Origin of the sequence: Vibrio cholerae ATCC 14035 (genome assembly GCF_000621645.1) — a bacterium.
In the GTDB taxonomy this organism is placed as follows: Bacteria; Pseudomonadota; Gammaproteobacteria; order Enterobacterales; family Vibrionaceae; genus Vibrio; species Vibrio cholerae.
In genome coordinates this window covers 344,354-394,436 of record NZ_JHXR01000001.1, presented here as the reverse complement: position 1 = coordinate 394,436, position 50,083 = coordinate 344,354, and the positions used below count along the sequence as shown (strand labels likewise).

Genomic DNA, 50,083 nt, shown 5'->3' with positions numbered 1-50,083 from the left:
CTTTTTTTAGTATTTCATTATGCTCTTCAAGGCGAGCCAGCTTCTTTTTCAATTCCCGAATTTCTATTTGCTCAGGGGTCATAGGTGAAGCTTTAGGTGTTTTCCCTTGGCGTTCTTCTCTAAGCTGGCGAACCCATTTATCCATCGTGGACTTGCCCACATTCATGGCTTGGGCTGCTTCCGTCACTGAGTAATTTTGGTCTAAGACTAGCTGCGCTGCTTCTAACTTAAATTCTGCGCTAAATAGTCGTCTTGTACGTTTTGTCATAATGTCACCTGTTAACTTATGAGGTGATGATATCACCTCTAACTAAGTGACCAAATTCACTATGCCACTACAAGCCATTGAGCCAATCTCTCGAATCACAGGCCATAGTTCCTCACCGACCTCTTTAATTTCTCTTGCAGCAGCAGCGGCTGATTTAAAGGCCTCAACAAGATCACGCCCGACTTTATCGACAAACTCGTCGTATTCGCCAGTCTTTTTCATTTCATCAAGCATCCCCAAGAACTCACCCAATTGGTCTTTTAGAACTGTGAATGCTCCGCTTCCCATCACATCTTTTTGAAAAAGCTTCCAGTGATCGCCCATGTTAGAGATCATACCATTCCATGTATTCATCTGCTCTTTGGCTGCACCAGCGGATTCTTTACCCATTTGCTTAATTAAAGCCCTGATTGCATCCCTACCTAGCTTTCCCTTAGATGACATATCATCCAGCTCTTCTTTGGTAAATCCACGGCCATTGTTCATTCCCAGTTCTTTGCTGGATTTAATTAGGTAATCCCAAACAGGAACACCTCGCTCTAGTAGTTGGAGAGCCTCTTCTGATTGAAGTTTTCCTTTAGTCCACGCTTGACCTAACGCTGTAGCGATACCTTCAACTGTTTCTGCTGTACCGCCAATCATTGCCGCTTGATCGGCGATACTTTGCATAGTCCCATCCATAGGATCAATACCAAAGGCTTTTAGACGTACAAATGACTGTGTTACTTCATCGATAGCGTAAGGGGTGTTTTGTGTGAACTCTTCAATCCATGCCATCGCCTTAGCTCCAGCTTCTGGTGAGCCTTGAAGCTTATTTAGCATCGTTTGGTAACGTTCAAATTCAGCAGCAGTTTTTACGAATGTACGTTCAAAACCAACCGCAGCAGCACCAGTAATAAAAAGCAGTCGATTACCGAAAGTGTCAATGCCTCTGCTAGCCGCTATTGCTGATGAACTAATCATGCTAAATGCAGCTTTTGAACGTGTTGCTAGCGTTGTCATTTCTTTGCTATACGACCGCGCTTTCTGGGCAAGATCACCCTGGAGGTTTAAAACAATATCCGTTTTTAAATTGTTAGCCATGGGGATCTCACTGCTGCTCTTTTAATCGAAAAATGAGTTGGATAAGTCTACGAATTGGTTGATGATTGAAATCACTTACAGGATAGCGTGAGCCTACGTTTATCAACATTAGCTCTAAATGAGCTGCAAGTGATTTAATCTCGCCCCCGAGCCTCAAGCCCCTCCAAGGCATCATCTGAAAACATAATGTCATCAAGCTCACGAGCTTTTTGTTGTAGTGTGGCAAAGTCGCGTGAAGACAATTTCAAAATCTCTTTGACGCTAAATGGACCTTGTACGTTACCAATAAACTCCACTTGACGACATAAAAGCTCCATACCCATTTGAACATCAGAAGTGTAGGCATGGGGTCTACCATTCAATATTCCAATTTTTTCTGAGGCAAGCTGAGCATCAAAAACATCCTTAGGTGTTAGCTCTTTGAGTCCAACCTCATGGCATTGGGCATCCCCAACCTTGAAACCATCTTCTAAGTTAAATGTCATTACAGCCATTTCACATGTTCCTATTTAAATTAGAGGTCATTCAGGCCAATACTCTCGTTAGGCAAGCATCGCTGCCTGATTTGCATAGTATTCTGCTATTGCAAGGTTTGCAGTGAGGATCACATTCCAGTCTTGAGCACTGATTTTTAGCTGACATAAGTCGAAGAACATCAAATCGACATTCTCATCACCGATTTTTGATATTGAACTTGCCGCGCTCTCGTTTAAAAGCATATAGCCTTTAAGCCCTTGGAGGTGACTATCATTAACCAAGACAACATCTGCTTGATTTTGTATATGTTGCAGTTGTTCTTCGACTAGTTGTTCAACTAAGTCGTAGGACACACTATCAATTGGGTGAAGCGTGACTTGTTTCTGTAATTTACCCTTAAAAACAATGCCATCGACTAATTGATACACATGTTCCATTTTCATTCCTTTCGCAGTCTCAGTGGCAGTGAGCCACTGAGATAATAAATCGACTGACGACTATCCAATGGACGATTCTGCATCGTACTTTTTCAGCATCTTTTCTTTATGGCTAGTAAAGTCAGAGCCTTTTAATTGACCGTATAATTCATCGAAAACGCATCCTAGGAAATAACTTTGGCGTACGCTATCTGACAATTCACTACGAATCAGTTTTTCGATCACAACAAAATCTTTCATCAACTCTACTTGCTCATCAGTTAAGACTTTGAGTTCTGATTTGATGCTGTTGTAGATGAAATTGAGTAAATTTTTTTGCGCACGTTCCACAAGTTCAGAGGCATTCTTTTTATCCAATCCAGCCTTAACTGTTAGATAATTGGAGATGTTATTGATCAAGGTTTGACATGCTTGATACTGAGATTCCAATGATTGCAGCTCACTGGTTAGAGTTTCAGCAGAAGATTGCGATAAAGCATTCGATAACTCTTTACGCTTAGCCGCGACTTGAGCAACTAGTGTTTGTAGGCGGCGTTCTTGAGTGTTTTTTTCAGAAAATAGGTTTCTGATCTCTAGCTCTTTAGCTTCATACTCTGTTTTTGCTGAAGCCAATTCTGCTTGTAAGGTACTTAATGACATGGTTAATTTCCTATCTAGTTATGACGTTTTGAATTTGCGAATGACATTAAAAACGGAGACAAAACTTAACTTATATTTTTTTGAGAGTTCTCTTACTGACATGCCTGATTCGTGGTCTGCGAAGAGATCAATATTTCTTTGAGTTCTTCGTGCCACAGTGCCAAGAGAAAAGTAAAAAGTTCTTCCACCTAGTTTTTCACTAAGCTCGATAACAATCTTTAGAGCATCAGGTTTACCAGCACTTTGCTTAATGGCTTCATCTAATGCACGGTAGAGCACTTGAGCGCTAGGAGTGAGTTTTGAAATCACAAGCGACCTTTGATTATCAGTGGGTGCCATTGATAACTCTCCTTACATGATTCGTTGAACACTGATAACGCTTAGCTAATTCAACGTAGTTGCTGCCGTTGAAGTCATTTTTCATCATTTTCTTGATAATGGTTTTTACAATAGAGTCAGGCTTCGGTAGGTAAAACTGCACACCATTGCCGTATTCCATCAATTTAAAAACCAGATGTAATGCCAACCCGTTATCTTCAATACCTGCGTCTTCAATGACACCAAGAAAAATGTCATGAACATCACTTAGCAGCTCTGGATATAAAGCATCACCGCTTTCAAGATCATCAAAGCTAAAAAGCCCCGAATCCTTGCTCAAAGCGTCAACAACCAATGGGATTGCTCTTTCTATAGCTAACATCGTTATCCTCTATATAGACATCGAAGAACCTAGCGTAACCCTACCCAAATTTGCAGATAGGGCTACGCTAAGTTGATGGCAAATGTATTGCCATTTAATGGAGAACCGACTTATCTCCATATGCCCCAACAGCAATACAAGAATAATCCCCGTTGCAGTAATAACTAAATTAACAGGAGTTGCTGTTAATAAAGGGGACTGGGCATTGTGGGAGTTATATATAAGCACTGATATGTGCAGAAACCATGTTTAAACCCTGTTTAAATCGCACCAGATTGATTTAAACTTTTTTAGACAAGCGAATACTCGCATCACGGCTAGAAACTGATTTGAGGGCGTTTCAGAAAGAAATGCCTCTTCTAATGAAAAGGCATTTAAAGATTGGCTTGTTTGAAGGCGGTTTAATCTACTGGCACTTCCAGAACACCTTCGGCTTTTAACTTCTGGTATTCATATTTCGATACCTGTCGGATACTACACCGACAAGCCGAAGTCTCTCGCATTGGAAACTCTGTCCAGTAGCGGTCATCAACAGGTAACACTAGGCCTTTGTTCTTTGTATGCACAGGACATTGCTCTTTAGTGGGGCCGAGTATGATGGTCAAGTAAGGCATGACCGATTTTTGCCGTAGAGCCTGCTTCAGTTTTTGTTCGTAATGCTCGTTCATAGATAAGGCCTCTGTTTTTCATGGACGAATCCAACGACTGATCCTGAATTTGGCGGAGAATAAGCAAAACCTGTTTTGCACCTAACGCTGATACTCGTGTTGCTAGCTCATGGCTTTCAGCAGCACTCAAGTGATGATTATTCATACCAAACTTCCTTTTTGATGTCTTAGTAACTGTAACAGCTCAATTGGGTGTAATCCATCCAACAATGCTTTCAACTCCGAACACTCTAAGGGTGTTAATCCTTTTGATAGATCTGGTATGCCATCATTTAACAAAGGATTATAAACCATCCCATTTCGATCATTTCGGCACATCTGTGAAATCGTTTTGAATTGTCCACTGACAACTTGCGTTCTGAGTGTCAACTCACTGACAGCAGACCAATTACAAGATAACTGGCCTTGTTTCCACTGATTGTAAATAGACAAAATGCTATTCAAGTTACTTACCGCACAACCGAGTTTATCGTGTAAGTCTTGGCGGAGCTGGACACTGGGGATGTAGTCAGCCGTATCAAAATCATTGCAATCGAAATGAACTGCACTGACTAACTCTCCAACGTTAAAGGGCAAAAGGCCATTATCATTCTGATTGTTCATGGCTACAGCTCCTTAATGATGTCTTCATTTACTTTGTCTTCGCCTAAAGAAGCACAAAGATTCATAGCTTTGGTTACCAGGTTATTGATGACCTGAGGATAAACCAAGCTTCCTGACTGGTTGCGGCGAGTTTGTAAACGCAGTTTCAAGGCAGGAACCGCACTATCATCCATGATGCGCTCATACTCACATCCTGCACGTTCAAACTTATGCTTGAGGTAAGCTTCAATATCGTTATCAAGTGGTGGAACCTCTATAACCATACAACGTCGAATAAACTCACGAAGTTCGTAATGACGACGCTCATCGAGGCGGTGAAACAACTCTGTCTGTCCAACCAATAAAATACCCAGCAGCTTTGAAAAACCATCTTCAAGTTCCCAAAAGCGCTTAAGGTACTTCATGACAGGAATCGTCAAATCATGAGCCTCTTCAATGATCAGAACGTGGCGCTGTCCTCCTTTGAATGCTGTCATAAGTAGACGTTCCACTTGTCTTGCTTTAGCTTCCATACTGCGCTTAGGTGCTTCACTACTGATATCGCTGATGATTGCATCACAAATACCTGCTGCGGTGGCGCGCGTCTTGTCGATGATTTTGGGTTGGATCACTGAAATATCGCCATCGTTATGTAGCTCATCTAGTAGCAATCGACGCAGCACGCTTTTACCTGCGCCAGAATCTCCCACAACAGCCAAAATACCTTGATTCCTTGCAACATCTTTCATCGCAGCTAAAACATATCGACTATCTTCATTCATATAGATGTCGCGAACAGCGCGAATGTCATTAATAAAAGGGTTGCGAAATAGCTTAAAGTGCTTCATAGCTTCTTGTGTTAACATAGGATTCTCCAGTTCTAACTCTCGATTTGTTTCAGTCTGGGGATCAGGTTGGTCATTGGTTGCCGCCTTTGACCAACCGCTTACTCCTTCCAGGCCGTGCGAAGCAAAAAACGCTTCGACTTTTTCTTTAAATTCTTCTGCACGTCTCTTAGGCGGTTCGTTCATTTTCACCGCTCTCTGCACTGTGCTGTAGTTCATCGCTAAATAGTCAGCCAATGCTTGTATGCTTGTGCCTGCCTTATCTAGTCGCGCTCTGAGCGTGTTCATTGCCTTTTTGCTCCCATTGTTCGGTAAAGACTTGTAGTTCATTGTCGGTCATGCCATCTGGGTATTGCTGTTTGAGCACCTTTCTCATGACAGCAAGTTCCTCTTTGGTTGGGTTCAAACGTCTTTGAAGACGGTTTAAAGCCCCAATAAACGACATTTTTTGCTCGGTTAACGGCTGTCCCTCCATAATCATTACGGTGCCACGTCTTGGCATAAATGAGGGAACAACTTGCTGCTCAATGTCTGCCATAGGATTAATTCGGCCATCGAATGCTGCTACTTTTCCTTTGCGGAGCTTCTTAATATCGCGTGGGTTGTCCGTTCCCCAAGCTTGTATGTCTAATCGCTTGCGGTTGTGATCAGCATCTGTTTCACGTACCGATTTGTGTTCAGCACCAATGATGGGCGCAAGCAAGTTGAATCCCGCAGCATCGCGCTCGATTGGCGTAGCTTCATGAGTGTGCTCTTGTCCTGAGTCGTCCACACTTATCACACGAATAGCTGGCGCTTTGTATGGATTTGCAAACACTTTCACTTCATCACCAGCAATAAGGTGTGGAATGTGAGCCAGCGAGTAATCCATTGATGCATAGCCTTTTGGTGCAAAGCTGATGCTTAGTTCGTTAGGACGCACTTTGCGAACTTCTGGCTTAGTTTGTTGCATCATGCTTTTCACCAGATTCACGTCTTTGATCAGCCGCAACTGCTCAGCCCGTATCGTTTGCCACAGCCCAAAGCGGCTATTCTTATGTCGGCTGTGCTCTTTAAGAGACTGAAAACCAATAGACCATTGCACCGCGTGTCGATTCAGTTCCTCAATAGACTGCACTGTCATAAAGGCGAGTCGCCCCTCAAAACGGCGCTCTACGAGGTTATGCGTCGATTCCACTTGACCTTTCGCCCAAGGACGACCTGGTGTGTGAGCGATATGTTTCACTTCCAGCATGTCCAACATGTGTCGCGTTTGGTGGGCGATGTTTGCAGACCCTGCGTCCCAAATTAAGATCTGAGGAACGCCGTACATCAATTCACCAGTATCACGCTCGCAGAACGCTTCCAATAGGAACTGAGTAATGGTTTCTGTGTTTTCACCTGGAGCAAGGTAGTAGCGTAAAAAGAAAGCGCCGCTGTAATGGTCTGTAGCTAAATAGCGCAATACTCGCTCATTGACGATACGGTCTAAGTTCTTTGGCTTGTTTTTGTAAAACTCATCCTTAGACATCACTTGCAATCCCTTACCGCCACGCAGGTAGTAGAGTACACAAATCGACACGTCAAACTGCCAAGCATGATTGGGAAAAAGCGAGCGCTGACTCATGGTTGTCTCCATCATATCGAGCTGGTCAGGATGAACACGAAAGCGTTTAAAAGCTCGTAATACTGTCGATTCAGACACGTGTCTCGTGAGTTCCCCATTGGCTAATGCAATATCAACCGCATCACGAACCGTCATCAGTGCCTTGCCGCTCTCTCGCTTACTCTGGCGGATCATGTTCGAAAGCAGCTCGGTCTCTTCTTTCGTGAGAGCCAAGTCTCCGTTATCCGCTCGTGTTTTTCGCCCAGATGTCCAGCCTAAATCCGTTAGCTCTTGATACAGCTTGCTTTTTGAAATACACAAGTGATCCATTGCAGCTTGAACAATAACCCCTTTTTGGCCACGCCCAGAGCGGTCAAGATCCGACATCAGACGTTTAAGATATTGTGCGCGTTCTAATTCAAGTGCATTCATCGTGGATCAGCCCTCGTTACCCAAGAACAGGCCATTTTCTGCATGCCATTGCTCTAAATGACTAAGCACGTGCGCACTAATCCCTAAGTCTGCTGATAAAGCGAGGAGTCGCTCTAGGGTATGGAACAACGCATTTTCACAAGCAGCATCAATATCGGTCGGATGTGGGTTGTCATGAATCGTTTGAATCGCATCAAACAGACGAGCCAAACCACTATCGACGGCCAGAGTTGCCACGTTCAATTGATCGAGTAACTTGCTGTTGAGTTCTTCTTCTTTCTGGCGCGCTTGTGCTGGTGAAAGCGGCGTATCGAGTTTCTTAGATAAGTCATTAATCTTCTTATCTTTATCCGCTAGCAGCCTTTCGTTAGATTGTTTTTCTTGTGTCAACTTAGTGACTTCGGATTGCAGAGCTTGTTTTTCTTGGCGATGTTTTGCCGACAGCTCTTCAATGATTTCCAAGGCTTCATCGCGGTCTTGAACTTTAACCACTTCACCCTCAACAATAGCGGTCAAATCTTCTTGAGGCAGTTGGCGAAGTCGGCGTAAGTCTCTGGTAGTCATACCTATTGCGCTCATTGACTCTAGAGCCTGAGCACCAAATACGTCTAAATTTTTTAGTCGTTCATCAACGGTTGATTTTGAACTGCCATAGATTTCACAAAACTCTTCCCAAGTGCCTTTTAGAACAACTAAATTACTGCCGACAGTCGAGCTTTTTGAAAAGGTGATTCCTTTTAAAGCCTTGTATTTCTTAGACTCTTTGATTTCTTTCAATGTACTCAAACTCACGGCGTCGGTAATTTTTGACAGTCTTTCGGCCATCTGAGCACGCCCCAAAAGAGCACCCAAGTCTACGGCTTCACCAAGTTTTGTTCCCTCACTTTGAGAAATCGTTAATGCTTCAGCGGCATTCAGTTCTTGCGCATCGCTCAATGCTTGTTGAGCGGTCATTAATTGCTTCAGTTCATCGGACATCTTATAAATCCTCTCCTGTTAACTCTCTAAATTCAGCTCCAATGCGATCAACTTCTGCGCGAACGGCGTTACGATAAGTGAAAGCTAACTTGATAAAATGATTTGATGGTTTCCAAACCATATTCTGTTTACTTCCACATGCCTCCACCCAACCAGCATCAACTAGTGCTGTTAAGTACCGATGCAGTGTTGCTCTTGGGATCTGTGTTTTAAATCCGATATCTCGAAAAGTTGCGCCCTTAATGCCGTATTCAAATAATGTTTCTAAAATGACCAAGGCGATGGTCGTTGATTTCATTTGGCATGTATTTGATGTGTCCCGTACGTTTGTCATTGCTTTACCTCAAATACGTTTTCTGATTTTGAATTTTTTTTAGTGCCCGACTTAAGCCAGTTCTTGATGGGCTTCTTTCCGCACCGAACTTTTCTATACAAAGTATCCTGATGTCTTTTTGGGTCAGGAAATCCAAATCTAGGCTTAAAATGAACTCGTACAGTTCACGGTCACGTTCTAATTTGTTTTTACGACTTGTCTTTGTGGCGTTCGATTCAATTGATTAAATCCTAACTTGTTGATTTATATTATTTAATACAGAATTCGCCTGATACACATTTAATGTGGACAGGATTCTGGAAATTTTCAGAAATGCATCTTTTTCTTTCTTACTTTCCATATTCATCTCCAACAATTCCTGATTCATGAATGACTTTAGCTCTTAGCAATTTTGCTTTTGGACCATCCCAAGACCCGATAAGACAGGACATAACGTTTTGTTGCTTTACGCCTGATTGTCTACACCAAGCGCCCAATGTTGTCCCTTTGATGATGAATCCAGCTTTTACTTTGTTGTAAAGCTCTTTTCCTGGGTCAATTTGATTGACTGAAACATATTCAAGCATTAACTTATTACTCCGCTATATCACTTAGACATCATAATGACTAATATATACATTATAATGTTCATTGCAAGTAGTTTATTGAGGTTTTTATGTCTATATCAGAGCGCTTAAAGAGCGTTATAGATGCCAAGTTCTCAACATTAAAAGGTGCATCAGAGTTTACTGGGATTCCATATCGTTCACTGCAAAGCTATGTGTCAGGTAAACAATCTCCTGGAAGTGAAGCGTTGGTTACGCTTCATAAGACACTAAGGGTCGATTTGAATTGGCTTTTGACTGGAGAAGAAAATAGCTGGCCGACAACAGAGGACCGAAAAGAGGTATGTGTTAACTTAATGGAATATATAGAAATGGAATTTGAAGCAGAATCTGGCACAAAGCCATATTGCGGTGATATTGCCACAATCTACAACCGTGTTCTTCATCACAAGGGAGTAGAAGCGGAACCATGGGACAATGTAGAAGCTCTAAAGCGAGCCGTAAAATATGAAGTTCTGGGTTTTATCAACATGCAAACCAGAATAAAAAGGCAATTAGGGTTTAGAATGTAGACACCCTATAGAGAATCACAAATGAACATCATAGTGTTCCATGTGTGAACATTATCATGTTTAATTAAGTTCTGCTCGATACTACATTGTGAGTTACTTCTGTCTCACAATGTGGTCTCTTTTATGTGTGAGACACCTATCCCAATCTAAGCGGGATCGATCCGCCAAAATCCAGCCTGATCCCTAATCTTTGTCTGAATTATCTTGAAGCCAATCCATTATTATCTTGGTTCTATACAACTATTACCGCTCTCGACAGGGCCTACATCCGGTCGAAATACAGTTCAAGCGAGAAAACAACGAGTCCCTGTGGTTCATCGCGTTTATCGCCAGTTTTTCTTATCAGAATGACAGGCATGACTCGTTGGATGTCGAGCTCTACTTTCACCTTGCTAACCGTTGGTGTTACCAGCCTGATGCCGGTACGGCTGATTTGGCCCAACCTGAAGTGTTGGACCTATTTTGCAGTTGGTGCGCAGCGTTTGAGCACCACCTTGCCAAACAAGCGTTGCAAGATATTCAACTCACCATGATTCGCTAACCCAAGGCGATTCTTCTTAATCGAATCTTATTTTTGTAGGAGGCATAACCATGTCTAACATTTTGTTCAAACCCACCCACCTTCCCATTTCCAAACCGTTTCATGCCCTACTCGCTAACATACTTTCTGAACATCAAGCAAAAAGTGAAGTTCAGGCCACCAGCAAAGAGGTTGTCATGAACTTTCGAGACAGTTCTTACAGTGCCGAAGATGGCGGTTTTCATCCGGTAGAAATTGCACTGAGTCAGTCTAGTGATGGCCAATGGTGTATTGAATACATCACGGATTTTGCTTATGTCGGCAACCACTTTCCTGAGCTAGAACGATGCTTGGATTTTGATTTCCAGCGTGGGGATTTCTTCACCGCCTATCACGGATGGAATCCTATCGTAGGTAACCGTGATGCGCGAGAGCTCTATCAGTTATGGGAGAGTAACTTTCTCGCCTATGTCGCAACGGAAGCTTTTGATGATATTTCATTAACCTCGGCTCCTTAGTTACCTCCATCAAGAAAACCGACAGGTTCATAAAGAGAATCATCGTGTTCTGGGGGGGCGCGATTTCCCAGTTCATCATCTCAACATTGAAAGAGGTTCCACAACAATGAAAACCACTGATTTATTCTCGACTCTAGAAAATAACATTCTTCGCAACTCGTTAGATTCAACCACGAAAGATAAGTTACTCAGTAACTTATCTCTCCTTCGCAAAGCATCACTGAATATTCTGATCACCGGTTCCACAGGCTCTGGGAAAAGCTCCACCATAAACGCCCTATTTGACATGACGGTTGCCCAAGTCGGCATCGATAGTGATCCGCACACGGAATCTGTTCAGTGTTACCACTTAAATAATCTCGTGCTATGGGACACTCCAGGGCTTGGAGATGGGATCGATGAGGATAAAAAACACGTACAGGCCATTAAACAGCTTCTCAACAAACGAGATGACCATGGTCAGTTGGCCATTGATTTAGTTCTGGTGATACTTGATGGCGGCTCTCGCGATCTGGGAACACCATTGAGACTCATCAATGACATTGTTATCCCGCAATTAGGCGATGATGCCGAAAAGCGGCTCATCGTTGCGGTGAATCAAGCCGACGTTGCATTGAAAGGACCTGAATCATGGAACTACAGCGACAATCTACCAACGGACAAGGCTAAGGCATTTCTGGAGAAACAACAAAACTCGATAGCAAGACGTATACATAAAGCCACACAGATAAATGTGAAGACTCTTTACTTTGTGGCGGGCTACAGTGATGGAGTCAATCGCCAGAGGCCTTACAATCTATCAAAACTGCTTTATACCATTGTCGAAATACTACCAAACAATAAACGAGTAATGCTGGCAAATCGTACCATTTCCAATGATGCAGATAATTGGAAAGATAACGATGCCAGCGATTACAATAAAAAAACCACCTTAAGCCTTTGGGAAGCCATTGTAGAAACAACTTTACAAGGCGCATCTATTGGCTCCGATATCGGATCTATTTTCGGAAAACCAGGCGAGATCCTAGGTAAAGTCGTAGGCTCTGTCGCTGGTCTATTTTTCGGTGGTTTACGATATACATTTGGGTTTTAAATGTAACCATTAAAAAGAGGCGAGCCTCTTTTTTTTATTTTCGACTAGTCGAGAGATTTTTTAATCCATTCGAATAGATTTTTGTATCAATTTTAGCCAAGTAGCTTAAGCGATAAAAACACTGTCGGTATTCCTCTTGATAAGGATCTTTCCCCTTATAAATGTAATAAGTAGAGTTACTTGGGAAATGCACACTACTTTTCACCTCAAAGTATTCAATACCTAAAGCACTTGCCCATGCTGCTTTTATCATTGAAGAAAAATTATCACTATCCTTAGTAATATCCCCCAAACAAAAGTAAACATCTTTATTAAGAAATAATGCCACATGGTAATGAGGATTCCCTGAACTTAATTGCTCCCTTACCCAAACGTATCTTAAAGTACATTTACCAACCTTACCCTTTATTTTTAAGTCATGTTTTATTTTTGCTTTTAACGAAGAAAAAAACTAGAAATATCGCCACAATTATGCCCTGTATAATAGCTAGGGTATCTAAGATCAATTCTCTGAACGTAAACTCGACTATATTCAGTCAAAGAAATATCCAAAACATCCTTAATGGCAATCAAATATTCCTTGCATAATGGAGCATGTTCTTTAATGACAGGATTAGATAAAAAACTCTCGTCATAGAAAAGAGTCAGGTTTGGATTTTGAATTAAACGTTTCATTAGTCACCTCTATTGTTAACTTGTTCATAGAAGATAACCACCTTGTTATTTTAATGTGCTTACTAGACCTATATTACTATACCAACATAATCGAACTAATTACCTTAGCTACCCGCCTTCTGTACCAATGCACATCTAGAGACAATGTCACGTTCTGCCACTCTGGAAAAACATTAGCGCACCATAAGTGATGCACACCGCAAAACCCATCAAATCCACAGGAAAAAGCAAGACTGTAAAACTCATAAAAATTACTATGTAACTTTCATTAAAACAACGTAAATACACATTGTGACAAACATTAACGAATTATTTAAATATTCATATTTAACAGATTGGATTGATAGTAACAACACGCGACAATGTTTATATTTATTGTCTAAAATTTACCTTGTCCATATGAGAGCAAGGGAAGTGATCGTTGATCATACTATTGATTCTGAAAGATTAAAAAGTAAGTTAACAGCAACATTCAAACTAATGTATGACCCACCGATAGATTATGAAATTAATTTTAAACAAGATATAATATTAGCATTTGAACATTATCCCAGACATTCAATGCAAGAAACATTTATAACTAGCTCTCATGTTATCAACCCAAAGGAGATAGTTGATAAAAATGAAATATATAATGGAATTATTAGATTCATCAAATCAAAAACCTGCATAGAAATAAAGGAAAGCATTGTAGGCCAACTGAAAAATTCCTGGCGCAATGTTGAGAAAGGTATAGATTACACTTGGATCATTGATAATAAGGATGATGAATTTACCAAATGGATAATTAACTACTTTAAGAAAAGCAAACTCGACCCATGGTTTTTACCATACGAGTTAGACCGAGATATAGCTCATTACTCTATTATTACAATTCTAGACCTTTGGGATCCAAAAGATATCATTCCTAATTTTATGAGTAAACATCAATTTATAGAAAAGCTAAAGAAAGCATCTGTTCAGAAAAAACATAGGATGAAACTAAAAAATAAAAAAGTATATACCTTTGAAATGCATACTGACATAGGAAGAAAGCTAGACAGATTAGCTAACCTATTGGAGATAAAAAAGAATCATCTTCTAGAAGAACTGATAAACAATAAGTATGAATCGATATCTAGATTTAAAAAAAATTGATCACACAAGTAAACCAGCTCTCGTTAACGAGAGCTGGTTTACTAAGAGAGAAAATAAGAGAACTTTTCAATCAAACATCATTTAATATTTTAACGATTATTAAAATGGATTTCACTAATCCATTCGACGATTGGTGATCCGTTGAGCAATCCACTCCTGCACCTCGCCTTCTACCCAAGCTACAGCACGACCACCCAGTTGAACTTGGGGCGGGAATTGGTTTTCTTCAATAAATCGGTACAAACTAGAGCGTGACAAACCAGTCATAGTTAGCACTTCTCGAAAGCGGATCAAACGAATGTTGTTCTCTGGCATATTCACACCTCTCAGGTTGGTTAGTTGCAAGAAGATGACATATGTCTGAATAGTTTTTGATTAAGTGCAATTGCCTATCAACCACTTGGAGTTGTATATACGGTTAGAGCAAGAGGTTGTACTCATACTCTCCCATCAAGATAGATAATTGGTGTAATTGTTACAAATGAAGCATAGCTAACACCGCAACCACTTAAAGCAAGGAGAGCTCTAGGGTAACTACTGAAACAATGATAAACTCCTGCGCTAGAATCGTTGCTAATCCTGCGATGACGGTAGAGTAGAAAAGCTGACACCGAAAATGCAGGTATCTCTAGAAAGAGTGAGAAGAGCATTGCAATAGCGGCATGAGAATCGTCAAAGGGGAAAAATTTTTGTGCATGATTGTCAAGTCATGCACAAAGTAATACCTATGGTAATACTAGCTACAAATGTAAAATTTTAAATTAATATAAATCAAAGCGTTAACTGAGAAAGTGTGCGGTCTCACTCCCGCCACATTCAAGAAAAAGACGCCTTAGGGCGTCTTTTTTGCTATCTATACCCAAACGACTGAGCATTGCACCAACACAGCGACAGTGCCCAATCGCAGGGAAACTCCCTAATCATCCTGTTTCGAGCACAACCCGATGAACCGTAAAAAGAAAATTAATCAGACATTACAAAAACGCCTTAAAAAGCAACATGCGAAATTGCACCCGAGCAACAAGCCTCGTTATATTTCTAAAGCGGAGCGGGCTAAACTCGCGGCAAAACAAGAAGCGAATCCCGAGCTTGGAACCAGCGATGCAAAACCTACTGAGCCCTCACTTAGCAATAGCGCATTACAGTAATAGACGATGCTCAATCGGGTGAAATTGACTGGCGACATCGATTAAATGTTGCGCGGTCAGTTTCGGCACGCCATACACTTCCACCTTAACCTGAAAGCGTTGCGCAATTCTGGTCACCAAAGGTTCAAAATCACCATCCCCAGAAACGAGCACCACGGTGTCTACCTCCTGAGCTAATTCATAGCCATCAAGGGCAATCCCGACATCCCAATCCCCTTTCGCGCTACCATCACTGCGCTGGATAAAAGGTTTTAGCATCACCTCAAAGCCAATCCCTCGTAAAATATGATGAAATTGCCTCTGCTGCGGATCTTTACTGGCAATCGCATAGGCATTGGCTTTCACTACCGTGCGATTTTGCGTCACTTGCGACCAAAACTGATTGTAATCAAAGTGCCGGCCATATTGCTCGCGGCAGGTGTAATACACGTTTTGTACATCCACCAAAATGGCAATTTTTTCCATTGATTCCTACTTAGTAATTCTTGATTCAAGGCTCAACGCCGCACTTATTCTACACCGTTATTTAAAAATCAATTCATATATAAGCGATTAGGGGGCTGTAGTTAGGAGGTAAAGTCACCAAATCTATTTCTTTTGACAAACCCCCTCTTGGCATTGGGTTTGGCCAAACCAGCGCGAGAGGCGCATTCTGTGTTTGGCAAATAGGAGATACATTCGGTCACTGATCCCCTTTAAAATCGGCATACGAGTAATGAAAAGCCAGCGATGTCGGTTGACCAAACGCCATGCAAGCACTGTCACATCTAAGCCATATAAAAGTTGTCCTTGCTGATCGATACCGTGCAAGATAGACAATGCACGTTGTTTATCGATCGATGGGTAGCAGGACATCGTATCCGTATCATGCACATCCACCAGCAAAATTCGTGCTTGGTGATCCGCCGTTTTTAATGCGCGCATCTCGTTACAACAGAGCGGACATTGTCCATCAAAAAAGATCACCAGATCTGGCTTATTCATGGCTATTGACCTCAGATTCATCATTGCAATCTGTTACGCACACTCTCTTTTCGAGGATCAATCCCATTACCGCATGATCGCTCAATCCCTTTGACCGTATAAACGCTCATTAACCCCATCATCGGTATTGAGAGTGGAACTTGAGTAAAAAAATTGGCCTGTACTGGTTTACCAACGATTTACGAGTGAACGATAACCCGCTACTTGAGCAAGCCTCGCAGCAAGTGGATCGCTTGATCTGTTTGTACTGTTATCCCTCGATTACGCCATTTTTGGCGCGCTACGCCCAGCAAACACAATGGGGCGAAGCCAAAAAAAGGTTTCTCAACCAAACCTTGGCTGACTTAGATCATTCGCTCAGTACGCTAGGCCAAAAGCTTTGGGTGACGCCACTTTTGCCCTATCAAGCGCTGCGCCATCTACTGACTCAAGTCGAGATTACGGATATTTATGTGGATGCAGTGGCGGGCTCAGATGAACGCCAAGCTATCGCGCGCATTCATCAGGACTTTTCTTCTGTGCACATCCATCAGCAAGCTCTGCACAGCTTATTGAGTGAGCCGCAGTTGCCGTTTGCACTTGAGGCGCTACCGAGCACCTTTACCCAATTTCGTAAGCAAGTAGAAACGATCTCCCTCTCTGCGCCGATGGGCTATCCGCATGTTTTGCCACCCATTGAGCAAGGCTGGCAGTTGCCTTTGATGGATATTGTTACCGAGCCGAATCACAGCGCCTTTGTCGGTGGTGAGCAAGCAGGGCTGACGCATTGCCAAAACTATTTCTCCTCCCTGCTCCCCAGTCGCTATAAAGAGACGCGCAATGGGTTAGACGGCATGGATTATTCCACTAAGTTTTCGCCTTGGCTCGCGCTCGGCGCGGTTTCGCCAAAAACCATTTATGCCATGTTGCAGCGTTATGAAGCTGTACATGGCGCGAACGATTCCACCTACTGGATTTTCTTTGAGTTACTGTGGCGTGAATATTTTTACTGGTACGCGCGGCGCTATGGCGCAAAACTGTTTCGCTTCTCTGGGATTGGCGAGAAAAAACCGCTCACCAGTTTCTATGCGCAGCGCTTTTTACAGTGGAAGCACGGAGAAACGCCTTTCCCCATTGTGAATGCCTGTATGCGGCAACTGAATCAAACGGGTTACATGTCCAACCGTGGTCGACAGTTAGTCGCCAGCTGTCTAGTTCACGAACTAGGTTTAGATTGGCGCTATGGTGCCGCTTATTTTGAAACCCAGTTAGTGGATTACGATGTCGGATCCAACTGGGGCAACTGGCAATATTTGGCGGGAGTCGGAGCCGACCCACGCGGCTCGCGGCAATTCAACCTCGAAAAACAGGCGCACACTTACGATCCAAAGGGCGAGTTCGTTGCCAAATGGTGCGGAACGGCTTGTGACAAGCTAAATGCTCTCGAAAATTTGGCGCTCGACAGTGTCGATATGGTTGACTGGCCAATCGCCGCCAGCGCGTATCTTCTTATCCATCATCCTCAAAATAAGGAAAGCTCATCATGAATATCGTGATCATCGGTGGCAGCGGCGGTATTGGTTTGGCGATGGTGCAAGAAGCGCTGAACCGTTTTAGTGAGGCCAACGTGCATGCGACTTACCATAGTACTACGCCGACGTGGCAGCACCCGCGGCTGACTTGGCACGCACTCGATGCCACCCAAGAAGCGCAGGTACAAGCTCTGAGTGAGCAATTTAGCCAAGTCGATTGGCTTATCAACTGTGTCGGCGTACTGCATACAGCAAGTAAAGGACCAGAAAAGAACCTCAATGCCTTAGATGCGGATTTTTTCCTCTACAACCTGATCCACAATGCCTTGCCTAGCCTACTGCTTGCCAAGCATTTCACCGCCAAACTGAAGCAGAGTGAGGCGGCCAAGTTTGCCACGCTTTCCGCCAAGGTCGGCAGTATTTGTGATAACCAACTCGGCGGTTGGTACAGCTATCGAGCATCGAAAGCGGCGCTCAATATGCTGCTGAAAACGTTAGCGATTGAATGGCAACGCTCACTGAAAAAAGGGGTGGTGTTGGCACTGCATCCCGGCACGACCGACACCAAACTCTCAGCGCCGTTTCACAGCAATGTTGCCCCAGATAAACTGTTCAGCCCCGCCCGTGTTGCGCACGATTTGATTGGTTTGATTGCAGCGGCAACGCCTGAACAAAGCGGCGGATTTTATGCCTACGATGGTCAGACGCTGCCTTGGTAAAGCGTAGGGATTAGCTAAAGGTGGATAGATACAGCGCCTCAACCTTATCGCGCGCCCATTGAGTTTTACGCAAAAACTTGAGCGATGATTTAATCGATGGGTCATTTGCAAAGCAGTTGATGTTGATACGCTGATGTAACCCACTCCAGCCATAATGCTCCACCAAGCGAGTGACGATTTTTTCTAGGCTTAGGCCGTGTAGCGGGTTGTTAACTTGTTGGTTCATTAGAGGGTTCTCTGTGAAAATCTGCCTTTCATCAGGCAGAAAATGGGAATAGGCGATGAAGCTGCGCCCACCCTTGGTAACGTGAAGCCGCCAATCTTACTTCAGTATCCCCAGCGCTTTCAATTTGCGATAGATGGTATTTCTGCTCAGCCCAAGCAAACGCGAGGTTTGGCTAATGTTGCCTTGCGTTGCTTGGTAGGTCTTGAGTAAGGATGCTTCTACCGTGGATTTGATGTCTTTCTGTTGATCATCCTCCGTAGCGGTAGGCGCCGCGTGGCTGAGTTTTTGGGCAAGATGTGTCGGCAGATGATTGAAAGTGAGTACCCCCTCGCCTTCGGCCATCAAACTCGCGACTTTGATTAGGCTATCTAGCTCGCGTAAATTACCCGGCCAGTGATAAGCGAGTAGCCTTTGCATCAAGTCACCACAGATTTGTTGGCCAGCATCACTGTAGCGGCGATGAATATGGTGGATTAGGGCTTGTCTATCTTGACGCTGCTGGAAGCTGGGCAGCTCGACAACCAAATCACTGAGTCGGTAGTAGAGATCTTGGCGAAACAGCCCTTGTGTGACCAACTGTTCAAGGTTTTTGTGAGTCGCAGCAATAATCTGAATGTCGACTTTGGTGGCGTGATTAGAACCCACCGGCAGCACGGTTTTGTCTTGCAACACATGCAGTAAGCGACTTTGCGCATCTAGAGGTAAATCAGCGATTTCATCCAGAAACAAAATGCCTTTGTCGGCTAAACGCACTTTCCCTTGGTAACCTTTATGACTGGCTCCGGTAAAGGCGCCAGCGACATAGCCAAACAGCTCCGCCTCCACCAGCTCCTTGGCCAGCGCACCACAATTTACCGCGACTAAAGGACCATTTTTACGCTGGCTATTTTTGTGCAGCGCTTTAACAAATTCATTTTTACCCACCCCAGTTTGGCCAAGGATCAGCAAGCGGATATCTTTATCAATTACCCGATTAGCCTGTTGCCAACAGCGCTCCACCTCCGCATCCCCAAAATGCAGATCACTGGCGGGGGTTAACGCGCGGGTACGATGTTGTTTGGAGTGGAGCGGTGTGGTGGTATAGATAAATGATGCATGCGTCTGTGGCCGTGGCAGCACCTGCTCCACCGATTGACCAATCACTCTGCCTTGCGCTAATAACTGACCTGCGACTTGGTTATGCGCCAATATCTGGCCCGATTCATCCGCAATAATTACGCCTTGCCAGCCACTGCTCAGTAACGAGGGTTCACAGGCGAGATCGATTCGTACATGGCCATGTGGTATCTGGTTAAGGAGCTGATTTTCAACCAGTTGTACCATATTCTGCACCACAACTTGGGTTGAAAGCGTGTGTTTCTGCTGCTCGCTGGTGATGTCTAACACTCCGATCAGCTGTCCGGTGTAATCAAAAATCGGGCTCGCGGAACAACTGATAAAGTGATGATGCTGAATAAAGTGCTGCTCACCAATCACCGAAATGGGTTTTTGCTCAATCAAAGCCGTGCCAATAGCGTTGGTACCTTTGATCGGCTCTTGCCAACATGCGCCGGAGCTTAGCGCGATTTGGCTCAGTTTTTCACGAAATCTCGCTTGCCCCCAACTGCCGATGATCACGCCGTGTTGGTCGGTCAAAATTAAACGGCTGTCACTGTGTGCAAACAGTTGGTAGAACAGCGGTAGTGCAAATCGGCTGACCGTGTCAATCAGCCCCGCGAGCTCTTGGCGACGCTCCTTAAGTTTGTTGTCACTCAAGCGAATATCTTGCGCACGACTCTGCTGGGTCAACCCCGCCTGTTCACTACGCTGCCAAGAGTTCACCAGCCAATTAACATGGCTAAGCTGTTGAAGTTGCATCACTGTTCCATTTCCTCACACTCTGGGTGTGTCATTTTGTAACACTTGAACACTCGTACACATCATCCAATCGAGTACGGCAACCTTGTCTGTTACTTGCGATCCTTTTGTTAACCATAGCGTTACACAAGATTAACAACAAGTTCATTTATGTTGGCCTGTGATTTGCGTTATCGCGTTGGAATACCCGAACCACTTGGAGTTGCCACTTCAAGTAGGAAAGGGATAAAGCAGTGCATTTCGACACTGTGTAACACCCAAACCGAAAACAAAAGGACGAGTTATGATTTATGCACAACCGGGTAGTGACAACGCCGTTATCACCTTCAAGAGCCATTACGATAATTTCATTGGCGGCCAATGGGTTAAACCTGTCAGTGGCGAATACTTTGGTAATATTTCACCCGTCAATGGACAGGTTTATTGCCAAGTCGCTCGCTCAACCCAAGCAGATATTGATTTGGCGTTAGATGCCGCACATCAAGTGCGTGAAGCATGGGCAAAAACCAGTGTGACTGAGCGCTCTAACCTGCTACTGAAAATTGCTGATCGGATTGAAGCAAACATAGAGCAGCTTGCGGTAGCGGAATGCTGGGAGAATGGTAAACCTGTGCGTGAAACTCTAGTGGCCGACCTCCCTCTGGTGGTTGACCATTTCCGGTATTTTGCAGGCTGTATTCGTGCTCAAGAAGGCAGCGCCGCTGAGCTCGATAGCCACACGGCCAGTTACCATTTTCCTGAGCCAATCGGAGTGGTGGGACAAATCATTCCTTGGAATTTCCCAATGCTGATGGCAGCGTGGAAGTTAGCGCCAGCCCTTGCTGCAGGCTGCTGTGTGGTACTCAAACCTGCCGAGCAAACCCCTACTTCGATCTTGGTGTTGATCGAAAAAATCGCCGATCTCATCCCAGCAGGCGTGCTCAACGTGGTCAACGGTTTTGGCAGTGAAGCAGGCCAAGCCTTGGCCACCAGTCAACGTATTGCCAAACTGGCGTTTACGGGCTCAACCCAAGTGGGTCAACACATTCTCAAATGTGCGGCGCAGAGTTTAATTCCATCAACCGTAGAGCTCGGTGGGAAGTCTCCTAATATCTATTTCCCAGATATTTTTGACCACGAAGACACCTATTTAGAGAAATGTATCGAAGGTACTTTGCTGGGCTTTTTCAACCAAGGCGAAGTGTGTACTTGCCCTTCTCGCGTTCTGGTTCATGAGTCAATTTACGATCGCTTTGTGGCCAAAGTCGCGGAGCGGGCGAAAGGCATCAAACAAGGCAATCCACTGGATACCGCTACTCAAGTAGGGGCTCAAGCATCTCAAGAGCAGTTTGACAAGATCTTGAGTTACTTAGATATTGGCCGCCAGGAGGGCGCAAAAGTGCTGTTTGGTGGTGGCGTTGCCAAACAGGAAGGGGAACTCGGTCAAGGCTACTATATTCAGCCGACCCTACTGCAAGGCCACAACAAGATGCGAGTCTTCCAAGAAGAGATTTTTGGTCCTGTGATTGCCATTACCTCTTTTAAAGACGAAGCCGAAGCGTTGGCATTGGCTAACGATACCGAATACGGCCTCGGCGCAGGTATTTGGACTCGTGACCAAAACCTCGCCTACCGTATGGGAAGAAATATTCAAGCAGGCAGGATCTGGATCAACTGTTACCACGCTTACCCCGCGCATGCGGCCTTTGGTGGCTATAAAAAATCGGGTATTGGGCGTGAAACCCACAAAATGATGTTGAACCACTACCAGAACACCAAAAACTTACTGATCAGCTACGATGTGAATCCTCTCGGTTTCTTCTAAAAGCTTAATATTCAGTTAATACCCCAAACCCAGCCTCGTTTCAGCGAAGCTGGGTTTTTCATTTTGGATCCATTCCAATGTTTTTACGAATTGGCGTTGTAGGGAAACAGCCTGTTAGTTAATCCCGATGAGCATAGATAAACGATGTGATTGAGGTGAACGAACGTAGCCAACACCGCTGCCACTTCAAGAAGGAAAGATATATAACGATGAATATCACACTTAATCATGTGTGGTACAAATCTATAGTGAGTGAATTATTTTTGCTATTTCAGTAAAACTCGACATCCATTAATTTTAGCTCATCAGTTAAATACTTTATGAGCCAATAAATGATCACCGAGCTCACCAACATCCATTTAATTAAAGGCAATCTTCAAGCAAATAGTAAAAATGAAGTTTTTGCAGAATTGGCGCAAATGTTACTTGAGAATAACCGCATCAGTAACAAAGAGGATTTTTTAAACGACATTGAAATACGTGAAAGATTAAGTGTCACGTCAATGGACGGCATCGCCTACCCACACTCAAAAAGTAAAGCCGTTACAAAACCTGCCATCGCTGTTGGTGTAAAGCACGAAGGCATTGAATATGGAGATGAAGAAGGCATCAAACCGACCGTATTCTTCATGATTGCCTCTCCCGACAACGGCGCAGACCACCATATTTATGTTCTTCAAGAATTATTCGGAAAATTTAGCGAAGAATTTATTGAAGATATTCATAACGCAAAAAATGAACATCAGATCCTTAATATTTCAATTCAATCATAAGGCGTGAAATTATGAGTACCCTAACCGCTCAAGCTACCAATAATAGTAGCAATTTCAAAAAACTCCTCAGTACCATGAAAGGCCACCTTTTATTTGGCACCTCACATATGTTGCCATTTATTGTTGCTGGCGGCGTATTATTGGCACTTGCGGTAATGGCATCCGGCAAAGGTGCCGTTCCTGCCGATGGCTTATTAGCGGATATTTCCAATATCGGTATTAAAGGTCTGGTGCTGTTCCCGATTATTTTGGGTGGTTTCATCGGTTATTCCATTGCAGACAAACCAGCTCTTGCGCCAGCGATGATCTCTTCTGGCATCATGGCGGATATGGGCGGCGGTTTCCTTGGTTGTATCGTAGCGGGCTTCATCGCCGGTGGTGTGGTATTCCAACTTAAGAAGATCCCTCTTTCGGCTAACATGACTGCGTTGGGCGCTTACTTCATCTACCCACTTATCGGTACACTTATCTCCGCAGGCATCGTTTTATGGGGTATCGGTGAGCCAATCAAACTGTTCATGGCGTCTATGAACGAATTCCTAGCTTCTATGGCTGGCGCTTCTAAAGTGGTGTTAGGTGCGATTCTTGGTGGTATGACGGCATTCGATATGGGCGGTCCAATCAACAAGGTCGCAACGCTATTCGCTCAAACTCAAGTGGATACTCAACCATGGCTAATGGGTGGTGTGGGCATCGCAATCTGTACGCCTCCTCTCGGCATGGCGCTAGCCACGTTCCTGTTCAAGAAAAAATTCACCAAACAAGAACAAGAAGCAGGTAAAGCAGCAGCAATCATGGGTTCTATCGGTATCTCTGAAGGCGCTATCCCATTCGCAGCAAATGACCCAATGCGCGTGCTTCCTTCCATCGTTGCTGGTGGTATCGTTGGCTGTGTGTTTGGCTTCCTGACTAACGTTCTGCTTCATGCTCCTTGGGGCGGTCTCATCACAGCACCGGTATCAAGCAACATTCCAATGTACGTTGTAGGTATCGCACTAGGCTCACTCACCACTGCACTCATCGTTGGCTTCTGGAAACCAGTCGCGGAAGAAGAAGTGGAAGACGAAATCGCAGAAGCTGCACCAACGCAAGCTCAAGCGGCTCCAGCAGCCGGCGAAGGCGAGTACGATATCGTTGCTGTCACCTGTTGCCCATCTGGTGTAGCACACACTTTCATGGCAGCCAAAGCACTTGAGAAAGCAGGCGCAGCCGCTGGCAGCAAAATCAAAGTCGAAACGCAAGGTCAAAATGGCATTAAAAACCGCATCACTGACCTAGATGTCGCAAACGCGAAGCTAGTTATCCTCGCTCACGATATCCAAGTGAAAGATGCTCACCGCTTTGCCAACGCGAAAGTCATCGAATGCTCGACCAAGGAGGCGATGAAAAAAGCCGCCGAACTTATCCAAGCTTAAACCTTAAGCTCCTCCCCCAGAGCCCTTTCCCCCAAAGGGCTCATTTTCTATCTCAAGTGTAGTGATTCAGAATGTTATCGCTTTATCTGCACCAATGCCGCGGCATTTAAAATCGCGTCTTTCGTTGTCACGTCAATGACTTTAATGTGCTTGAAGCGTTCTGGTTCTTTAATCGCCACATCGTGCGCAAAGATCACCAGCTTCGCTCGTTGCACATCTTTGGCCGTGATTCGATTGATGATACCGTTGGCGCCTTGTGTTTCTACTTTGATTTTCACTCCCGCCAGACAGGCGGCTTTTTCAAGTGATTTAGCCGCTAAAAACGTATGAGCAACGCCAGAAGGGCACGAGGTGACGGCAAGAATGTCGGCTTGCCCTTCTCCAATAACCGATGAAAAAGCAAGTGACTGCCCCTGCTCATTGTCCTGCTCATGCACCGTTTTCTTCAGGGCAATAGCAATCAGTGCCGTGGCTAATGCACCGGCGATAGTGCCAAGAATATACCCTAACTTGCCGTCCACAACGGGCAGCACAATCCAACCGCCCCAAGGGGCATGATTGAGCACTTGAAAGAGAAAACCAATCACGTTGCCAACAATACCACCCGCAATAATTGCAGGGAGTACGCGCGCGGGATCAGCGGCGGCAAACGGAATCGCCCCTTCACTAATGCCAATCATACCCATGATGCCTGCCGCTTTTCCGGCTTCACGTTCATCCCGTTTGAATTTACTTGGTGACAATAAGGTCGCAAGCGCCATCCCCAATGGTGGGGTACAAATGGCAATCCCCACCCCACCCATTAGCCAAGGTTGGGTGTTGACTTGAGTTTGGGCAAACAGCGTGGCGACTTTATTGATTGGGCCGCCCATGTCAAAGGCAGTCATCGCCCCCAATACCGCTCCGAGCACCACTTTGCCGGAATCGGCCATCGATGCCAAAAATTGATTGAGCCACAGCATACTGCTGGCAATCGGTGCACCGATTAACCACATCACAGCACCACAGGTTACAAACGTCCCCACCAGCGGATAGATGAAGATGGAACCCAGCGAACTCATGCTGTCGGGGAGAGCGATTCTTTTCAGCTGACGAACCACAAAGCCTGCAAAAAAACCCACGATGATCGCGCCAATAAAGCCGGTTTGATATTGGTTTATCGCAATCCAGGTGCCAATCATGCCGGGGGCCAAACCGGGTTTATCTGCCATCGAGTAAGCGATATAACCACCCAATACCACCGTAAATAGGGTTAAACCGGCAATACCCATTTGAGCGATATCCGCCAACACGCCCTCTTCTGGCACCGCTCCGTGACCAGACATCATCACTGAAAGCGAGAGTAATACCCCACCCGCCACGATAAACGGCATCATGTGAGAGGTACCAAATAATAGATGCTCTTTAACGCGAGCTAATCTTTGTGCCATTGGGCTTAGCGGCTGGTAATCGGCATAATCCATTACCTGTGTAGAGCTTAATGTTGAGTGCTGTGGGTGAATAAAAAGGGCGAGTGCCTGCTCAACACTTTCTGCGGCTTTGAGCTGTTCAACAAATCCCTCTTCAATCAATTTACTGGAGATTTGTGCCAATACTTCAATGTGGTGATGATCTTCTCCATCCGGTGATGCCAGCATAAAAAACACATCAGAAAGCTGACCATCTTCTGCACCGTAATCGATCCCTTGGCGGCTAATACCCACGACGACTGCAGGCAACGCCACCGCAGCACTTTTGGCGTGTGGAATGGCTATTCCTTCTTCAAACCCTGTATTTCCGATCTCTTCTCGTCGCCAAATGTCGTTTAAAAATTGCTGCTTATCGGTCAACTTTCCTGCGTTATCGAGCAACTCAACCAGCTCAATCAGAACATCTTCTTTGTTATTGGCTTTTAGATCTAAACAGATGATTTCAGGTTCGATCAGATGGGTAATATCCACAATTGTTTTACCTTACTGTTGTTTGAATTGGCATTGCCATACCGATGCGCCTCGCTAGAGTAACGAGCGATACTCTTTCAAGACACAGGACAAAAGATGCAATAACTGGATTAATGTAACATTCGATTTGAACTGTGAACTGGGTCTTGGCCGAAAACGGAGTATTTGCCAAGCGCTATGTTACTATCGCCGCAAAAATAACAATGAGGGATTTCCATGAAAATTGTTGCGGTCACCGCCTGCCCAACGGGCATTGCTCATACTTATATGGCGGCCGATGCTTTGACCAAAGCCGCACCAAAGTACAATGTGCAGATCAAAGTGGAAACTCAAGGTGCGATGGGTATCGAGAATCCTCTCACACCTTATGACCTCTCCCATGCCGATAAGGTGTTGATCGTCTCCGATATCGACATCGAACAGCCTGCACGATTTGAAGGGATGAAGGTGGTGAAGCTCTCGATCGAAGAAGTGCTACTCAATGTCGATAAAGTCTTTCTCGTCCACTGTCGCTGATCCTTGGCATGATGCATGAATTCCAAGTCACCTTCTTGGTGAATGATGTGAATGCCAGCGTCCATGTTGCCCAACCGCTGTCTCGCGTTGCGCGTAAGTTCAAAAGCACCCTGCATATCATCAACATCACCAGAAACCGCAGTGCTGAACTCACCAAATCTCTCGCGGTATTGCAGGTGGGATTACAAGAAGGTGATTTATGCCAAATCACCGCCATCGGTATTGATGCTGAACTCGCCTGTTTCGTGATTAAAGACATGCTTTCTGCGCATTACACTGTCGTGGGCTCCAAAATCAACTATGAGTTCTCTAGCCTGCTCGCCGAACGCCTGCCACAAATATGCCCGCCGAGTGAGGTCAAATGGCACTATGCCAAAGCCCACACTGAACTCACCAAATTTGAGTGTTTGAAAGGGTTAGCGCAACTGATCTACCCCGTTTCACCCGATGAGTTGATTTTGGCTTTTATCAAACGTGAAGAACGCTCTTCCACCTGCGTAGCTCCTGGGATTGCTATTCCCCATGTGATGTTTGCAGACATAGAACACATTGCGGTTGCCGTTATTAAGAATGATGAGGCGATGGATTGGGCCTCTCAAATGGGAGAGGTGCATTTAGCGATTGCTTTGGTGATGCCGAGTAAGCCCAATCGAGATCAAATCATTACCGCAACCAACCTGACCCGAAATTTACTGTGCGATCAAATGGTAGAACGTTTACTACTGACACGCAGCGGCGTTGATTTACAAGCTCTACTGATGTACGCGATGTCACGCCTGTTAAATTGAAGCACGATAATCCGTTGGTGTACGGCCTGTACGATTTTTGAAAACGCGGCAGAAGTAATTCACATCTTTAAACCCACAACGTAGCGACACTTCATTGAGCTTAAAATTGTACTTTTTCAGCATAAATTTTGCTCTATCAACCCTGACCCACGTAATGTAATCGGCCAAGGTCATATGCCCTTGCTGGCGAAACAGCCTCGATAAATGGTTGGCAGAGATACTAAAACGCGAAGCAATACTTTCTCGCGTGATCGGGCGGTGAAAATTCTCTTGGATATAGATACAGATCCCTTGGTAGAGATCCTGCACTCGGTTTTGTGGCTGCTCTGTCGGCGCATTCAACATCGTCTGGGTATATTGAAGGAGAGCTTGCAGCAACAGCTCATCCATCGGTTTTTTATAATTCTCACGCGCCAATGAGCTGAGCGCTTCTAAGATGTTATCAATAGCAAACCCTGAGCGCGTTTGGATACTGTGCTTTTGAATATCATAAAAGTTGGCTTCGCCTTTGCGCTTACTGACAAAACTCAGTCCTAGTTGGCGGCGTCCAAATAACATGCTCAACACTGAGCAATCGGTATCCCAGTTCGGTTTATTCCAACAGTTAGCGGGAATAAAAATCGCATCTCCGGCTTTGGCAATTATTTTCGTGACTTTACGGTCATGACTTTCCATTTCATTTATATACTCTCCACCTAAGACCAATTCTAAGCGTGGAAAATTCACCTGATAACTGAATTCAGGCGGTGTATGAAAATCACCCGCAAACCAAATATGATGAAATGATTCACGCTCATTAAGCACCGAGGAAATCAAATCATCAAATATCATATGTAAACCCTCACTTCGTCATCGCACTTTTATTAACGTCAGATATACCCCGAATGCCATTGAGTCTCTTTGAGCAACATCACACTCAAGACAGAATGATACAATAATCCAGTTTTAACACCAATTCTCTAGCACAAACCTCCACCATGAATAACAACAAACATAATATAACTAAATGAAAATTAATGAGTTAAACCTACAATCATTACTTAAAATTGGCCTCACTACCCCAATAGACGCTACGAGATCTAAATCACACCAAACCAATAGAGTTACAATCCTCTAGTGAATGTTTTATTTCTGCACTAATAAGAAAAATAAAAAAATTAAAGAATAACTCTGACATAAAAATAAAATGTACAGAGGTCTCTATGATCAACCAATTGATTAATGCCGATTTAATTCAGCTTGATCTGCAAGCGAATTCCAAACAAGCCGTATTTGAAGAACTGATAAATATTCTACATGCCCAAGGGCGAATTTCAGATAAAGCGGCATTCTTAAAAGATATTCAAGCTCGTGAAGAGTTAGGTAATACCGGATTTGAAGATGGTGTCGCTATTCCGCATGCTAAAAGTGCAGCGGTGACTCAACCAGCTGTTGCAATTGGTGTCAGCCGAGAGGGTATCGACTATGGCGCAGAAGATGGTTTGCCTTCCAAGCTTTTTTTCATGATCGCCTCCCCCGATGGCGGCGATAACCACCACATTGAAGTGCTGGCCGAACTCTCTTCCAAACTGATTGAAGAAGGTTTTATCGAGGCTTTTCTCAACACCAAAAACTCAGAGCAAGCACTAGAATTACTGCTGAAAAAATCCGCGCCTACACCTCTTGCAAACCAAGCAGAAAGCAAAGGGCTGATTATCGGTGTTACCGGTTGCCCGGCAGGTATTGCTCACACTTACCTTGCGGCTGAAGCACTGGAAAAAGGCGCGGCGGCTTTGGGTTTTGAGATCAAAGTGGAAACCAATGGCTCGATTGGGGTGAAAAATAGCCCAAGTGCGGAAGAAATTGAACGCGCTGAAGCGATTGTGGTCGCCTGTGATAAACAAGTCGACATGGCACGCTTTGCCGGCAAACGCCTCATCAAAACAAATGTGAAAGCGCCAATTCGTGATGCACAAAAGCTGATTAATGAAGCGCTAAGGGCGCCAACTTATCAAGCTGAAACGGTTAAGGCTCAATCGGTGGCAAACAAAGCCTCACAAGCTCGCTCGGATTTGTATCGCTTTTTGATGAATGGCGTTTCGCACATGATCCCATTTGTGGTAACTGGCGGGCTTTTAATTGCACTGGCTCTCGCGGTGGGTGGTGAGCCAACTGAAGCGGGTATGGCCATTCCAGCGGGCAGTATGTGGAACCAAATCCTTGAAGTGGGCGTAGTGGCCTTTACCTTGATGATTCCCATCCTTGCCGGCTACATCGCCTACGCCATTGCCGATCGCCCTGCGCTCTCTCCCGGTTTGATTGGTGGCTGGATTGCCAATAACGGCTCTTTTTATGGTGCTGACGCAGGTACAGGGTTTATCGGTGCCATCATTGCGGGTCTCTTGGTCGGTTATTTCGTGAAGTGGATTACTTCCATTAACTATCACAAGTTTATCCAACCCCTAGTGCCGATCATGATCGCGCCGATCACGGCATCGCTGTTCATCGCTGGTCTGTTCATTTTCGTTATTGGCGCTCCCATTGCGAGCCTGATGGATGGCCTCACTGCTCTACTGACTAGCATGAGTTCCGGCAACGTTATTCTGCTCGGCATCGTACTCGGTGGCATGGCAGGCTTTGATATGGGAGGCCCATTCAACAAAGTCGCTTTCCTATTCTCTGTAGGCATGATTGCCAGCGGCCAAACTCAATTTATGGGTGCGATGGCCTGTGCGATTCCCGTTGCACCACTTGGTATGGCACTCGCAACAGCGATGGGTCGTAAGCTCGAACTGTTTGAGTCTTCTGAGCTTGAAGCAGGTAAAGCCGCAGGCGCAATGGGCTTAGTCGGTATCTCTGAAGGCGCGATTCCTTTTGCGGCGCAAGACCCAATGTCAGTCATTCCAGCCAACGTGTTGGGCTCTATGGTTGCCGCTGTCATGGCATTCTCTTTTGGCATCACCAACAGTGTGGCTCACGGTGGCCCCGTAGTCGCCCTGCTTGGCGCAATGAACTACCCACTGCTTGCCCTACTTTGTATGGCGGCTGGTGCGGGTGTCACCGCCATCACCTGTGTGACGCTCAAAAAAATCCGCTCACAAAAGTTTGAAGCCGCTGCGGCTTAATTCTCCCTTCCTCGTTATGGCTTGAGGTTCCACTCAAGCCATCTTTCTAACGGTGACGACAATGACTCAGATTCCGACTCAGGATGCAGCCCTACCAGAGGCAGTATTCTTCCCGATGACCAACCCTATCCAAAACTACGCATGGGGCAGTAAAACCGCTTTGCAGCAGTTGTTTGAACTCGAAAACCCAAACGATGACCCCCAAGCAGAGCTATGGATGGGCGCTCATCCTAATGGCTGCTCCGGTATAGCCATTAACGGCAAAATCGTTCAACTTTCCGACTTTATTGCGCAAAATCCAAACTTGATTTTGGGTGAATATACCGCGCGGCAGTTCGGCGAACTCCCTTATTTGTTTAAAATTTTGGCGGCGGAAAAAGCCCTCTCCATTCAGGTCCATCCGAACAAACAGCAAGCGGAACGAGGTTTCGCCCAAGAGGAACAATTAGGCATTGCGCTCACGGCTGCTCAACGAAATTACAAAGACCCCAATCACAAACCCGAATTGGTTTATGCGCTCACCGAGTACCAAGCAATGAACGGCTTTCGTGCCAATCAGGAAATCCTTAACTACTTTATTGAGTTATCGATAGATGAGATCCAGCCTCTCGTTAACGTATTCCAATCAAATCCGACAGAACAAGGGCTCAGAGACTTTTTCTCAGGGTTACTCTCATTACAGGGAGAAGCCAAAAACCGTGCGCTTGAAGCTTTGATGGCTCAAGCTAAGCAGATTGATCTGCCTCTTTTCCAGCTGATCGTCGAATTGGAAAACCAATATCCCAATGACATTGGTTTATTCGCTCCTCTGATGCTCAATGTGATTACCTTACAACCAGGTGAAGCGATGTTTTTAGACGCAGAAACGCCGCACGCGTATTTACACGGAACAGGCCTTGAGATTATGGCCAACTCCGACAACGTGTTGCGCGCGGGTTTAACACCAAAATACATGGATATTGATGAATTGGTGGCATGTACTCAGTTCAAACATAAGCCACTTGAACAACTACGCCTTAAGCCTGAAGTCATTGAAGGGTGTGAACAATATCCGATCCCAGTTGCCGATTTTAAATTTGCCATCATCCCACCTACGACTCAGCAGACTATCGGCGTTAAGAGTGCAGAAGTTGTGCTGCCTCTCGATTCTTCAATGATATTGCGACATGCAAATGGTGAGCAATGCCTTGTACGAAAAGGACAATCTGTCTTTATTCCGGCTTATGCTGAGCAGTACACCATTGAGTGTAATGGTCGTGTGGCAAGAGCTTTTAGCGCCTAGCATTAGCCCAAAAGGCCAGTTTTACTTATTCCCAAGATTCGATTGCTCGATTTAGGGTAATAACTGAAATTGGCCAAATTAAATGGAGGGGCAGTTAACAGGGCAAATGTTTAACCGCATTAACCCTCAGATACTGTATAGCCCGGAACTTTAAACCAGCGGCGGCACATATCGAGGAAATAGCCGTACAACACCCCCATTCCACACGACACCAATGCATTGGTGGCCACAGCAGTAATGATTTGATCGGTAGAAGCACCTACGGTGAAGAGAATGGCGGCATAAACTGGCGATTGAAAGAGAACGTAAGCCACGAGATCGGAGAGATTTTTCATCCAACCGGTTGGGGAAATTTTGCGCCCTTGGCGAAGAACATAATCTCTAAACACACCATACGGCCAAGCAATCGCGATATTAACGGGAATGGAAAGGGTTCGGGAAGCGAGTGATTGCTGAAAGGTCATTCCTGACACAAAAATTTCAATAATCATGCCTGTTACAAAACAAAAGACGACCATCGCAAAAGTATCAGCCGCTGCATGACGAATACAAAACGGACCACGAGCTTTCATTTACATCCCCTATAAAATATATCACTACAATTTTGCAACCATGACCAAACATGTCACTGCCATAATTCCAAATTGGCAGTTTATGGAACTATTAAACCATACAAAATTCAGTTTTAGGCTTTGTTTTTAAACTCGCACGGTAAATAAAAAACCAAAAAAAGTAATTAAAATAGCATCTACAGCTACTTTTACGCGTTCTTAGTCAAAACATCGGTTTCTAAGTTTACGTTTGGTAATTTTATTACATCACGCTGAGCACGGTGAGACAGTTTCTTGCCAGCCGAACTTGGCCACACGCATAAGAAAGGAAAGAAAGAAGGAAGAAACAGAGTGATTTACTCTACCGATGGTAAAGATGGTTCGCGATGAAACTGGTACAAGCGCTCTGAGTGTTGTTCAAGCGCCATATCTAGCTCATGCTCTGCAATGGGTTTAGCGATAATGTCATCTGCCCCTGCAGAGAGCATTTTATCCCGGGTATCTTTGAAAACATCTGCGGTACAACCAAACAACAGTATCTTGGCTTGCGGCAGTGGCAACTGACGAATTTCTCTGGTGGCTTGGATGCCATCTTTTAACGGCATGTGGTTATCCATTAAAACGAGATCAAATGAGCTTTCCTGTAACGCGGTAATCGCTTGTACACCATCCATCACGCTATGGCACTCAAAACCTTTATTGCGCATAAAAGCTTCCAGAATCATGATGTTCGTACGGTTATCTTCGACAATCAGCACCCGTAAACCGGGATACGTTTTGGCTTTAGTAGGTTTCACATCTTCGGTTACTGGTTCGGTAATCGCTAATTTAACTCTCACCTTAAAACAAGAACCCTGCCCAACTTCACTTTGCACTAAAACAGTGCCATTCATTAATTCCGCAATCTGTTTAACAATAGCCAAGCCTAAGCCTGTACCACCAAAACGCCGTGTTGTGTGTGATTCCGCCTGTTCAAAGGGTCGAAAGATACGCCCTAACGACTCTTGCGCGATGCCGATCCCCGTATCCTGCACTTTGATGATCAAGTAATTCTCTTCGTCACAGCTTTCTTCACTTAACCCTATTGCGACAAAGCCTGCTTCGGTAAATTTCACCGCATTACTAAGCAGATTGAAGATAATTTGCCGCAAACGCGCCTTGTCTCCGTAGTACCATCGTCCATCGGTAATTTCTGAGTTCAGTTGGAATTTCAGTCCTTTTTCAACACAAAGACTGGAGTAGATACTTTTGATGCTGCCGATGATCGATTTGAGCGGAAATGCGCTGTGATCCAACTCGAATTTGCCTTGCTCTATTTTTGAATAATCTAAAATCTCATTGAGCAATGACATCATATGTTCGCCCGATTCGTAGAGACTGGTTAAGTGCTGTCGCTGCTTAGAGGTCAATTCATCTTTCAATAGGATTTGCGCGGTACCGAGCACGCCATTCATCGGCGTTCGAATTTCATGAGAGAGCGTGGCTAAAAATGCACTTTTTGCTTTGGTCGAGGCCTGAGCTTTGACTTTCTCTGCCTCTAAGTAAATCGTTTTTTGGTTAAACGTATCAATAAGATGGCGGATCTCATCCTGAGATTTGTACCGAATATCGATGATTTCACCTTCTCTCGACTCACTCACCTTTTTCGCAATTAAGACAATTGGGCGGATCCAATAATGGCTAATTAAAAAATACCCCACCATCACACAGAGCAGCAGGATCGGCATCAATCCTTTTTCGATGTTGATAATTAAGTCGAAGATGATTTCATCGACATGCTGATTAGCATTCACCACTTCAATCTGCCAATTGAACTCGCCAAAACTATAGTAACTGACCAACGCATTATCATAAGTGCGGAAGTTATGTGAGACGACCTCAACCCCAAAGGCATCTTTAAGATTCACACCTAAGTTGTACTGCTCTGCTGTCGCAGCAACGAATTGGATTAAGCTTTCAAGTGAGAGATCAACGGTAGCAACGCCCGCAAACTGACCGTTACGATAATAAGGGGTCGAGACCGTGATCATTTCCACACGGGTATAGGGGTCAACATAGACAGGTGACCAGAAATAGAGCCCTTCGGCTTCACGTTCTGCAGCCAAGTACCAGCTTTCTCGGTCATACCCCCCGGCTTTGGGGTTATTCCATGAGCTCAGTTGGTCAACCTGTCCATCGGTTGCTTTATTAAAAAACAAGCTGTCATATCGTAGTGAGGGGTCAGTTGCCGATAGATTGGGTTCCGGCCACAACCCGCCGCTAATGATCACTCCGCCAACAACAGAAAATAGTGAGCGCAGCATGCGCTCTTGCTCTTCCTTATCGGCTGCGCTTTTGCCAATGCTGGTAAGACTCTGCAGAACCCCTATCGAGTTATTCAATGGCTCACGAATTTGGGTAGCCAGTAACTCCGCTCTCAGGGCTAGATTATTTTTCAGCTCTTTTCTAAATGGGACTTCAAGCCCCCAATAACTCAGCGTTCCTACAATCGCAAGGAAGAAGGCCAAATAAATGGTCAGCGCTAGAATACTTTTCTTTTTAAGCGAGGAGCGAATAGCCATAACCAACTGAATTATTTTTTGTTTACAAAATTATAGCGAAATTATTCTGTCAGGCTTTCTTTTCTCATCGATTTTCCATGGCGCTGTGCACAAACTAACATTCTTAGGCAGGAAATTGAGCCTTAAACGCTGAACAGAGAGAACAAGCGGATGCCCTGAGCACGCTTTCCAGATAAAATAGGCGCACTGATATTTATTGAGCACTCACATCTCATGCAAACCTTACAAGAAATCCTGCAGCAGCCAGAATTAGAAAACAAACTCCTCAATCAAGCTAAAACCGTCGGTTTTGTTACCGCTATGGCTTGCTGTCCTAATGTCTTACCCCCTGAAGAATGGCTCCCCTTCTTATGGGGTGGAGAAGAGATTGCACCTTTTTCGGATCCTATCCAATTAGAAAACTATTTCGAGCACATCATCGCACTTTGGAATGAAACACGATCTCAGCTACTAGAAGGCAACTGGCAATGGCCAACTGGCTACTTGTTGGATGAGGCAGAAATCGTGAATCAAGAGGTACGTGATTTTTGCGAGGGGATGCTACAAGGTTGGCAATTAGCGCGTGATGATTGGGAGGTGTTGATGCCAGAAAATAGTTCCGATAATACCCTGCTTGGTGGCGTGCTTCTTTCATTAAGTATGCTCTACGATCCTGAAACATCGATCGCCACACTTTATGAGCAAGGCTTCACCGGTTTAGAGCAATTTGCTGAAATTTATCATGCGATTCCAGTGATGTTGTGTGGAATCACACAACGTGGTGTCACGTTAGCTGAAGCTCAGTAGCCATCATGTTTGCTAGACATGCCCGTTTTTTTTTCGATGGGCATGTCTATTTTCAGCACAACAGACAGCTTACTTACGCGTTGCCTTTCACTTTTAAATTCAGTTGTTCAGCGAAATCCAACATACGATTAAGCGGGATAAGTGATTTCACTCTCAGCGCTTCATCCACAAAAATTTCATGCTGTTTGCCACCTTCACGCAGTGCTTGTGCAATAGCCTGAAGGCCATTCATCGCCATCCAAGGACAATGCGCACAACTACGGCAAGTCGCTCCCGCACCTGCGGTTGGAGCTTCAATCAGCTCCTTCTCGGGAACCATTTGCTGCATTTTAAAGAAAATTCCTTTATCCGTAGCAACAATCATTTTCTGCTGTGGTAATGTCTTAGCCGCTTTAATGAGTTGGCTTGTTGAGCCTACCGCATCCGCCAATTCAACAACACTCGCAGGCGATTCAGGATGAACCAAAATCGCAGCATCAGGATAAAGTGCCTTCATCTTACGCAGAGCATCAGCAGAAAACTCATCATGCACGACACATTCGCCCTGCCATAACAGCATGTCTGCGCCCGTTTTCTTAGCAATATAAGCACCTAAGTGTCGATCTGGACCCCAAATAATAGGTTTACCCTCAGAATCTAAGTGCTCAACAATTTCCAGAGCAATGCTTGATGTCACTACCCAGTCGGCACGCGCTTTCACCGCCGCTGACGTATTGGCATACACGACTACCGTATGATCAGGGTGTGCATCGCAAAACTCAGTGAACTTGTCTGCTGGGCAACCAAGATCGAGGGAGCACTCCGCTTCGAGCGTCGGCATTAAGATGCGTTTTTCTGGGGTCAAAATCTTTGCTGACTCTCCCATGAAACGTACGCCCGCAATAATTAAGGTTGTGGCTGGATAGCGGTTGCCAAATTTTGCCATCTCTAGCGAGTCACCCACAAACCCACCTGTCGATTCAGCAAGCGCTTGAATTTCAGGATCCGTATAGTAATGAGCAATCAACACCGCATCTTTCTCAATTAAGAGTTGTTTGATCTCAGCGATATAAGCTTGCTTTTCCTCATCCCTAAGAGGGATAGGTTTTGGGGGAAAGGGATAAACTGTATTTATAGTATCGAGTATGTGGCTCATTGCTCTTGCTCTACACAACTTCCATAGACGGCGCATTGTACACCCTAGCCAGCAGCAAGCAAAATTGAATGCCCTAAACAAGGAGGGAGAAATAATGTGTAGCGATGAATGACCCTGTCCATAACAGAGTGAAAAGCTGAAACGAACAAGAGCTGCATTCGCAGCTCTTGTATTTATTTAAGGTTTTCTTTGGCAATTTTAGCAGAAGCACTATCGGGATATTCATCCACCGCTTGCTGGTAAAATTTACGTGCCTGCTCGGCGTTATTATTGCGTTTCGCAATATCGCCCAACTTAACTAATGCATCAGCCCGTTTGTTAGAGCCTTTATCCGAGACAACAGCTGCAAAACTTTTCGCGGCTTCTTTGTCTTCTTTCTTGGCAAAATAGAGCTGGCCTAGCCAGTAGTGAGCATTAGCAGAGAAGGTCGAATTAGGGTAGTCAGTCTGAAACTTCTGGAAAGCGGCAATCGCACCTGCGTAGTCACGCTTTTTAAGGATCAGATCAACAGCATTCTGATAAGCAGCCTGTTCATTAGCGTCGCTACTGAAGGTGCCTTGTGCAGCCTCATCATTGCTGCTTGTTGGTAGTTGGCCGGCTCCGGAGGAAGGTGACTTCATCTCGCCACGCACACGGTCAAGTTCTACAAACAACTCCCTTTGACGCTGCAACATTTGCTGCATGTCATAGTTGTTTTTTTCAATCTGGCCCCGTAATTCATTGACTTCAAGTGCCATATCATCGAGTTGCTTTTGCATTTGCAACTGCACAAGATTACGGCTTTCGAGGAGACGTTCGAGACGTTCAATTTCTGAACTCCGCGAACCACCGGATACGTTGCTACCTAAGTCAGATACTGGAGCGGGTGCAGCGAGCGCATAGCTCGCTGCACTTGCCAGTAACATCAGCATGACAACGTGCTTTAAGTTACTGAACATGAGGCATCACCTCAATTAGTAAACCAGAACTGCACGACGGTTTTTCGCGTACGCTTCTTCTGATTGACCTAGAACTAGAGGCTTCTCTTCACCGTAGCTAACGATAGACAGTTGGCCAGCTTGAACACCCAGAGCTTCTAGGTACTTAGCAACTGCTTGAGCACGACGCTCACCCAGTGCGATGTTGTACTCAGGAGTACCGCGCTCATCAGCGTGACCTTCGATAGTTACGCGTAGGCTTGGGTTTTTCACTAGGTAAGCAGCGTGTGCAGCTAGCATTGCTTCGTAGTCGCTCGCGATAGTTGCGTTGTCGAATGCGAAGTAGATAGTTTGGTTTTCACGCAGAGCTTGTTCTTTCAGTTCTTGCTCAGTCAGTTGACCTTGTGCATTCAGACCATTTGAGTCAACAGTAGACACTGCTGATTGGTTAGTTTGAGAACCTGAGTTCGCAGCATCATCACTTGAGCTACAAGCGGTAACAGCTAAAACTGGTAGCGCAATCAGCAGACTCTTAAGAACTTTGTTAAGTTGCATTTCCTATTCCTTTCTATTAAACAGTTACTTGTTATAAAAACGGTGACCATGCTGGAGCACGAACGCGCCCATTGGTTGCCGGTAATCTTGCTTTAAAGCGTCCATCAATGGATACCATCGACAAGACGTTGGCCTTATTGTAGATGGAGCTATAAATCACCATACCACCATTCGGCGCAATACTTGGGGACTCATCTAACAAGGTTTTTGTCAGAATCTGCATTGCCCCTGTTTCTAAATCCTGCTTCGCGAGATTGAAGCCGGAATCACTACGATTCACCATCACCAAGAATTTTCCATCCGGTGTAATTTGGCCACCCAAGTTTTGGCTACCTTGCCAAGTTAAACGCTTGGTTTCACCGCCGGATAAATTTACTTGATAAATCTGTGGTTTACCACCCCGATCTGAAGTGAAAATTAAAGATTTACCATCTGGATGCCAGAAAGGTTCGGTGTTGTTGGAACGGCCACTAGTCACCTCTGTTAAGCGACGTGTAGCCAAGTCCATCGTGTAGACCTGTAAATTACCAGTTTTTGATAAAACCAGCGCTAGCGTTTTACCATCTGGTGAGAATCTGGGTGCACCATTATGACGTGGGAATGACGTCAGCTTCTCTCGCTTCCCACTGTAGATGTTCATCATGTAAATTTCGGCTTGTCCGTTTTGGAAACTCACGTAAGCCAAAGTCTGACCATCAGGTGACCAAGCAGGTGACATAAGCGGCTGCTTAGAACGAAGTACAAGACGTTCGTTATAGCCGTCATAATCAGCAATTCTCAGTTGATAAGGATACGGATCCTTATCATTGACCACAACGTAAGCGATGCGCGTTAAGAAGGCGCCGCGTTCACCGGTCAATTCCTCATAAACCAAGTCCGCAATACGGTGGGCATATTCACGCATTCTTGATGCAGGAACGGTCGCCACTTTATTAAACAAAACATGATCTTTAGATAGCACCAATTGACCATCTTGAGACAGAGCTTTGCTTTGGCCTTGAGTCAGTTGTCCACGCACAATGTCAACCAGTTGATAACTAATTACATAGCTACCTTCCGCATTTTGCGTGATCGTACCCGTCAATAATGAATCGACCCCCATAGATGTCCATTTGCCAAAGTTAACCTGCTCTTCGCTATAAGGCGTCTGTGGCATTTTGCTGGTCGGAACTGGGCTAAATTTACCACTGCGCTGTAAGTCAGAGGCAATCACCGCAGAAACGTCTTCAGGCAACTTGGTTGCGCCTTCCCATTTGAAAGGAACTATCGCAATCGGACGTGCAGAATCAATACCGTCAGTAATAACTAGCTCCAATGCTGCATTCGCAATATTGGAAAAACCGGTACCGATGAGCATCAAAACAAAAACTAATCGCTTAAACACAAGCCTTCCCTTCCTTATTCAGGTGCTACGGTTAAATTAATATTCTTTAGTTTTTCCACAACGTCAGGTTGATCTTTCGGCAATGGAAAACTATTCACTTGGGCAACAGCGCGTTTGGTTGCTGCACATAAACGACTGTCACCATCCAAAACGGTTAAGCTACCCAGTAATGCGCCAGTCCCAGTAGGAATAAGCTTTAGGTTTACCCTACACTGCTTTCCTCGAAAACTGTCTTCCACTAACAGATTCTGCCGGATGAGCTGGGTGTAGATGGCTCCATAGCGCCCTACTTCCGAAGTAACAAACTGCTGACGTGCCGCATTATTTTGCTGACTTTCTTCACTCAAGCTGCCAAAAATATCATTCAAGGCCGCTTCTTGAGCTTTACGTTCAGCTTCTGCTTTTGCCGCGCGTTCTTTTTCTTTCTTGGCTTTATCTGCCGCCTCTTTGGCCGCTTTTTCCTTTGCTAAACGTTCTTGCTCAGCTTTCGCTGCCACTTCTTTTTCACGTTTGGCTTTTTCTTCCGCAAGCTTGGCTTCTTTTTCACGTTCAATACGTTGCTGTTCTGCCTTTGCTGCTGCGGCTTCTTTCGCCACGCGTTCTTGCTCAGCTTTTTTTGCGGCTTCTTCTTTCACTTTGCGTTCAGCCTCTGCTTTTGCAGCACGCTCTTTTTCTTCGCGAGCTTTCTGCTCAGCAGCTAAGCGCTCTTGTTCTTTCTGCTCACGCAACTTTTCCGCTTCACGAGCCGCTTTGGCTTCTTTAGCCTGTTGCTCTTTCAACTGGCGGATCCGCTCTTCTTCTGCTTGTCGATTTTTCTCTAGCTGTTCGCTTTCACGACGGAGTTTATCCAGTCGCTCTTGCTCTTTTTTCGCCGCCTCTTCACGCTGACTACGAATTTGCTGAGCTTGCTGACGAACGAGCTGAGGATCAATGACAACCGCCTCAATCATCTGTCCTGTCGGTTCAGGATCAGACATGGTGAAATCGGCTCCCCAGAGCAATATCGCGACCAAAGCACCGTGCATCGCCAGCGAAATAGTTATCGATTTAGCATCATTACTTTTTCTGGACTTATTCTCTTTCATGCTCAGTATTAAACCTATTATTTAAGGTCCGTGAGTAGCCCTACTTTAGGAATACCAGCTTGACCCAACTCATCCAATACCAAAACAATCTCTGCGTAAGGTGTAGCGGCATCGCCACCCACGGCCACAGGTGAATTAGGTTTAAGAGACAATTCTGCTTTCACTCGAACAATCACATCTTCGATGGATAGACCGCGTTGAACTTCTTCATCATTAACACTCAGGCCAAGATTACCTTCTTTATCAATCTCAACAATGATAAAGCTAGAATCGCTATCACCCGCTAGATCTTGTGCTGATTTAGCCGAATGAGTTTTCGGCAACTCCACATCCACACCTTGTGTTACAAACGGTGATGTCACCATAAAAATAATGAGGAGAACCAGCATAACGTCGATGTAAGGAACCACGTTAATCTCTGCTTTCATCTCACGTTTTTTGGTTTGATAGCCAGCCATAGTTATTCCCTGCCAGCCATCACTTGACGGTGGAGAATGGTATGAAACTCTTCCGAGAAGGTAGCGTAAGTATGTTCAAGCTTACTGACTTTATTGCTAAGACGGTTGTAAGCCATAACGGCTGGAATCGCAGCAAATAGACCAATCGCCGTTGCAATTAGAGCTTCTGCAATCCCCGGAGCCACCATCGCTAACGTAGCTTGCTTTACCTCTCCAAGAGCAATAAACGCATGCATGATACCCCACACCGTTCCAAATAGACCGATATATGGGCTGATGGAACCGACAGTTGCCAAGAAAGGTAAGCTGGTTTCGAGTGAATCAACTTCACGAGCCACAGCTACGCGCATGGCTCGCCCTGTGCCTTCCATCACAAAATCAGGTGCACCTGGGTTAGTCTTACGTAAACGAGCAAATTCAGTAAAGCCAGCATAAAAAATTTCCTCAATGCCATAGATGTCATCTTTACGTTTTTTGACGTCTTGGTATAGCGCACCGAGATCCATTCCAGACCAAAAGCGGTCTTCAAAGGTATCCGCTTCACGCTCGGCAGCAGAGATAACTTTACTACGTTTGATAATTGCCGCCCACGAGGCAACCGACATTCCCAAAAGGGTCAGCATTACCATTTTTACTAGGAAGCTAGCTTGTAAAAAAAGGTCAAGAAATGAAATATCAGCAGTCACTGCAGTTTAACTCCAAACTGATTAATTGAGGCAAAGCTCTCGGCCTCATGCTCTCATTGTCGATACATGCTACCTTAACCTTGGCTTTAGACAACACAGTGCCTTCAGGATTAACGAGTTCCTGACAGAAGGTTAAAGAAGCTTTTTTAATTCTGACACTCTGGTCACGACTTCCAAATGGTCATCTAACTTAGCGCCTTTAAGAAAATCGATCTCCATGTGTCTGACCACAAAGCCAATACCTTGTTCCAACAAACTCTGTTGATGAACACCAACAGCACGGAGCATTTCGGTACGGGCTCTTTCGAAGAATTTTAGATAATTTGCGTGATAAACCACTCCACCAGCGTCAGTATCTTCGTAATACACCGTGACCGGCCAATGAAAAGTGTTCATGGTTTTGATAAAAATCTCATACACCGAGGAATGGCTGCTACTATAGCGCAACTCGCTCACGATAGTACAAGCCCGTGCAATGTTTTCTTACCTAATGATAAAAAATTAGCGCTGTCTCAAAATGACAGCGCTAATCTGCATAAAAACTCATCAACAATACGAATTGAGCTAGCTTATTAGCTGCACCAACGTCAAATAACTCAGAATGGTCAATGATAGATATGGACTGAACACGATTTGCCATACCCAGTGGCGGGGCCTAAACCCTACCCCAAAGACCATACTGGCACATATTGCCCAAATCATCAGCGGCGCAATAACTGCGTTGAAGCCGCCGATTCGATCTGCGTAACTATTCGGATCCCACATCACCATCGCGGCATTGTAGAAGCCTAATAGTATCGATAAGGCCTTGAGCAAGGCCTTATCGGTGATGTCATGACAGCGAGCGATCTTTTCAGACCACTTTAATTGCCAATCACTCACTATCTTTATCCATCATCTCAGTGTGCTCTAACCAAAGAGCATTGATGATGCCGAATGCACAGGCGAGTAATACGCCAAGGATCCATGCGAAATACCACATAATGAGCGCTCCTTAGTACAGTGAATTCTTGTTATCTTCGATGAATTTATCATCGAGACGACCAAACATTTTGTAGTAACTCCAGATGGTGTAACCCAAAATGATAGGCACCATGACAACCGCAACCACAGTCATCAGTTCTAGCGTCAGCTTGCTTGAAGTTGCATCCCACATAGTCAAGCTATGGGCCGGATTCAAACTTGAAGGCATAACGAATGGGAACATAGCGAAACCTGCGGTGAAGATAACGCCAGCGTTACCTAAACTAGAGGTCAAAAATGCCAAGCCACCTTTATCTAGACGTGACGCCAAAACCGAGAGTAGAGGCATCAATACACCCAGTGCAGGAGCTAACCACAGTACTGGTACTTGTTCAAAGTTGTGTAACCAAGCACCCGCTTCACGAATCACTTCTTTGTTGAGCGGATTCGATGCGGCATTACCGTCAATCGCACCAACAATCATATAACCGTCGATGTGCTGGACCCAAAAGCCTGCGGCCACAAAACACACGGCGGTGAGCAAACCGGTCAGTTGTGCCACATTACGAGCACGTTGATGTACATGCGATGTCGTTTTCATTTGCAGCCATGCAGAGCCTTGTAGCAAAGTCATGAACAAGCTCACAAGACCACAGAGCAGAGCAAATGGATTGAGCAGACCAAAGAATGAACCATGGTAGGTCGGCATCAAGAAATCACTCAGTTGGAAAGGAACACCTTGTAGCAGGTTTCCGAATGCCACACCAAAGATAACCGGTGGAATGAATCCTGATGCTGAAATCGCTAAATCCCAGTTATTACGCCATTTTGTGCTCTCGATTTTTGAGCGATAGTCTAGACCGACAGGGCGTAACCACAGCGCAGCAAGTGTCACAATCATAGCCAGATAGAAACCTGAAAATGAAGTGGCGTAAACCAGCGGCCATGCGGCAAACAAAGCACCACCGGCTGTGATGAGCCAAACTTGGTTTCCATCCCAGTGTGGGGCAATAGAGTTAATCATCACTCGGCGTTCGTTATCATTTTTACCAATGATAGGGACTAGCGCCCCAACGCCCATATCAAAGCCATCTGTGATGGCAAAACCCACGAGGAGCACACCAATCAGTACCCACCAAATGAGTCGTAAGATCTCGTAATCAAACATGGTTGTTTCTCCTTGCCTTATGCTTCAACTTGGCGGTTGACTTGATCCTGAACAGACTCTGCGCCTTGTTCAAAATGGTACCGTCCGGTTTTCAGGCTGCTTGGGCCTTTACGAGTGAACTTAACCATTAAGTACACTTCTGCAATCAAGAAGATGGTGTACAGTGCCAAAATCGCCAGCATTGAAGTGATGATCTCTCCTGCACTCAATGCAGAAGCGGCAACGTTAACGGGAAGAATTTCACCGACAGCCCAAGGTTGACGGCCATATTCAGCGACAAACCAACCTGTCTCGACCGCAATCCAAGGCAATGGAATACTGAATAGCGCGGCTTTGAGAACCCATTTTTTCTGTTCAATCTTCTGACGACAGGTTTGGATAAAGGCGGCACCAAACACCACTAGCATAATAAAGCCACAAGCCACCATGATGCGGAAAGACCAGAATAGTGGCCATACTGTTGGGATAGAATCATCCGCTGCCGCTTGGATTTGCTCTTCTGTCGCATCCGTCACTTTATCCGTGTAACGCTTCAGAAGTAGGCCATAACCGAGATCATGTTTTACTTCATCAAAGGCGGCCATGTTTTCCGGCGTTTTTTCACCAGCGCGCAGACGCTCTAGCAGATCGTAAGCGTAAATACCGGTACGAATTCGCTCAACGTGTTCATCACGCAGATCACGCAGACCTACAACTTGTTCGTCAAGTGAACGTGTTGCAATGATCCCTAGTGCAAATGGAATTTTGATCGCGTAGTCGGTGCGCATTTCTTCTTGATTTGGAATACCAAACAAGGTGAACGCTGCGGGTGCTGGCTCGGTGTGCCATTCAGACTCAATCGCCGCCAGTTTCACGCGCTGAACTTCACCAAGCTCATAGCCTGATTCATCACCCAGTACGATAACGGACAGTACAGAAGCCATACCGAATGATGCCGCAATCGCAAATGAACGACGTGCAAAAGCAACATCACGACCTTTCAGTAGGTAGTACGCACTGATACCCAAAATGAACATTGCGCCTGTGGTATAACCTGCCGCAACGGTGTGAACAAACTTCACTTGGGCAACTGGGTTTAGTACCACATCAGCAAAGCTCACCATTTCCATACGCATGGTTTCAAAATTAAACTCTGAGCCTACTGGGTTTTGCATCCAGCCGTTTGCAACCAGAATCCACAGAGCAGAGAAGTTTGAGCCTAATGCGACTAACCAAGTCACGACTAAGTGTTGTCGTTTGGAAAGTCTGTCCCACCCAAAGAAGAATAAACCAACAAATGTAGATTCTAGGAAGAAGGCTACCAGCGCTTCAATCGCAAGTGGAGCACCAAAAATGTCACCTACATAATGAGAATAGTAAGACCAGTTGGTACCAAACTGGAACTCCATGGTAAGGCCTGTTGCCACACCTAGAGCAAAGTTAATCCCGAACAGCTTACCCCAGAATTTGGTCATGTCCTTGTAAATCTGCTTGTCGGTCATGACGTAGAGTGACTCCATGATAGCAAGTAAAAATGCCATCCCTAGAGTGAGGGGAACAAACAGGAAGTGATACATCGCAGTAAGTGCAAATTGCAACCGCGATAAATCAACGACATCGATCATGGTAACTCCTTTGTGTCGGCTGAATGACACGTTCGACATAGAACAACAATTACAATGTTAAAAAAACTATAACACTTTGCTACAAAAAAAATTTGTTGTTGCAACTATGTACCACTATGGTTAGTTAATTGTTAAGTTGTAGCTAATATAGCTATGGCTAATACTAATGCCAAAACCCGCTTGTTTCAAAAGGTTTATAGGAGAATTACGCCTTGATCTAAATCAAGTTTCGCACCAGCCATGTGGTTAATAAACAAACAAAATGATCTAAATCAAAAGAGGCAAGCAATTTGTGTTACCTACTCGTGAAAAAACCCATGTAATTCGCTTGAAAACAATCAACGGATTAACATCACACCCAAAAAATCCAACAATTGAGCGAGGAAAGGAAATACAAGAAATGAGAACTTTGTCAAAAAAGAGTATCTCGCTCGGTTTAACAAGCGAGATTTGTAACATTATTTTTCAATACCGAAATGCAAATAAGCGCGATCTGTCGCGATACGACCGCGTGGTGTACGTTGTAAATAACCCTGCTGAATGAGAAATGGCTCAAGAACATCTTCTATCGTATCTTTCTCTTCGCCAATAGCTGCCGCAAGGTTATCGATTCCGACTGGGCCACCTGAAAACTTTTCCATTATTGCTAACAGCAGCTTTCTATCCATGTAATCAAAGCCTTGATGGTCAACATCAAGCATATTGAGTGCCCTGTCAGCGGTTTGCGCACAAATGTGCCCATCCCCTTTTACTTCGGCATAATCTCGTACCCGGCGCAGCAGGCGATTGACAATCCGTGGGGTTCCACGTGCACGGCGAGCCACTTCAAGAGCGCCCTCACTATCCATCGAAAGACCGAGACACTGTGCACTACGTTGCACTATGTGTTGTAAATCGGCGACTTTGTAATACTCCAATCGTTGCACAATCCCAAATCGGTCACGCAGTGGTGAAGTCAGCGAGCCTGCACGTGTGGTGGCTCCAATTAAAGTAAAAGGAGGGAGATCGATTTTGATTGAGCGTGCAGCTGGGCCTTCACCAATCATGATATCGAGTTGGTAATCTTCCATAGCGGGATACAGTACTTCCTCAACCATTGGGCTCAGACGATGGATTTCATCAATAAACAGCACATCGTTTTCTTCAAGATTGGTTAGCAGTGCCGCTAAATCTCCCGCTTTTTCCAATACAGGACCTGAAGTAGTACGAATATTCACGCCCATTTCGTTAGCGACTATGTTGGCCAAGGTGGTTTTACCCAAGCCCGGAGGCCCGAAAATCAGCAGATGATCTAAGGCTTCTTGGCGCATTTGTGCCGCTTGAATGAAGATTTCCATCTGATCACGAACATGATCTTGACCTTGGTAATCGGCAAGCTTTTTGGGACGAATCGCTCGATCAATCACTTCCTCATCTTTGAAGTGGTTGCTGATTGGAGCAATTAAACGATCGGCTTCTATCATATTTTCTCTATTGGCTTAATGGCGACTGTTTTTAACGACGGCAAAACGTGAATCGTTACACCATAGATTTGAGCGCTTCACGAATCAACTCTTCACTGCTCATTCCTGCTTTAGCCACTTGCGATACCGCTTTGGAAGCTTGAGGGGGCTTGTAACCTAGCGCCAATAGCGCGCTCATGGCTTCTTCCTGAGCATTTTGAGCAATCACGGGCGTAGAATCGACAGGGGCCGCATCGGTTGCAGGTGTAAAGAGGTCACCCGCTCCCCATCCTTTCAGGCGATCTTTCATTTCCACCACCAATCGCTCAGCCGTCTTCTTCCCGACTCCCGGTAATTTAATGAGGGTAGAGATATCTTCTTTTTCCACACAAGTCACAAACTGATTGGCTGTCATGCCAGAGAGGATCGCAAGCCCCATTTTCGGCCCTACGCCATTGGCTTTGATTACTTCACGAAACAGAGCGCGTTCGCTAACGGTATTAAAGCCATAAAGTAGCTGTGCATCTTCTCGAACTACAAAGTGGGTATAAATGATGGCTTCTTCCCCAATATTCGGCAGTTCATAAATACAGCTCATCGGCATTTGCACTTCATAGCCAATACCACCGACCTCAATCAAAATTTGAGGAGGTAACTTTTCAATCAGCGTACCGCGAAGACGTCCAATCACTTGTGTTTCCTTATAATAGAGGGAGGAAAGATGCTCTGGATGATAATCAATAACTGGATGGATAGCCAGTAAAATGCTCGTAGCATCAAGCTACATTTAACGATAACGACCTCTACGCGCACTCGTTGCCTGCCCTGCCAATGCAATTAGAGTTTTGTTGGTATTAGCATGACAAATAGCAACACCTAAAGCATCTGCTGCATCGGCTTGGGGCTTACCGGGCAGTTTGAGCATCTGCTGCACCATATGTTGAACTTGGCTTTTATCAGCCGCTCCCGTACCAACGACCGCTTGTTTAATCAGTCTGGCAGCATATTCATAAACAGGAAGTTCTGCGTTCACCGCCGCCACAATCGCACTGCCGCGGGCTTGACCAAGTTTTAATGCTGAATCGGCATTCTTTGCCATAAACACCTGCTCAATGGCAAAGGCATCCGGCTGAAATTGGGTGATGATTTCACTCACGCCCGCATAGATTTGTTTCAGGCGTAACGGTAACTCGAGATCGGAAGTACGGATACAACCGCTACCGAGGTAGATAAGGTGTCGTCCTTGTTGACGAATCACACCATACCCCGTCACGCGCGATCCAGGATCAATCCCTAAGATGACAGACATAACTCACTTGCCTTGTTCGTTTAAAGATGGGCTACACGTGCCAGAAAAAGAGAGTGGGCTTACGCCCACCCTTTCATTTGTTGCTCGTTACTTACGACGCCAAGTTGTACCATTAGGTCCATCTTCAAGCACAATTCCCATTTCGTTTAACTTATCACGCGCCAAGTCAGCATTAGCCCAATCTTTCGTCGCACGAGAATCATTACGTAGCTTGATTAAAGCTTCAATTTGCGCCGCATCTTCATCTTCCGCACTACCTTGGAAGAAAGCCTCAGGCTCTTGGTAAAGAATACCGATCACATCTGCCAACTCACGCATTAAGCTGCCCAAAGCGCTCGCATTGGTCATATCTTCACTCTTGAGTCGGTTGATTTCACGAGCCATATCAAACAGCACCGAATACGCTTCTGGCGTATTGAAATCATCGTTCATAGCAGCAGTAAAGCGCGTCACGTACTCTTCGCCCCCCGCGGCTGGCACGCTACGATCTAAACCACGCAGTGCGTTATAGAGTCGCTCTAGTGAAGCACGTGCTTGATTGAGATTCTCTTCACTGTAGTTTAATTGGCTTCTGTAGTGGCCTGACATCAAGAAATAACGCACTGTTTCTGCATCATAATGGCCCAAAACATCGCGGATAGTGAAGAAGTTACCGAGTGATTTCGACATCTTCTCCTTATCTACCATCACCATACCACTGTGCATCCAAGTGTTGACGTACTGGGTATCATGGGCGCAGCAAGATTGCGCAATTTCGTTTTCATGATGTGGGAATTGCAAGTCAGAACCACCACCGTGGATATCGAAATGGGTACCCAAAATTGATGAGTTCATCGCTGAACACTCGATGTGCCAGCCCGGACGGCCAGAGCCCCAAGGGGATTCCCATGTTGGTTCACCCGGTTTCGACATTTTCCAGAGCACGAAATCCAGCGGACTGCGTTTTGCCGCTTCGATATCCACACGTGCTCCCGCTTGGAGTTGATCAAGATCTTGCTTGGAAAGTTTACCGTACTCGCTGTATTGGCTCACTTCAAACATCACATCACCGTTATCAGCAACATAAGCAAAACCACGCTCAATCAGGCGCTCAACCAGAGCAATGATCTCTTCGATATAAGCCGTCGCACGTGGTTCAACATCGGGACGTTTGATATTCAGGGCATCGAAATCCGCATACATTTCTTGAATCAAGCGTTCTGTCAATGATTCGCACGTTTCTGCGTTTTCTGCAGCACGCTTGATGATCTTGTCATCGATGTCGGTGATATTACGCACAAAGGTAAGATCGTAGCCAAGGTAACGAAGATAACGAGCTACTACG

General features: G+C 45.1%; 55 protein-coding genes and 2 pseudogenes (1 of these 57 only partly in view). 16 read left to right on the top strand and 41 right to left on the bottom strand.

What is annotated here, in order from left to right; genetic code table 11:
- The 14 genes from T411_RS0101950 to T411_RS0101880 form a co-directional block, all read right to left on the bottom strand.
- Positions 1–268: IS3 family transposase (locus T411_RS0101950; protein WP_027694886.1), on the bottom strand; the 268-nt coding region annotated here is incomplete at its 3' end.
- Between the two features lie 42 nt (positions 269–310).
- Entirely contained in the window at positions 311–1,270 is a 960-nt protein-coding gene (locus T411_RS0101945) for a tape measure protein (protein ID WP_001909624.1), read from the bottom strand.
- Between the two features lie 215 nt (positions 1,271–1,485).
- Positions 1,486–1,845, bottom strand: coding sequence for a phage tail assembly protein (locus T411_RS0101940; protein WP_000290080.1), 360 nt, complete (start codon positions 1,843–1,845; stop codon positions 1,486–1,488).
- Positions 1,846–1,893: 48 nt separating this feature from the next.
- On the bottom strand, positions 1,894–2,265 hold the full coding sequence (locus T411_RS0101935) for a hypothetical protein (RefSeq protein ID WP_000401420.1): 372 nt from the start codon (positions 2,263–2,265) through the stop codon (positions 1,894–1,896).
- A gap of 60 nt (positions 2,266–2,325) precedes the next feature.
- Positions 2,326–2,904 (bottom strand): hypothetical protein, encoded by a 579-nt coding sequence (locus tag T411_RS0101930; protein ID WP_000059473.1) that lies wholly within the window; start codon positions 2,902–2,904, stop codon positions 2,326–2,328.
- Positions 2,905–2,922: 18 nt separating this feature from the next.
- Positions 2,923–3,243 carry a Mor transcription activator family protein gene (locus tag T411_RS0101925; protein ID WP_000035502.1) on the bottom strand — a complete coding sequence of 107 codons (321 nt, stop codon included), beginning with the start codon at positions 3,241–3,243 and terminating at the stop codon, positions 2,923–2,925.
- A complete protein-coding gene (locus T411_RS0101920) occupies positions 3,230–3,604 on the bottom strand; it encodes a Mor transcription activator family protein (RefSeq protein ID WP_000879671.1) in 375 nt (124 codons plus the stop codon). The genes T411_RS0101925 and T411_RS0101920 overlap by 14 nt, the downstream gene beginning before the upstream one ends.
- A 579-nt stretch (positions 3,605–4,183) precedes the next feature.
- Entirely contained in the window at positions 4,184–4,417 is a 234-nt protein-coding gene (locus T411_RS0101915; RefSeq protein ID WP_001059182.1) for a hypothetical protein, read from the bottom strand.
- On the bottom strand, positions 4,414–4,875 hold the full coding sequence (locus T411_RS0101910; RefSeq protein ID WP_001064711.1) for a hypothetical protein: 462 nt from the start codon (positions 4,873–4,875) through the stop codon (positions 4,414–4,416). Before T411_RS0101910 ends, T411_RS0101915 begins: the two co-directional genes overlap by 4 nt.
- 2 nt (positions 4,876–4,877) lie before the next feature.
- The gene (locus tag T411_RS0101905) at positions 4,878–5,987 is read right to left on the bottom strand and encodes an ExeA family protein (protein WP_001094671.1); all 1,110 of its coding nucleotides are present in this window, start codon (positions 5,985–5,987) and stop codon (positions 4,878–4,880) included.
- Positions 5,959–7,716: a DDE-type integrase/transposase/recombinase gene (locus T411_RS0101900; RefSeq protein ID WP_000992437.1), complete on the bottom strand. Its 1,758-nt coding sequence runs from the start codon at positions 7,714–7,716 to the stop codon at positions 5,959–5,961. The genes T411_RS0101905 and T411_RS0101900 overlap by 29 nt, the downstream gene beginning before the upstream one ends.
- A gap of 6 nt (positions 7,717–7,722) precedes the next feature.
- Positions 7,723–8,694 carry a hypothetical protein gene (locus tag T411_RS0101895; protein WP_001278803.1) on the bottom strand — a complete coding sequence of 324 codons (972 nt, stop codon included), beginning with the start codon at positions 8,692–8,694 and terminating at the stop codon, positions 7,723–7,725.
- A gap of 1 nt (position 8,695) precedes the next feature.
- A complete protein-coding gene (locus T411_RS1000000119850) occupies positions 8,696–9,028 on the bottom strand; it encodes a helix-turn-helix domain-containing protein (RefSeq protein WP_000186150.1) in 333 nt (110 codons plus the stop codon).
- Between the two features lie 329 nt (positions 9,029–9,357).
- The gene (locus T411_RS0101880; protein WP_000895452.1) at positions 9,358–9,594 is read right to left on the bottom strand and encodes a hypothetical protein; all 237 of its coding nucleotides are present in this window, start codon (positions 9,592–9,594) and stop codon (positions 9,358–9,360) included.
- A gap of 350 nt (positions 9,595–9,944) precedes the next feature.
- Between T411_RS0101880 and T411_RS1000000120980 the strand changes: the two genes are divergently transcribed.
- The 4 genes and pseudogenes from T411_RS1000000120980 to T411_RS0101855 all read left to right on the top strand — a co-directional run bounded on the left by T411_RS1000000120980 (position 9,945) and on the right by T411_RS0101855 (position 12,276).
- Positions 9,945–10,145, top strand: a complete 201-nt coding sequence (locus T411_RS1000000120980; protein WP_001900517.1) for a hypothetical protein — start codon at positions 9,945–9,947, stop codon at positions 10,143–10,145.
- Between the two features lie 238 nt (positions 10,146–10,383).
- Positions 10,384–10,686 (top strand): annotated as a pseudogene (locus T411_RS1000000119910) (DUF2787 family protein); the annotation flags it as partial.
- A gap of 50 nt (positions 10,687–10,736) precedes the next feature.
- On the top strand, positions 10,737–11,183 hold the full coding sequence (locus T411_RS0101860; protein ID WP_000065402.1) for a DUF2787 domain-containing protein: 447 nt from the start codon (positions 10,737–10,739) through the stop codon (positions 11,181–11,183).
- A 106-nt stretch (positions 11,184–11,289) separates the two neighbouring features.
- Positions 11,290–12,276 carry a GTPase family protein gene (locus T411_RS0101855; protein WP_000858600.1) on the top strand — a complete coding sequence of 329 codons (987 nt, stop codon included), beginning with the start codon at positions 11,290–11,292 and terminating at the stop codon, positions 12,274–12,276.
- Between the two features lie 34 nt (positions 12,277–12,310).
- Here the strand turns inward: T411_RS0101855 and T411_RS1000000121250 are convergent, their stop codons facing one another.
- On the bottom strand, positions 12,311–12,685 hold the full coding sequence (locus T411_RS1000000121250) for an inovirus Gp2 family protein (protein WP_094191056.1): 375 nt from the start codon (positions 12,683–12,685) through the stop codon (positions 12,311–12,313).
- A 26-nt stretch (positions 12,686–12,711) separates the two neighbouring features.
- Complete coding sequence (locus T411_RS1000000121245; RefSeq protein ID WP_001881569.1) at positions 12,712–12,951, bottom strand: YagK/YfjJ domain-containing protein; 240 nt, start codon at positions 12,949–12,951, stop codon at positions 12,712–12,714.
- Positions 12,952–13,242: 291 nt separating this feature from the next.
- On the opposite strand from T411_RS1000000121245, the gene T411_RS0101850 reads away from it, so the two are divergent.
- Positions 13,243–14,088 (top strand): hypothetical protein, encoded by an 846-nt coding sequence (locus tag T411_RS0101850; protein ID WP_001912535.1) that lies wholly within the window; start codon positions 13,243–13,245, stop codon positions 14,086–14,088.
- A gap of 114 nt (positions 14,089–14,202) precedes the next feature.
- Here the strand turns inward: T411_RS0101850 and T411_RS0101845 are convergent, their stop codons facing one another.
- The gene (locus T411_RS0101845) at positions 14,203–14,403 is read right to left on the bottom strand and encodes a helix-turn-helix transcriptional regulator (protein WP_001114736.1); all 201 of its coding nucleotides are present in this window, start codon (positions 14,401–14,403) and stop codon (positions 14,203–14,205) included.
- A gap of 629 nt (positions 14,404–15,032) precedes the next feature.
- Here T411_RS0101845 and T411_RS0101840 point away from each other — a divergent pair.
- The gene (locus T411_RS0101840) at positions 15,033–15,236 is read left to right on the top strand and encodes a DUF2986 domain-containing protein (RefSeq protein ID WP_001080338.1); all 204 of its coding nucleotides are present in this window, start codon (positions 15,033–15,035) and stop codon (positions 15,234–15,236) included.
- Here T411_RS0101840 and T411_RS0101835 read toward each other — a convergent pair.
- Together T411_RS0101835 and T411_RS0101830 are read right to left on the bottom strand one after the other, a co-directional pair.
- On the bottom strand, positions 15,228–15,701 hold the full coding sequence (locus tag T411_RS0101835) for a LabA-like NYN domain-containing protein (RefSeq protein WP_000410960.1): 474 nt from the start codon (positions 15,699–15,701) through the stop codon (positions 15,228–15,230). The two genes, T411_RS0101840 and T411_RS0101835, sit on opposite strands and share 9 nt — an antisense overlap.
- A 123-nt stretch (positions 15,702–15,824) precedes the next feature.
- On the bottom strand, positions 15,825–16,220 hold the full coding sequence (locus T411_RS0101830; protein ID WP_001039504.1) for a thiol-disulfide oxidoreductase DCC family protein: 396 nt from the start codon (positions 16,218–16,220) through the stop codon (positions 15,825–15,827).
- Positions 16,221–16,360: 140 nt separating this feature from the next.
- Between T411_RS0101830 and T411_RS0101825 the strand changes: the two genes are divergently transcribed.
- Both T411_RS0101825 and T411_RS0101820 read left to right on the top strand, forming a co-directional pair.
- Complete coding sequence (locus T411_RS0101825) at positions 16,361–17,746, top strand: DASH family cryptochrome (protein ID WP_000037642.1); 1,386 nt, start codon at positions 16,361–16,363, stop codon at positions 17,744–17,746.
- Positions 17,743–18,450 carry an SDR family oxidoreductase gene (locus T411_RS0101820; protein WP_001028258.1) on the top strand — a complete coding sequence of 236 codons (708 nt, stop codon included), beginning with the start codon at positions 17,743–17,745 and terminating at the stop codon, positions 18,448–18,450. Before T411_RS0101825 ends, T411_RS0101820 begins: the two co-directional genes overlap by 4 nt.
- Before the next feature lie 10 nt (positions 18,451–18,460).
- On the opposite strand, the gene T411_RS0101815 is transcribed toward T411_RS0101820, so the two are convergent.
- On the bottom strand, positions 18,461–18,676 hold the full coding sequence (locus T411_RS0101815) for a VF530 family protein (RefSeq protein ID WP_001076091.1): 216 nt from the start codon (positions 18,674–18,676) through the stop codon (positions 18,461–18,463).
- A gap of 96 nt (positions 18,677–18,772) precedes the next feature.
- Complete coding sequence (locus T411_RS0101810; protein WP_001176923.1) at positions 18,773–20,533, bottom strand: sigma-54-dependent Fis family transcriptional regulator; 1,761 nt, start codon at positions 20,531–20,533, stop codon at positions 18,773–18,775.
- A gap of 283 nt (positions 20,534–20,816) precedes the next feature.
- On the opposite strand from T411_RS0101810, the gene exaC reads away from it, so the two are divergent.
- From exaC to T411_RS0101795, 3 genes are all read left to right on the top strand, one after another.
- Positions 20,817–22,337: an acetaldehyde dehydrogenase ExaC gene (exaC, locus tag T411_RS0101805; RefSeq protein WP_000638581.1), complete on the top strand. Its 1,521-nt coding sequence runs from the start codon at positions 20,817–20,819 to the stop codon at positions 22,335–22,337.
- Positions 22,338–22,669: 332 nt separating this feature from the next.
- Positions 22,670–23,110 (top strand): PTS sugar transporter subunit IIA, encoded by a 441-nt coding sequence (locus T411_RS0101800; RefSeq protein WP_000627275.1) that lies wholly within the window; start codon positions 22,670–22,672, stop codon positions 23,108–23,110.
- A gap of 11 nt (positions 23,111–23,121) precedes the next feature.
- Positions 23,122–24,525, top strand: coding sequence for a PTS fructose transporter subunit IIBC (locus T411_RS0101795; protein ID WP_000105924.1), 1,404 nt, complete (start codon positions 23,122–23,124; stop codon positions 24,523–24,525).
- A gap of 74 nt (positions 24,526–24,599) precedes the next feature.
- Here the strand turns inward: T411_RS0101795 and T411_RS0101790 are convergent, their stop codons facing one another.
- Complete coding sequence (locus T411_RS0101790; RefSeq protein WP_000355517.1) at positions 24,600–26,465, bottom strand: fructose-specific PTS transporter subunit EIIC; 1,866 nt, start codon at positions 26,463–26,465, stop codon at positions 24,600–24,602.
- 216 nt (positions 26,466–26,681) lie between these two features.
- Between T411_RS0101790 and T411_RS0101785 the strand changes: the two genes are divergently transcribed.
- On the top strand, positions 26,682–26,981 hold the full coding sequence (locus T411_RS0101785) for a PTS fructose transporter subunit IIB (RefSeq protein WP_000706152.1): 300 nt from the start codon (positions 26,682–26,684) through the stop codon (positions 26,979–26,981).
- A gap of 8 nt (positions 26,982–26,989) precedes the next feature.
- Positions 26,990–27,769, top strand: coding sequence for a PTS sugar transporter subunit IIA (locus tag T411_RS0101780; protein ID WP_000972038.1), 780 nt, complete (start codon positions 26,990–26,992; stop codon positions 27,767–27,769).
- Here T411_RS0101780 and T411_RS0101775 read toward each other — a convergent pair.
- Complete coding sequence (locus tag T411_RS0101775) at positions 27,761–28,600, bottom strand: helix-turn-helix transcriptional regulator (protein WP_000575422.1); 840 nt, start codon at positions 28,598–28,600, stop codon at positions 27,761–27,763. The genes T411_RS0101780 and T411_RS0101775 overlap by 9 nt on opposite strands.
- A 371-nt stretch (positions 28,601–28,971) precedes the next feature.
- Between T411_RS0101775 and T411_RS0101770 the strand changes: the two genes are divergently transcribed.
- Positions 28,972–30,873, top strand: coding sequence for a fructose-specific PTS transporter subunit EIIC (locus T411_RS0101770; protein ID WP_000609957.1), 1,902 nt, complete (start codon positions 28,972–28,974; stop codon positions 30,871–30,873).
- A 61-nt stretch (positions 30,874–30,934) separates the two neighbouring features.
- Positions 30,935–32,155: a mannose-6-phosphate isomerase, class I gene (gene manA / locus T411_RS0101765; protein WP_000192148.1), complete on the top strand. Its 1,221-nt coding sequence runs from the start codon at positions 30,935–30,937 to the stop codon at positions 32,153–32,155.
- Between the two features lie 119 nt (positions 32,156–32,274).
- Here manA and T411_RS0101760 read toward each other — a convergent pair whose 3' ends face one another.
- Positions 32,275–32,727, bottom strand: a complete 453-nt coding sequence (locus T411_RS0101760; RefSeq protein ID WP_000647492.1) for an L-alanine exporter AlaE — start codon at positions 32,725–32,727, stop codon at positions 32,275–32,277.
- Between the two features lie 335 nt (positions 32,728–33,062).
- On the bottom strand, positions 33,063–35,267 hold the full coding sequence (gene cqsR / locus T411_RS0101755) for a hybrid sensor histidine kinase/response regulator CqsR (protein WP_001007835.1): 2,205 nt from the start codon (positions 35,265–35,267) through the stop codon (positions 33,063–33,065).
- 213 nt (positions 35,268–35,480) lie between these two features.
- Between cqsR and T411_RS0101750 the strand changes: the two genes are divergently transcribed.
- Positions 35,481–36,053, top strand: a complete 573-nt coding sequence (locus tag T411_RS0101750) for a UPF0149 family protein (RefSeq protein ID WP_001194133.1) — start codon at positions 35,481–35,483, stop codon at positions 36,051–36,053.
- A gap of 73 nt (positions 36,054–36,126) precedes the next feature.
- On the opposite strand, the gene nadA is transcribed toward T411_RS0101750, so the two are convergent.
- From nadA to cysS, 16 genes and pseudogenes are all read right to left on the bottom strand, one after another.
- Complete coding sequence (nadA, locus tag T411_RS0101745) at positions 36,127–37,188, bottom strand: quinolinate synthase NadA (RefSeq protein WP_000018291.1); 1,062 nt, start codon at positions 37,186–37,188, stop codon at positions 36,127–36,129.
- 173 nt (positions 37,189–37,361) lie between these two features.
- The gene (ybgF, locus tag T411_RS0101740; protein WP_000492451.1) at positions 37,362–38,126 is read right to left on the bottom strand and encodes a tol-pal system protein YbgF; all 765 of its coding nucleotides are present in this window, start codon (positions 38,124–38,126) and stop codon (positions 37,362–37,364) included.
- A gap of 15 nt (positions 38,127–38,141) precedes the next feature.
- Positions 38,142–38,660, bottom strand: coding sequence for a peptidoglycan-associated lipoprotein Pal (pal, locus tag T411_RS0101735; protein ID WP_001176628.1), 519 nt, complete (start codon positions 38,658–38,660; stop codon positions 38,142–38,144).
- 31 nt (positions 38,661–38,691) lie between these two features.
- Positions 38,692–40,017 (bottom strand): Tol-Pal system beta propeller repeat protein TolB, encoded by a 1,326-nt coding sequence (gene tolB / locus T411_RS0101730; protein ID WP_001932512.1) that lies wholly within the window; start codon positions 40,015–40,017, stop codon positions 38,692–38,694.
- 41 nt (positions 40,018–40,058) lie between these two features.
- Positions 40,059–41,129 carry a cell envelope integrity protein TolA gene (gene tolA / locus T411_RS0101725; protein ID WP_000662244.1) on the bottom strand — a complete coding sequence of 357 codons (1,071 nt, stop codon included), beginning with the start codon at positions 41,127–41,129 and terminating at the stop codon, positions 40,059–40,061.
- A gap of 17 nt (positions 41,130–41,146) precedes the next feature.
- Positions 41,147–41,587, bottom strand: coding sequence for an ExbD/TolR family protein (locus T411_RS0101720; RefSeq protein WP_000929546.1), 441 nt, complete (start codon positions 41,585–41,587; stop codon positions 41,147–41,149).
- A gap of 2 nt (positions 41,588–41,589) precedes the next feature.
- Entirely contained in the window at positions 41,590–42,273 is a 684-nt protein-coding gene (gene tolQ / locus T411_RS0101715; protein ID WP_000123084.1) for a protein TolQ, read from the bottom strand.
- Positions 42,263–42,669, bottom strand: a pseudogene (gene ybgC / locus T411_RS01000000118920) (tol-pal system-associated acyl-CoA thioesterase). Before ybgC ends, tolQ begins: the two are co-directional and overlap by 11 nt.
- A 168-nt stretch (positions 42,670–42,837) precedes the next feature.
- On the bottom strand, positions 42,838–43,155 hold the full coding sequence (ybgE, locus tag T411_RS0101705) for a cyd operon protein YbgE (protein WP_001286617.1): 318 nt from the start codon (positions 43,153–43,155) through the stop codon (positions 42,838–42,840).
- On the bottom strand, positions 43,148–43,255 hold the full coding sequence (gene cydX / locus T411_RS0101700) for a cytochrome bd-I oxidase subunit CydX (RefSeq protein ID WP_000270285.1): 108 nt from the start codon (positions 43,253–43,255) through the stop codon (positions 43,148–43,150). The genes ybgE and cydX overlap by 8 nt, the downstream gene beginning before the upstream one ends.
- A 12-nt stretch (positions 43,256–43,267) precedes the next feature.
- The gene (gene cydB / locus T411_RS0101695; protein ID WP_000460767.1) at positions 43,268–44,404 is read right to left on the bottom strand and encodes a cytochrome d ubiquinol oxidase subunit II; all 1,137 of its coding nucleotides are present in this window, start codon (positions 44,402–44,404) and stop codon (positions 43,268–43,270) included.
- Between the two features lie 17 nt (positions 44,405–44,421).
- Positions 44,422–46,008 (bottom strand): cytochrome ubiquinol oxidase subunit I, encoded by a 1,587-nt coding sequence (cydA, locus tag T411_RS0101690; protein WP_000568056.1) that lies wholly within the window; start codon positions 46,006–46,008, stop codon positions 44,422–44,424.
- 458 nt (positions 46,009–46,466) lie between these two features.
- Positions 46,467–47,471, bottom strand: coding sequence for a Holliday junction branch migration DNA helicase RuvB (ruvB, locus tag T411_RS0101685; protein WP_000568492.1), 1,005 nt, complete (start codon positions 47,469–47,471; stop codon positions 46,467–46,469).
- A 55-nt stretch (positions 47,472–47,526) separates the two neighbouring features.
- Positions 47,527–48,141, bottom strand: a complete 615-nt coding sequence (ruvA, locus tag T411_RS0101680) for a Holliday junction branch migration protein RuvA (protein ID WP_000580359.1) — start codon at positions 48,139–48,141, stop codon at positions 47,527–47,529.
- Positions 48,142–48,237: 96 nt separating this feature from the next.
- A complete protein-coding gene (gene ruvC, locus T411_RS0101675) occupies positions 48,238–48,759 on the bottom strand; it encodes a crossover junction endodeoxyribonuclease RuvC (RefSeq protein WP_000111361.1) in 522 nt (173 codons plus the stop codon).
- 87 nt (positions 48,760–48,846) lie between these two features.
- Positions 48,847–50,083: the 3' portion of a cysteine--tRNA ligase gene (cysS, locus tag T411_RS0101670; protein ID WP_000913180.1), read on the bottom strand. 143 nt of this gene lie beyond the right edge of the window; 1,237 of the gene's 1,380 nt are visible here — the last part of the coding sequence; its start codon lies beyond the right edge, outside the window; its stop codon occupies positions 48,847–48,849.

What these genes read in the sequence shown, in the direction of transcription:
- cydB (WP_000460767.1), bottom strand. Translation starts at nt 44,404, where the DNA reads ATGTTTGATTACGAGATCTTACGACTCATTTGGTGGGTACTGATTGGT.
- tolA (WP_000662244.1), bottom strand. Translation starts at nt 41,129, where the DNA reads ATGAAAGAGAATAAGTCCAGAAAAAGTAATGATGCTAAATCGATAACT.
- T411_RS0101810 (WP_001176923.1), bottom strand. Translation starts at nt 20,533, where the DNA reads ATGCAACTTCAACAGCTTAGCCATGTTAATTGGCTGGTGAACTCTTGG.
- T411_RS0101845 (WP_001114736.1), bottom strand. Translation starts at nt 14,403, where the DNA reads ATGCCAGAGAACAACATTCGTTTGATCCGCTTTCGAGAAGTGCTAACT.
- T411_RS0101720 (WP_000929546.1), bottom strand. Translation starts at nt 41,587, where the DNA reads ATGGCTGGCTATCAAACCAAAAAACGTGAGATGAAAGCAGAGATTAAC.
- T411_RS0101905 (WP_001094671.1), bottom strand. Translation starts at nt 5,987, where the DNA reads ATGAACACGCTCAGAGCGCGACTAGATAAGGCAGGCACAAGCATACAA.
- ybgF (WP_000492451.1), bottom strand. Translation starts at nt 38,126, where the DNA reads ATGTTCAGTAACTTAAAGCACGTTGTCATGCTGATGTTACTGGCAAGT.
- T411_RS0101785 (WP_000706152.1), top strand. Translation starts at nt 26,682, where the DNA reads ATGAAAATTGTTGCGGTCACCGCCTGCCCAACGGGCATTGCTCATACT.
- cydA (WP_000568056.1), bottom strand. Translation starts at nt 46,008, where the DNA reads ATGATCGATGTCGTTGATTTATCGCGGTTGCAATTTGCACTTACTGCG.
- ruvB (WP_000568492.1), bottom strand. Translation starts at nt 47,471, where the DNA reads ATGATAGAAGCCGATCGTTTAATTGCTCCAATCAGCAACCACTTCAAA.
- T411_RS0101780 (WP_000972038.1), top strand. Translation starts at nt 26,990, where the DNA reads ATGATGCATGAATTCCAAGTCACCTTCTTGGTGAATGATGTGAATGCC.
- T411_RS0101775 (WP_000575422.1), bottom strand. Translation starts at nt 28,600, where the DNA reads ATGATATTTGATGATTTGATTTCCTCGGTGCTTAATGAGCGTGAATCA.
- T411_RS0101770 (WP_000609957.1), top strand. Translation starts at nt 28,972, where the DNA reads ATGATCAACCAATTGATTAATGCCGATTTAATTCAGCTTGATCTGCAA.
- manA (WP_000192148.1), top strand. Translation starts at nt 30,935, where the DNA reads ATGACTCAGATTCCGACTCAGGATGCAGCCCTACCAGAGGCAGTATTC.
- T411_RS0101795 (WP_000105924.1), top strand. Translation starts at nt 23,122, where the DNA reads ATGAGTACCCTAACCGCTCAAGCTACCAATAATAGTAGCAATTTCAAA.
- T411_RS0101760 (WP_000647492.1), bottom strand. Translation starts at nt 32,727, where the DNA reads ATGAAAGCTCGTGGTCCGTTTTGTATTCGTCATGCAGCGGCTGATACT.
- T411_RS0101910 (WP_001064711.1), bottom strand. Translation starts at nt 4,875, where the DNA reads ATGAACAATCAGAATGATAATGGCCTTTTGCCCTTTAACGTTGGAGAG.
- nadA (WP_000018291.1), bottom strand. Translation starts at nt 37,188, where the DNA reads ATGAGCCACATACTCGATACTATAAATACAGTTTATCCCTTTCCCCCA.
- cqsR (WP_001007835.1), bottom strand. Translation starts at nt 35,267, where the DNA reads ATGGCTATTCGCTCCTCGCTTAAAAAGAAAAGTATTCTAGCGCTGACC.
- tolB (WP_001932512.1), bottom strand. Translation starts at nt 40,017, where the DNA reads ATGCTCATCGGTACCGGTTTTTCCAATATTGCGAATGCAGCATTGGAG.
- T411_RS0101835 (WP_000410960.1), bottom strand. Translation starts at nt 15,701, where the DNA reads ATGGAAAAAATTGCCATTTTGGTGGATGTACAAAACGTGTATTACACC.
- T411_RS0101750 (WP_001194133.1), top strand. Translation starts at nt 35,481, where the DNA reads ATGCAAACCTTACAAGAAATCCTGCAGCAGCCAGAATTAGAAAACAAA.
- T411_RS0101925 (WP_000035502.1), bottom strand. Translation starts at nt 3,243, where the DNA reads ATGGCACCCACTGATAATCAAAGGTCGCTTGTGATTTCAAAACTCACT.
- T411_RS0101860 (WP_000065402.1), top strand. Translation starts at nt 10,737, where the DNA reads ATGTCTAACATTTTGTTCAAACCCACCCACCTTCCCATTTCCAAACCG.
- T411_RS0101920 (WP_000879671.1), bottom strand. Translation starts at nt 3,604, where the DNA reads ATGTTAGCTATAGAAAGAGCAATCCCATTGGTTGTTGACGCTTTGAGC.
- pal (WP_001176628.1), bottom strand. Translation starts at nt 38,660, where the DNA reads ATGCAACTTAACAAAGTTCTTAAGAGTCTGCTGATTGCGCTACCAGTT.
- T411_RS1000000119850 (WP_000186150.1), bottom strand. Translation starts at nt 9,028, where the DNA reads ATGACAAACGTACGGGACACATCAAATACATGCCAAATGAAATCAACG.
- T411_RS0101900 (WP_000992437.1), bottom strand. Translation starts at nt 7,716, where the DNA reads ATGAATGCACTTGAATTAGAACGCGCACAATATCTTAAACGTCTGATG.
- T411_RS0101895 (WP_001278803.1), bottom strand. Translation starts at nt 8,694, where the DNA reads ATGTCCGATGAACTGAAGCAATTAATGACCGCTCAACAAGCATTGAGC.
- T411_RS1000000120980 (WP_001900517.1), top strand. Translation starts at nt 9,945, where the DNA reads ATGGAATTTGAAGCAGAATCTGGCACAAAGCCATATTGCGGTGATATT.
- T411_RS0101945 (WP_001909624.1), bottom strand. Translation starts at nt 1,270, where the DNA reads ATGACAACGCTAGCAACACGTTCAAAAGCTGCATTTAGCATGATTAGT.
- T411_RS0101815 (WP_001076091.1), bottom strand. Translation starts at nt 18,676, where the DNA reads ATGAACCAACAAGTTAACAACCCGCTACACGGCCTAAGCCTAGAAAAA.
- T411_RS0101940 (WP_000290080.1), bottom strand. Translation starts at nt 1,845, where the DNA reads ATGGCTGTAATGACATTTAACTTAGAAGATGGTTTCAAGGTTGGGGAT.
- T411_RS0101930 (WP_000059473.1), bottom strand. Translation starts at nt 2,904, where the DNA reads ATGTCATTAAGTACCTTACAAGCAGAATTGGCTTCAGCAAAAACAGAG.
- cydX (WP_000270285.1), bottom strand. Translation starts at nt 43,255, where the DNA reads ATGTGGTATTTCGCATGGATCCTTGGCGTATTACTCGCCTGTGCATTC.
- T411_RS0101830 (WP_001039504.1), bottom strand. Translation starts at nt 16,220, where the DNA reads ATGAATAAGCCAGATCTGGTGATCTTTTTTGATGGACAATGTCCGCTC.
- T411_RS0101880 (WP_000895452.1), bottom strand. Translation starts at nt 9,594, where the DNA reads ATGCTTGAATATGTTTCAGTCAATCAAATTGACCCAGGAAAAGAGCTT.
- exaC (WP_000638581.1), top strand. Translation starts at nt 20,817, where the DNA reads ATGATTTATGCACAACCGGGTAGTGACAACGCCGTTATCACCTTCAAG.
- T411_RS1000000121245 (WP_001881569.1), bottom strand. Translation starts at nt 12,951, where the DNA reads ATGAAACGTTTAATTCAAAATCCAAACCTGACTCTTTTCTATGACGAG.
- T411_RS0101935 (WP_000401420.1), bottom strand. Translation starts at nt 2,265, where the DNA reads ATGGAACATGTGTATCAATTAGTCGATGGCATTGTTTTTAAGGGTAAA.
- T411_RS0101800 (WP_000627275.1), top strand. Translation starts at nt 22,670, where the DNA reads ATGATCACCGAGCTCACCAACATCCATTTAATTAAAGGCAATCTTCAA.
- ruvC (WP_000111361.1), bottom strand. Translation starts at nt 48,759, where the DNA reads ATGTCTGTCATCTTAGGGATTGATCCTGGATCGCGCGTGACGGGGTAT.
- T411_RS0101915 (WP_001059182.1), bottom strand. Translation starts at nt 4,417, where the DNA reads ATGAATAATCATCACTTGAGTGCTGCTGAAAGCCATGAGCTAGCAACA.
- T411_RS0101855 (WP_000858600.1), top strand. Translation starts at nt 11,290, where the DNA reads ATGAAAACCACTGATTTATTCTCGACTCTAGAAAATAACATTCTTCGC.
- T411_RS0101820 (WP_001028258.1), top strand. Translation starts at nt 17,743, where the DNA reads ATGAATATCGTGATCATCGGTGGCAGCGGCGGTATTGGTTTGGCGATG.
- T411_RS0101840 (WP_001080338.1), top strand. Translation starts at nt 15,033, where the DNA reads ATGAACCGTAAAAAGAAAATTAATCAGACATTACAAAAACGCCTTAAA.